At 49.6% G+C, this 57671-nt stretch carries 52 protein-coding genes, 1 tRNA gene, 1 rRNA gene and 1 other annotated feature (1 of these 55 running past the window's edge); of the genes, 3 read left to right on the forward strand and 51 right to left on the reverse strand.

The features are described from left to right. The 50 genes from ACOZB4_RS26665 to ACOZB4_RS26910 all read right to left on the reverse strand — a co-directional run. Nucleotides 1-92, reverse strand: a 16S ribosomal RNA gene (locus ACOZB4_RS26665); the annotation flags it as partial. Between the two features lie 470 nt (nt 93-562). Then, on the reverse strand, nt 563-2260 hold the full coding sequence (locus ACOZB4_RS26670) for a LysM peptidoglycan-binding domain-containing protein (RefSeq protein WP_379411098.1): 1698 nt from the start codon (nt 2258-2260) through the stop codon (nt 563-565). 163 nt (nt 2261-2423) lie between these two features. Beyond that, nucleotides 2424-3308: a branched-chain-amino-acid transaminase gene (ilvE, locus tag ACOZB4_RS26675; protein WP_379411100.1), complete on the reverse strand. Its 885-nt coding sequence runs from the start codon at nt 3306-3308 to the stop codon at nt 2424-2426. Beyond that, nucleotides 3309-4196, reverse strand: coding sequence for a prephenate dehydratase (gene pheA, locus ACOZB4_RS26680; protein ID WP_379411102.1), 888 nt, complete (start codon nt 4194-4196; stop codon nt 3309-3311). Next, nucleotides 4193-5161: a homoserine kinase gene (gene thrB, locus ACOZB4_RS26685; protein ID WP_379411104.1), complete on the reverse strand. Its 969-nt coding sequence runs from the start codon at nt 5159-5161 to the stop codon at nt 4193-4195. Before thrB ends, pheA begins: the two co-directional genes overlap by 4 nt. After that, complete coding sequence (gene thrC / locus ACOZB4_RS26690; protein ID WP_076323143.1) at nt 5158-6231, reverse strand: threonine synthase; 1074 nt, start codon at nt 6229-6231, stop codon at nt 5158-5160. Before thrC ends, thrB begins: the two co-directional genes overlap by 4 nt. Before the next feature lie 61 nt (nt 6232-6292). Further along, on the reverse strand, nt 6293-7579 hold the full coding sequence (locus ACOZB4_RS26695) for a homoserine dehydrogenase (RefSeq protein ID WP_076323142.1): 1287 nt from the start codon (nt 7577-7579) through the stop codon (nt 6293-6295). A 53-nt stretch (nt 7580-7632) separates the two neighbouring features. Then, nucleotides 7633-8070 (reverse strand): ACT domain-containing protein, encoded by a 438-nt coding sequence (locus ACOZB4_RS26700; protein ID WP_063478870.1) that lies wholly within the window; start codon nt 8068-8070, stop codon nt 7633-7635. 276 nt (nt 8071-8346) lie between these two features. Continuing rightward, entirely contained in the window at nt 8347-9099 is a 753-nt protein-coding gene (locus ACOZB4_RS26705) for a hypothetical protein (RefSeq protein ID WP_379411111.1), read from the reverse strand. A gap of 24 nt (nt 9100-9123) precedes the next feature. Beyond that, on the reverse strand, nt 9124-9882 hold the full coding sequence (locus ACOZB4_RS26710) for a hypothetical protein (protein WP_379411112.1): 759 nt from the start codon (nt 9880-9882) through the stop codon (nt 9124-9126). A gap of 20 nt (nt 9883-9902) precedes the next feature. Further along, nucleotides 9903-11210 carry an SPFH domain-containing protein gene (locus ACOZB4_RS26715; protein ID WP_076323138.1) on the reverse strand — a complete coding sequence of 436 codons (1308 nt, stop codon included), beginning with the start codon at nt 11208-11210 and terminating at the stop codon, nt 9903-9905. A 287-nt stretch (nt 11211-11497) separates the two neighbouring features. Next, nucleotides 11498-12808: a GTPase ObgE gene (obgE, locus tag ACOZB4_RS26720; protein ID WP_379411116.1), complete on the reverse strand. Its 1311-nt coding sequence runs from the start codon at nt 12806-12808 to the stop codon at nt 11498-11500. 13 nt (nt 12809-12821) lie between these two features. Next, complete coding sequence (locus ACOZB4_RS26725; protein WP_339292679.1) at nt 12822-13562, reverse strand: Spo0B domain-containing protein; 741 nt, start codon at nt 13560-13562, stop codon at nt 12822-12824. Between the two features lie 169 nt (nt 13563-13731). Next, a complete protein-coding gene (rpmA, locus tag ACOZB4_RS26730) occupies nt 13732-14043 on the reverse strand; it encodes a 50S ribosomal protein L27 (protein ID WP_015734021.1) in 312 nt (103 codons plus the stop codon). A 17-nt stretch (nt 14044-14060) separates the two neighbouring features. After that, complete coding sequence (locus ACOZB4_RS26735; protein WP_076323135.1) at nt 14061-14393, reverse strand: ribosomal-processing cysteine protease Prp; 333 nt, start codon at nt 14391-14393, stop codon at nt 14061-14063. 13 nt (nt 14394-14406) lie between these two features. Then, entirely contained in the window at nt 14407-14718 is a 312-nt protein-coding gene (gene rplU / locus ACOZB4_RS26740) for a 50S ribosomal protein L21 (protein ID WP_006208810.1), read from the reverse strand. Between the two features lie 161 nt (nt 14719-14879). Next, nucleotides 14880-16115 carry an Rne/Rng family ribonuclease gene (locus tag ACOZB4_RS26745; protein ID WP_339292677.1) on the reverse strand — a complete coding sequence of 412 codons (1236 nt, stop codon included), beginning with the start codon at nt 16113-16115 and terminating at the stop codon, nt 14880-14882. Nucleotides 16116-16233: 118 nt separating this feature from the next. Beyond that, a complete protein-coding gene (locus ACOZB4_RS26750; protein ID WP_379411127.1) occupies nt 16234-17097 on the reverse strand; it encodes a M50 family metallopeptidase in 864 nt (287 codons plus the stop codon). Then, nucleotides 17090-17998 carry a peptidoglycan DD-metalloendopeptidase family protein gene (locus ACOZB4_RS26755; protein WP_379411130.1) on the reverse strand — a complete coding sequence of 303 codons (909 nt, stop codon included), beginning with the start codon at nt 17996-17998 and terminating at the stop codon, nt 17090-17092. The genes ACOZB4_RS26750 and ACOZB4_RS26755 overlap by 8 nt, the downstream gene beginning before the upstream one ends. A gap of 167 nt (nt 17999-18165) precedes the next feature. Continuing rightward, nucleotides 18166-18960 carry a septum site-determining protein MinD gene (minD, locus tag ACOZB4_RS26760; RefSeq protein WP_009594006.1) on the reverse strand — a complete coding sequence of 265 codons (795 nt, stop codon included), beginning with the start codon at nt 18958-18960 and terminating at the stop codon, nt 18166-18168. A gap of 3 nt (nt 18961-18963) precedes the next feature. Next, a complete protein-coding gene (locus ACOZB4_RS26765) occupies nt 18964-19626 on the reverse strand; it encodes a septum site-determining protein MinC (RefSeq protein WP_076323131.1) in 663 nt (220 codons plus the stop codon). 83 nt (nt 19627-19709) lie between these two features. Then, the gene (gene mreD / locus ACOZB4_RS26770; RefSeq protein ID WP_076323130.1) at nt 19710-20234 is read right to left on the reverse strand and encodes a rod shape-determining protein MreD; all 525 of its coding nucleotides are present in this window, start codon (nt 20232-20234) and stop codon (nt 19710-19712) included. 1 nt (nt 20235) lies between these two features. Continuing rightward, nucleotides 20236-21111 carry a rod shape-determining protein MreC gene (mreC, locus tag ACOZB4_RS26775; RefSeq protein WP_076323129.1) on the reverse strand — a complete coding sequence of 292 codons (876 nt, stop codon included), beginning with the start codon at nt 21109-21111 and terminating at the stop codon, nt 20236-20238. Nucleotides 21112-21168: 57 nt separating this feature from the next. Beyond that, nucleotides 21169-22203: a rod shape-determining protein gene (locus tag ACOZB4_RS26780; protein WP_009593998.1), complete on the reverse strand. Its 1035-nt coding sequence runs from the start codon at nt 22201-22203 to the stop codon at nt 21169-21171. A gap of 38 nt (nt 22204-22241) precedes the next feature. Next, nucleotides 22242-22931, reverse strand: a complete 690-nt coding sequence (radC, locus tag ACOZB4_RS26785) for a RadC family protein (protein ID WP_009593994.1) — start codon at nt 22929-22931, stop codon at nt 22242-22244. 85 nt (nt 22932-23016) lie between these two features. After that, nucleotides 23017-23628 (reverse strand): Maf family protein, encoded by a 612-nt coding sequence (locus ACOZB4_RS26790; RefSeq protein WP_339271580.1) that lies wholly within the window; start codon nt 23626-23628, stop codon nt 23017-23019. A gap of 25 nt (nt 23629-23653) precedes the next feature. Further along, nucleotides 23654-23896 (reverse strand): DUF4321 domain-containing protein, encoded by a 243-nt coding sequence (locus ACOZB4_RS26795; protein WP_076323127.1) that lies wholly within the window; start codon nt 23894-23896, stop codon nt 23654-23656. Nucleotides 23897-24023: 127 nt separating this feature from the next. Next, a complete protein-coding gene (locus ACOZB4_RS26800) occupies nt 24024-25415 on the reverse strand; it encodes an SPOR domain-containing protein (RefSeq protein WP_379411142.1) in 1392 nt (463 codons plus the stop codon). Between the two features lie 214 nt (nt 25416-25629). Beyond that, nucleotides 25630-27006 carry a UDP-N-acetylmuramate--L-alanine ligase gene (gene murC / locus ACOZB4_RS26805; RefSeq protein WP_076323126.1) on the reverse strand — a complete coding sequence of 459 codons (1377 nt, stop codon included), beginning with the start codon at nt 27004-27006 and terminating at the stop codon, nt 25630-25632. Nucleotides 27007-27012: 6 nt separating this feature from the next. Continuing rightward, nucleotides 27013-28389 (reverse strand): bifunctional folylpolyglutamate synthase/dihydrofolate synthase, encoded by a 1377-nt coding sequence (locus ACOZB4_RS26810; protein WP_379411548.1) that lies wholly within the window; start codon nt 28387-28389, stop codon nt 27013-27015. 34 nt (nt 28390-28423) lie between these two features. After that, entirely contained in the window at nt 28424-31093 is a 2670-nt protein-coding gene (locus ACOZB4_RS26815) for a valine--tRNA ligase (protein ID WP_379411149.1), read from the reverse strand. A 112-nt stretch (nt 31094-31205) separates the two neighbouring features. After that, nucleotides 31206-31506: a binding site (T-box leader), on the reverse strand. Nucleotides 31507-31696: 190 nt separating this feature from the next. Further along, complete coding sequence (locus tag ACOZB4_RS26820; protein ID WP_379411152.1) at nt 31697-33043, reverse strand: LysM peptidoglycan-binding domain-containing protein; 1347 nt, start codon at nt 33041-33043, stop codon at nt 31697-31699. Between the two features lie 163 nt (nt 33044-33206). After that, on the reverse strand, nt 33207-34115 hold the full coding sequence (locus ACOZB4_RS26825) for an RluA family pseudouridine synthase (protein ID WP_379411155.1): 909 nt from the start codon (nt 34113-34115) through the stop codon (nt 33207-33209). Then, complete coding sequence (gene hemL, locus ACOZB4_RS26830) at nt 34112-35407, reverse strand: glutamate-1-semialdehyde 2,1-aminomutase (RefSeq protein ID WP_379411158.1); 1296 nt, start codon at nt 35405-35407, stop codon at nt 34112-34114. The genes ACOZB4_RS26825 and hemL overlap by 4 nt, the downstream gene beginning before the upstream one ends. A 33-nt stretch (nt 35408-35440) precedes the next feature. Continuing rightward, on the reverse strand, nt 35441-36442 hold the full coding sequence (hemB, locus tag ACOZB4_RS26835) for a porphobilinogen synthase (protein WP_076323120.1): 1002 nt from the start codon (nt 36440-36442) through the stop codon (nt 35441-35443). A gap of 55 nt (nt 36443-36497) precedes the next feature. Beyond that, nucleotides 36498-38054, reverse strand: a complete 1557-nt coding sequence (cobA, locus tag ACOZB4_RS26840) for a uroporphyrinogen-III C-methyltransferase (RefSeq protein ID WP_379411163.1) — start codon at nt 38052-38054, stop codon at nt 36498-36500. A gap of 4 nt (nt 38055-38058) precedes the next feature. After that, nucleotides 38059-39015: a hydroxymethylbilane synthase gene (hemC, locus tag ACOZB4_RS26845; RefSeq protein WP_076323118.1), complete on the reverse strand. Its 957-nt coding sequence runs from the start codon at nt 39013-39015 to the stop codon at nt 38059-38061. 3 nt (nt 39016-39018) lie between these two features. Continuing rightward, on the reverse strand, nt 39019-39678 hold the full coding sequence (locus tag ACOZB4_RS26850; protein ID WP_379411166.1) for a precorrin-2 dehydrogenase/sirohydrochlorin ferrochelatase family protein: 660 nt from the start codon (nt 39676-39678) through the stop codon (nt 39019-39021). Nucleotides 39679-39684: 6 nt separating this feature from the next. Then, on the reverse strand, nt 39685-40515 hold the full coding sequence (gene ccsA, locus ACOZB4_RS26855; RefSeq protein WP_076323116.1) for a cytochrome c biogenesis protein CcsA: 831 nt from the start codon (nt 40513-40515) through the stop codon (nt 39685-39687). 19 nt (nt 40516-40534) lie between these two features. Further along, the gene (hemA, locus tag ACOZB4_RS26860) at nt 40535-41941 is read right to left on the reverse strand and encodes a glutamyl-tRNA reductase (RefSeq protein WP_379411171.1); all 1407 of its coding nucleotides are present in this window, start codon (nt 41939-41941) and stop codon (nt 40535-40537) included. A 337-nt stretch (nt 41942-42278) separates the two neighbouring features. Continuing rightward, nucleotides 42279-42677, reverse strand: a complete 399-nt coding sequence (gene speD, locus ACOZB4_RS26865; RefSeq protein WP_076323114.1) for an adenosylmethionine decarboxylase — start codon at nt 42675-42677, stop codon at nt 42279-42281. A 289-nt stretch (nt 42678-42966) separates the two neighbouring features. Further along, on the reverse strand, nt 42967-43557 hold the full coding sequence (locus ACOZB4_RS26870) for a non-ribosomal peptide synthetase module (RefSeq protein ID WP_076323113.1): 591 nt from the start codon (nt 43555-43557) through the stop codon (nt 42967-42969). A 214-nt stretch (nt 43558-43771) separates the two neighbouring features. Beyond that, nucleotides 43772-44416: a ribosome biogenesis GTP-binding protein YihA/YsxC gene (gene yihA / locus ACOZB4_RS26875; RefSeq protein WP_339271559.1), complete on the reverse strand. Its 645-nt coding sequence runs from the start codon at nt 44414-44416 to the stop codon at nt 43772-43774. 16 nt (nt 44417-44432) lie between these two features. Beyond that, a complete protein-coding gene (gene lon, locus ACOZB4_RS26880) occupies nt 44433-46769 on the reverse strand; it encodes an endopeptidase La (RefSeq protein ID WP_076323111.1) in 2337 nt (778 codons plus the stop codon). A gap of 84 nt (nt 46770-46853) precedes the next feature. After that, nucleotides 46854-48563 carry an ATP-dependent protease LonB gene (gene lonB / locus ACOZB4_RS26885; RefSeq protein ID WP_379411552.1) on the reverse strand — a complete coding sequence of 570 codons (1710 nt, stop codon included), beginning with the start codon at nt 48561-48563 and terminating at the stop codon, nt 46854-46856. 678 nt (nt 48564-49241) lie between these two features. Next, the gene (ispG, locus tag ACOZB4_RS26890; protein ID WP_076323108.1) at nt 49242-50351 is read right to left on the reverse strand and encodes a flavodoxin-dependent (E)-4-hydroxy-3-methylbut-2-enyl-diphosphate synthase; all 1110 of its coding nucleotides are present in this window, start codon (nt 50349-50351) and stop codon (nt 49242-49244) included. A gap of 113 nt (nt 50352-50464) precedes the next feature. Next, nucleotides 50465-51730: an ATP-dependent protease ATP-binding subunit ClpX gene (gene clpX / locus ACOZB4_RS26895; RefSeq protein ID WP_076323107.1), complete on the reverse strand. Its 1266-nt coding sequence runs from the start codon at nt 51728-51730 to the stop codon at nt 50465-50467. Nucleotides 51731-51744: 14 nt separating this feature from the next. Further along, nucleotides 51745-52335 carry an ATP-dependent Clp endopeptidase proteolytic subunit ClpP gene (gene clpP, locus ACOZB4_RS26900; protein ID WP_006208779.1) on the reverse strand — a complete coding sequence of 197 codons (591 nt, stop codon included), beginning with the start codon at nt 52333-52335 and terminating at the stop codon, nt 51745-51747. Nucleotides 52336-52610: 275 nt separating this feature from the next. Then, entirely contained in the window at nt 52611-53933 is a 1323-nt protein-coding gene (tig, locus tag ACOZB4_RS26905; RefSeq protein ID WP_379411190.1) for a trigger factor, read from the reverse strand. Between the two features lie 145 nt (nt 53934-54078). Beyond that, nucleotides 54079-54921: a hypothetical protein gene (locus tag ACOZB4_RS26910; protein WP_339292658.1), complete on the reverse strand. Its 843-nt coding sequence runs from the start codon at nt 54919-54921 to the stop codon at nt 54079-54081. 360 nt (nt 54922-55281) lie between these two features. On the opposite strand from ACOZB4_RS26910, the gene ACOZB4_RS26915 reads away from it, so the two are divergent. Further along, a tRNA-Arg gene (locus ACOZB4_RS26915) sits at nt 55282-55355 on the forward strand. A gap of 464 nt (nt 55356-55819) precedes the next feature. Here ACOZB4_RS26915 and ACOZB4_RS26920 read toward each other — a convergent pair. After that, nucleotides 55820-56263: an acetyltransferase gene (locus ACOZB4_RS26920; RefSeq protein ID WP_379411193.1), complete on the reverse strand. Its 444-nt coding sequence runs from the start codon at nt 56261-56263 to the stop codon at nt 55820-55822. Between the two features lie 135 nt (nt 56264-56398). Here ACOZB4_RS26920 and ACOZB4_RS26925 point away from each other — a divergent pair, with 135 nt between their 5' ends. Both ACOZB4_RS26925 and ACOZB4_RS26930 read left to right on the forward strand, forming a co-directional pair. Beyond that, a complete protein-coding gene (locus ACOZB4_RS26925) occupies nt 56399-56827 on the forward strand; it encodes an EamA family transporter (RefSeq protein ID WP_379411196.1) in 429 nt (142 codons plus the stop codon). A gap of 143 nt (nt 56828-56970) precedes the next feature. After that, nucleotides 56971-57671, forward strand: the 5' portion of a protein-coding gene (locus ACOZB4_RS26930; RefSeq protein ID WP_379411199.1) for a class I SAM-dependent methyltransferase. Its footprint extends 64 nt past the window's final position; the window shows 701 of its 765 coding nt (coding positions 1-701); its start codon is at nt 56971-56973; the stop codon falls past the right edge of the window.

The following is a 57671-nucleotide window of genomic DNA, read 5'->3' on the forward strand; positions in this document are numbered from 1 at the left end:
GGAGTGCAAGCACTCCATCAAGTCCGCTCGACTTGCATGTATTAGGCACGCCGCCAGCGTTCGTCCTGAGCCAGGATCAAACTCTCCAATAAAGTGTTTGACTTGCTCATTTCTTAACTGACGAGAATTTGTTCAATTCTCTATTTCAACGTTCCACCTAAGTGGTTCGTTTTACTCACTCGTTGTTCAGTTTTCAAAGATCAACTTCTTCGTTACCAGCGAATCTCGTTCGCACCAGCAACTCTTATAATATATCATGTTTGTTTCGATAATGCAAGAGGTTTTTTTAGAAAGTTTTTTAAGTTCTTCTTAAATGCTTCATTACTTTCGGTTGACCTCTATCCCATCGCAATCTTGCTTATCGCGACTGGATTTATAATGTATCATATTTTTCAACCCGATAGCAATATATAATTTCTTCCAAATGATAATTCCTTTATAAATAGCTATTAGAGTATTTTATTTCAGTAGATTCATAGACAGTATGTCGGACGAGCATACAAAAGGGACCAAGATGAGGTCCCTTTTGTATAGCTATAACTAGGCATTCATTGATGATGTCTTAACCCTTGATCCAGGGATTGTGGCGCTTGCCTTTTGATGAGACTTGAGGCTTGCGTGATTTCTTGGCTGCAGTTCTTGTTTTATTAGCTTGTTGACGATGGACTTTGGCTCTTTCCTTAGCATTCTCTTCAATGGCGGTATCTCTCGATACGGATGGTTTCGTATCGTTCTCAACTTCACTGCTGATCGACATATTGGATTGCTTCGCTTCGAATGGAGCCGACGGATTGAATGCCGAATCGAGCTGCTGGTCATTTTGCCGATCATACCAGTTCTGTTCATATGGATTTTCAAATGGAGGATATGCTCCTTGAGTTCCCATGAGTTCGGACGGATATCCGTATGGCCTAGCATTGTAGTCCATTCCACCCTGCCAAGGTTGATACGGAACCGCCATGTCCGGTGTATGCTGATAATGCCCATGTTGCGGCATGTTATAGTGCGGACTAACTTCTCCCCCGTGGCATCCGCAAGGAGACGGGACATAACCATATGTCGGCTCTGTATGATGATGCTCAGGATATGGATGGTAATCGGAACCCATATTCCCTGTATACGATTCGGTGATCGAGAACTGGGAATATTCCAAGCTCATTGGCTGTTCAGAAACACCCGGATATCCCGAAGCTGCATCTCCCCAGCCTTCATTATAGGAAACGGGCATCGCTTCCTGCGGTGTATGGTGATACGGATGAACGGCTGTGCCGTAATCGGAACCATGCCAATGTTTAGGTTCATGGCAACCACATGGCCCTTCATGAAAACCACCGTATGGAGGCATCATAAATGCAGGCGCTTCTTGAAAAGGAAACTCCGGACATGGATGCGGCATCATATGAAGTGGCATCTCCGCAAATGGCGGACATGGTTCGGCCATGGGATGGATTGGGTGAGGTAACGGCATGGTCTTAACAGGGTACGTATACTCAGGTTCTATTGGCTTATATGGCGGTTTAAAATCTGGTTTGAATTCAGGTTTAAATTCCGGCTTGAAATCAGGCATGATTGCAGGCTTTTTAAAATCAGGCATGACTTCCGGTTTCTTTACTTCTGGCAGGATCTCTGGTTTCATGACTTCCGGCAGGATGACCGGCTTCTTGATTTCAGGTAAAATCTCCGGTTTGTACTCCGGTTCGAATTTCTTTGGCTCCTCGGGGAAAGGCGAAATCTCAGGAAGTTTCGGCAAAATCGGCGGCTCGGGCTCCTTAACTTCCGGAACAACCGGAGGCTGCTCGATCGGCGCTGTGATTTCTTCCTTTACTCCTGTGTAATCCTTGCTGCCCGGCTTCTTCTTGCCCGGGTTCGAACCACTGCCACTGCTCATCGAACCCCCGTCATCTGCGCCCGACTCCGAATATACGCCTGATGAAGGGATGTTCACGACCTCTCCCACCAGCAGGGCATTCGGATTTTTAAGCTGCGGGTTGGCATCAATGATTTCCTTCAGGGTTACGCCCCATGCCTTCGACAGTTTCCAGAGGGAGTCCCCCTGCTTTACCGTATGCTTATGGATAATGGGTTGGCTGCCGCCTGGTACCGGAACAGGCTCTGTCGGTAATTTGATTTTGGCACCGACATCGAGCTTATTCGGATCCACCAGCTGTGGATTGGCATCGATGATTTTCGCTAAAGGAACGTCGTATTTTTTGGACAGCTCATATAGGGTGTCGCCTTCCTTGACGATGTGTATCTTCACGCCGCTAAAACCTCCTACACTCTTCTAGGCGTCATGTAATTCGCCCGCTTTCGTTACTACATCCTATGCACGGAATAGGCGATTGACATCCCTCTGGGCAAAAAAAATCCTTTCATCGACATGAAAGGATTGTTTAAGTCGTTTATTTAGCTGTCCAAAAACGTTAGGATTCCCACACTTTATAACCGTCTTGATCCACAACTTTGCGGAATTCCTCGAGCAATTGAAGCGTAATTGGACCAGCCTGCCCTTTTCCGATCATCCGTCCGTCAATTTCGCGAGCGGCGATGACCTCGGCGGCGGTTCCTGTAAAAAATACCTCGTCTGCAATATATACGTCATGCATGCTGAAAGGCTCTTCCTTCAATTTAATGCCGAGTTTATCGCACAAATCAATAATCGCCTGACGTGTAATGCCTTCAAGCGCACCAAGGTAGCACGGTGGCGTGGTGACCACACCTTTTTTCACGATAAAAATATTGTCCCCGGAGCCTTCCGTCACATATCCTTGGGCGTTCATCATGATTGCTTCATCCGCTCCCGCAAAGTTGGATTGTATCTTCACAAGAATATTGTTCAAATAGTTCAGAGACTTGATTTTCGGATTGAGCGCATCCGGAATGTTACGACGCTGGGCTACGGATACGGCCTTCAAACCGTTCAGATAGGCTTCTTCAGAGTAGATCGCCAGCTGTTCCACAATGATCAACACCGTTGGTTTAGGGCAGCGACGCGGATCCAGACCCAGATTGCCTGCACCTCGGGATACTACGATACGGATGTAACCGTTTCGCATATCGTTGCGCCGAATCGTTTCGGCCGTAGCCTCCAGCAGCTCATCATATGTCAGTGGGATGACTAAATCGATGGACTTGGCGGAATCGTACAGCCGATCCAAGTGTTCCTTGCACTTAAAGATATTGCCGTTATATATCCGAATGCCTTCGAATATGCCGTCTCCGTACAAAAATCCATGATCAAAAACGGATACTTTTGCATTCTCTTTTGTGACGAATTCTCCATCCAGATAGATCCATTGCTCTGACATTTACTTAACCTCCATTTTCTCACTCTCGTACGCATAGCCCGGATAAGTACCCAGCACACGAACCAAACATCCCAGCGCTTCAATCTCTCCCATGGCGGCGAGCAATAGAACGGAATCTGCTGCGGCCATGACATCGATATAAAAATAGTAATTACCGAGTTTCTTCTTCGTCGGACGGGATTCGATCCGCGACAGGTTCAGGCGCCGCCAAGCAAAAGCAGAAAGCACCTGATGCAGCGCTCCCGGCACATCCTCTGGGAGGGTCACGAGAATGCTGGTCTTGATATGCTCCGGCGAACGGTTGACTGAAATCGGCTCGCGTCCGATCAAGACAAACCGGGTGTAATTGTTATCATGGTCGGTAATACGCTCGGCAAGCAGGTTTAATCCGTGAGTGGCTGCGCCAAGTGAAGTGCCGATCGCCGCCCATCCCTGGCCGGGATTTTCCTTTACGATCTTAACCCCTTCAGACGTGCTGCCTACTTGCTCCAACTCAGCCTGTGGTGCGGCCTTCGCGAGGAACTGACGGCACTGGGCCGTTGCTACTTGGTGGGACCAAATTTTTGTGATTTTATTGTAATCCATCGTACCGTCATTGGAACTGAACTCGGCAGCATTTCCGATCAGGTTTTGAATGGAAGGATAGACCCACTCTACCTGCATCGGCAGATCCACCTCATTGACCAACCAATCCATATGAAGGCTCACGGAGCCTTCGATGGTATTCTCAATCGGGATCACGCTGTAATCGCTTTGTCCTTCTACTGTAGACATAAATACATCAGAGATCAGTTTATGGTGGACAAACTCCACCGGCTCACCGTTAAGGAGATAAAGTATCGCTTCATGAGATACCGATCCTGAGGGCAACAAGGCTATTTTTTTCATGCGGTAACTTCCCCTCTAATCATATCCAAAAAGGATCTATTGTTTATATCATCCAAGAGCTGGACGCCTTCCGCAACTGGATTCAATTGGTAGCACGAAGACGAGATTCCTTCCGCCTTCATCGTCTCCATTAAATACGCGCTCAATTCTTCTATCCGTGAATCGTTCCGATCCACCAACGCAATCATCGTCGGGCCCGCTCCGCTTAGCGCAACACCGAGCGCTCCGTGGCTTGTCGCTTCGGTCAAAATCTTGGTCATCCCTGGCACAAGCGGCACCCGATAGGGTTGGTGAATCCGATCTTGCATAGCAGCCCGAATCAAGTCCAGTCTGCCTGCCGAAAGAGCCGCGGTCATCAAGGAGGATCGACTAATATTATATACAGCATCCGCTAAACTGACCTGGGCGGGCAGCGCTTCCCTTGCTTTGGATGTAGCCAACTCGAAATCGGGAATAACCACGAGCGTTCCGAGGTCAGCTGGAGGTTCAATTCGTATATAATCCGCATGGGCTCCGTCCCATACCGCCGTAATAATCCCTCCAAATAAAGAAGCTCCTACATTATCCGGGTGCTTCTCAAGATCCGTCGCCATGTCAAAAAGCTTGGAATCGGGCAGCGGCGAACCGATCAGCGCATTGGCAGCCGCCAGCGCCCCTACAATCGCCGATGCACTGCTGCCAAGGCCGCGGGTAAGCGGAATTTCGGAATACATGGAAATCTCAAGATCAGGAACAGCCTGTCCCGCCTCTTCAAAAACCGTCTGAGCCACCTTGTAGATCAGGTTACTCTTATCCGTCGGCAGACCTCCCATCTCATCACCATGAAGATGGAATACGGTCCGCTCCGACGCCTTCATCTCGATCCAGGAATATAAAGACAATGCCATGCCGAGTGTATCGAATCCAGGTCCCAAATTAGCCGTACTGGCCGGAACCTTCACCCGGACACCTTGAGACAAACTCATACCCGTGCAGCTCCTTCAAGCTTAGCAATAGCATCCATTACGGCTGATTCCGTATCCGATACGACGAGCGGTTCGGCGTTCACGGTAGAAATGGCGATATTCGGATCCTTGAGCCCATGCCCTGTCAGCACACAGACAACGGACTCTCCACCTTTAAAATATCCTTCTCGCTTCATTTTATAAACGCCTGCGATGGAGGCAGCCGATCCTGGCTCGGCAAAAATGCCCTCACGCGATGCAATTTTTCGGTATGCTTCCAAAATTTCTTCATCCGTTACGTAGTTAATCTGTCCACCGGATTCCTCTGCGGCGGCAACCGCGGTTTTCCAGCTGGCCGGGTTCCCGATACGGATGGCAGTCGCTACCGTTTCCGGATTCGCAATAGGCTCTCCCTTCACGATCGCCATAGCACCTTCCGCTTCAAATCCTAGCATTTTCGGTAGTGAAGAGGATTTGCCCGCCGCGTGGTACTCTTTAAATCCTTTCCAGTAAGCGGAGATGTTCCCCGCATTGCCGACCGGAATCGCCAGCACGTCCGGAGCTTTCCCTAACTGGTCTACGACTTCGAATGCAGCCGTCTTCTGGCCTTCGATTCGATAAGGGTTCACGGAGTTCACAAGCGCAATCGGATGCTTCGCCGTAATCTCGCGCACGATTTCCAGCGCGCGGTCAAAATTGCCCTCAATCGCAATAACCTTCGCTCCGTAGATCATTGCCTGGGCGAGCTTGCCCAGCGCAATATTATTGTTCGGAATGATAACGATACAATTTAATCCGCCACGAGCGGCATAAGCAGCAGCTGCTGCAGAAGTATTACCCGTGGAAGCGCACATAATAGTACGGCTTCCCTCTTCCATTGCTTTCGCTACGGCCATCACCATCCCACGGTCTTTAAATGAACCCGTTGGATTAAGCCCTTCAAATTTGAAATGCAGATCAATCCCGAGCTCTTCAGATAGATTCACGGCTTTGATCAAAGGTGTGTTTCCTTCCTTAAGCGTTAGAAGCGGAGTACGCTCATTCACCGGCAAATATTCTCTGTAGGTTTGAAGCAATCCTTCATACGGCATCTCTCATGTTCTCCTTTTCTTTTGAAAAAATTATATCGGGTATTTAATAAGTTTTAATCCCTTATCCTTCAACACGGTAAACACTTTTAATCCGGCGGATGACTTCCAGGCCTTCAAAATGATTCAACACTTCATCCATATTGGCTTTGCTCGCATTGTGCGTGACGATGATAATCTCTGCGTCCGGATTATGTTCGTTCGGCTGCTGAACAACCGATTCCAGGCTGACGTTATATTCGGCGAACACCTGCGTAATTTGGGCAAGTACACCTGCTTTATCGTCGACATGAAGCAAAATGAAGTTCTTGTACATGATCTGCTCATCGGTTTTGAGTTTCTTCGGTTTGTAAGGAACGATGGCTTTGAGCCCGTTGACGCCGAGCTTCAGATTCTTGATGACCGCAACCAAGTCTGCAACAACGGATGTAGCGGTTGGCATCTCGCCGGCGCCGGCTCCGTAAAACATCGTTTCACCTACAGCTTCTCCGTATACATAAACCGCGTTAAATACCCCATTCACGGCCGCGATAGGATGTCCTTTTCGAACCATCGTAGGCTGAACAGTGATGCTGAACTCATCGTCCTGACGCTCCGCTATACCGAGCAGCTTCATCTCATAGCCCAAACGCTTCGCATAGGCGATATCTTCTTTGGTCACTTGCGAGATTCCCTTAACGGTTACATCCTGGAGCTCAACGTTCGTGCGGAAGCCGAGTGTCCCTAGTATCGCCATTTTGCGGGCCGCGTCCAAGCCTTCCACATCGGAGGTCGGATCGGCTTCTGCATAACCGAGCTCCTGAGCTTCAGCCAGGACATCCTCATACGATGCGCCTTCTTGGCTCATCTTGGTCAAAATGAAGTTGGTTGTACCGTTCACGATCCCCATGATTTTCATGATTCGATCCGAGGAGAAGCCTTCAATCAACGTGCGGATAATAGGAATACCGCCAGCAACGCTTGCCTCGTAGAACACGTCGCACTGCTTCTCTTGTGCCTTGGCTAATATTTCGGCACCATGGAGAGCCATCAGATCCTTATTCGCGGTAACGATATGCTTGCCGCGCTCAAGCGCTTCGAGGATATAGGTTTTCGTCTGTTCAATACCGCCCATCACTTCAACGATGACATCAATCTCAGGATCGCGGATGACCGCCCATGGATCTTCCGTCAGTTTATTCTGGTCCACATTGATACTGCGGTACTTCTCCAAATGTTTGACAGCGATGCGTTCTATCGTAATCGGCGAACCGACCTGGCTGCTCAAATCCTCCTGATGCCCCTCAACGATGCGGACAACCCCTGTTCCTACGGTTCCTAATCCCAAAAGTCCTACTTTGACCGGTTTCATTAATACATACCTCCTGTATCCCATCGCATAGATATCTATTTATTCGTCATAACTTAACCCTGGCCTATCATCTGCACTCTTCTTACTCCGGTTATTCGTCTCAATCCGTCGAGCAGATCATCCAGCTCCTCATTAAGCCGGGATACTTCGACGGAAATCACGACATTGGCGATACCCTGCAGTGGAATGCTCTGATGAATGGTTAATACATTCCCGCCTTCACCCGCTACCAGCCCCAGCACTTCGGATAGCATCCCGGAGCGATGTTCCATATCGATAGAAATCGTTACGATTTCATCTCGTTCCAGTTGATTGATAGGATGGATTCCATCCTTGTACTTATAAAAAGCGCTTCGGCTAAGCCCAACTTGCTCAACGGCTTCATGGACCGTCCTAACGTCTCCCGACGCCAGCAATTTTTTCACTTGCATCGTCTTAACCACAGCCTCGGGAAGGATGTCTTCCCGGACCAAATAGTAGCGTTCCTTCACAAACGTCCTCTCCTCAAAGACTACTGTATTCGTATAGTGGACATTATACTGGATATACCAAGTAAGGGCAATACATAAGTGTCCAGTTTTTTTAGATATCCCGATATTTCTTATGTCAACTCTATAGCCTATACTATATCGCAATTCGATTCGGAACACATCGATATTCACGTCAAAATTGTAAATGATGCGTAAGAAAAAGCAGTCTCCGGTATGCGGAAACTGCCGATGAAACAACCATGTTTAAGATTTGAGATCAAACGCTCCGCGTAAAATCTAAGCCACAATCACCGTACCGCAATACTCACATTCTTTTTTCTCCAGATGCGTCACGACCGACCTTGCCCCGCAGCCCGGGCATTCCACAGACTTCGGTCCTGGATCGGGCGTCGCTTCGTTTCGAGTTAATGGCGCTGGTTCAGCCGCAACTTCTCCCAGTGAATACTGCATTCTCTGTCCGCTGCGCGAAACAAATTCCCCTTGGAATGGGGATTGGGTTCTCCTCTGTAAGGACGGGATGATGACGACTCCATTGTCGAGCTTTCCGTTAGGCAGCATACGCCGTTCAAACATGAACGTGATATCCCGGACGGCATGTGCCGGCGTTTGTCTTGCCTCACGAGCGATATATTCAATCTGGACGAGTCCTCTTTTCATAATGGCATTCGAATAAAATTGCAGCAAACTGTTGAATTTCTTGTCTTCTTTTTTGGCAATCAACAGCATGATGATAGCTGGAACCAGTATAATAACGCCCCAAACGATGGAAGCCGAATAGAGGCCATCAACATCTTTATCATCAATAGTCGCCAGAATCATAAGCAATTCAAAGATTCCATAGGTGATGACCAAAACCCACCCGAAGAGCCGATTGTTTCGTCCCTTACAGTGATTATGGCGATGGGTGACAAGGACCCGAACAGCTGTCAGCACAATGGCCAGCGGAAAAAACAGAACCGCCACCGCAATAATAGAATAATCCACTGTTGTGAATTTCTGTTTAAAGCGCTTGAGATCAGAAGCTTCCATTTTCTATCCCCTCTATCATCTGCATTAGGTTGATCCCGCTTTTGCTTTCAGAAGTTCCGTGTTGCGATCCTGTACCGTTCTAAGGATATCGCAGATGATGTGAACGGTTTGCTCTACCAGCTCATCACGTTGTTCCGCTTGTGTCTCCCTGATCAGCGCCACTTGGTCCTCCAACATCGCGATTTTTTGCTGGATCATATGCTCCACTTCATATAATGAGGTGTGTGTGATTGGATCGCTATACCGAAGCGTTTCCTCAAGCTCGGCCATTTGCCGGTCTAACAAATGAATGTTTTCTCCTGGCATCTCCCCTAGTTTTCTCCGGATTCCCCCGATCCAAGCCACCGTCTCTTTCTTAACCGAAAGATGATCACTTTCCTTCCGTTCATGAGCTCCTGCATATTTTCCCGCCAAAGCTATCAGTCCTAGAACAACCGAAAACCCCAGGAAGGTTATCAGATGAATCATCAAATACGAAGATTCAGGCAGCTTAAATAAATATCCCAGCAGAATAACCTCCAGCAAGACGGAGATTGTATAGATCCCTATAATAACGCCTGAAGCAATATGAAAGGGTGCTCCTGACGAAGCCGCTTTGCGCTGGTGCATGACAAAACCGATAAATACGAGAATGGCCGCCTCGGCGCATCCGAGGGCTATGCCCGATATCCAAGCATTCAGCTGAACGATCCCACTGATCAATCCGAACAGAAGGATGGTTACGACCGGAAGCGCTACGGCAGCCAGCCATAATCTGTTTCGACTTGTGGTCCTTGTGTTCACTCTATTCCCCCGCTTTCACTTCACATCAATTTATGACCGCACTCCATGCAGAACTTCTGGCCCGGTTTGATCTCATGATGACACCCAGGACATGTAAGTTCATGGCTCGACCCGCAGTGCGGGCAAAACTTGGCTTCCGCATCCACCAATTCACCGCATGCCCGGCAAGGCATAGGCAGCGGTGCACCGCACTCCGGACATTCAACAGCACCGGCAGGATGGTCATGACCACACTTAGGGCATGCATGGTAAGGGTCTCCGCAGTGAAGACAAAACTTGGCATTCGGAGGTAGAGGCTGCCCGCAATCGTTGCACCGGACAGTTTTCGCTGGCTCTTGCTCGGCTTGCGCCTGAAGCGATTGGCCGCATCCCGAACAGAATCGGGCTTCTTCCCCGTTCCGTGTTCCGCACTTGGTACATGCCTTCTGGTTGATTGGCATATCATCCTTCTCTAGTTCCTTTGAACTCTCAAACATATGCCGGGCGGTCTCGTACATCGGGCCGACCATCCCAAGCCCCATTCCCAGCCCGGTCCCCATGACCGCTGCCGGGCTGCCGGGATTCTTCGCTGCCCCCTCAAGCGTATTAAAGGTTCTTTCCTGATGATAGGTATATCCGATGATGTCCATCTCCGCTTTCTTCGCTAGCGCCTCCTTGATTCGAACAGCTGCAGGGTCATTCTCCGGTATGTTGATGGAATCTACATAGAAATTCAGCAGAGTGATCCCTATCTCTTCAAATGAAGGCGCAATCGCTTCCATGATATGCTTCGATATTTCCGCTATGTAAGCATTGATCTCCACAACGCTGATTTTTTTGCGAACGATATAGGAGGATATGATTTCCGTAATATTGGACATCAGTACGCCGCGATAATATTTAATCAGGGTGCCCTGGTCAAAAGTTTGCAGCGTACCGACCATGGTCGCCAGAAACTTTCGCGGATCGCTGATCTGTACGCCGAATTGGCCAAAAGCCCGGACCGATACGATAATATTGTATTTCGGATCTTGCAGCTGGATCGGCGAGTTGGTCCCCCATTTCACGTCCAGTGAACGAAGTTTATTCACAAACCAGACTTCTGCCGTAAAGGGAGACTTCCCACCGAATGGAAGATTAATCACATTGGATAAAATCGGTATATTCGCTGTGCTCAGCGTATGCCGCCCCGCTGAGAAGGAGTCCAGGGCCTGACCGCCCTTATACAGGATTGCCTCCTGTGTCTCATGAACAATGAGCTGGGTCCAAGTCCCTAACTCCTGATTCGGATAACGCCATGCAAACACATCCGGCGGCCCTTCATATTTTACAACTTCAATAATAGCCATAGTTCTACTCTCCTTTTTACGCCGTTCCTTCCATCCTGATTGTCTATGGAAAAGGACTATTGTACTACTATTGTATACGATTTACCCGATATGTGGATGCAAAATTTGGAAACCTAAATGGAAAAAGACATATCGAAACAATTTCACAGGCAGATGCCATAAATCACTGTTCATGTTTACGAGTTATCGATTCATAGAGATACAAGTTCGTTCATAAAAAAAATACCGCAAAGCCTGCTGTTATACAGACTTTGCGGTATTTTTCTTCAAAACGTACTTTTTACGCATTAATAGTAGCTGCTGCCTTCAACAAATTCGAATTCGAAATCGCCAATCCGTACAATGGTGCCTTCTGTCGCGCCCCGTTTCCGGAGTTCTTCATCAATGCCCATATGACGCATTGTTCTTGCAAGCTTCAGAATCGCATCATGTGAATTCATCTGCATCCGTTTCAGCATCCGCTCAATTCGCTCGCTATGCACCACATACATCTCATTATCCCTAGTGACGGTGAAGGAGTTATCGTTTTGAGCTTTGAATTTATACACCTTACGCTCGGAAACCTCGGATACTTCTTCAATCGCTGGCTCATCCGGAATACTTTCGAGCACATCGATCGTGCGATAAAGAAGTTCCTGGATACCTTGTCGGGTCAGCGAGGAAATCGGCATGACCTCGATGTCCGGACGGATTTCCTTCACCTTCTCTTTGAAGGCTGCCAAATACTCTTCCGCCTCCGGCATATCCATTTTATTAGCGGCTACGATTTGCGGCCGATCGACCAGAACCGGGTTGTAAAGCCTGATTTCATCATTGATTTTTTCCCAGTCCTCAAACGGATCCCTTCCTTCCGTGCCTGCCATATCCACAACATGGATAATGACGCGTGTTCTTTCCACGTGCCGGAGGAATTCGTGACCAAGTCCCACGCCTTCATGAGCACCCTCAATCAGACCAGGCAAGTCAGCCATTACGAAATTGCGACCGTCTCCAACCTCAACCATTCCCAAATTCGGTGTTATGGTCGTAAAGTGGTATGCGCCGATCTTCGGCTGAGCCGCAGATACAACGGATAACAAGGTTGATTTGCCTACGCTAGGGAACCCGACGAGACCTACATCAGCCATCACTTTAAGTTCCAGGGTTACGTAACGCTCTTCGCCTTCCTCACCGTTCTCGGCAAGTTCAGGCGCCGGATTGTTCGGCGTAGCAAAGCGGATATTTCCACGCCCTCCACGACCTCCTCTGGCAACAACAACCTGTTGACCGTGCCGGGTCAAATCCCCAATCACCTCACCGGTATCGTCATCCATTAAGATGGTGCCCGGCGGGATACGGACAATCATGCTATCCGCATTGGCGCCATGCTGACTTTTATTGCGGCCTTTTTCCCCACGCTTTGCCTTAAAATGCTTCTGATAACGGAAATCCATCAACGTGCGCAGTCCTTCGTCCACCCGGAAAATCACGTCGCCGCCCTTACCGCCGTCACCGCCGGCAGGTCCGCCTTCAGGAACGTATTTCTCTCGACGGAACGCAATGAGACCATCTCCTCCGTCTCCGCCTTTTACATATACTTTTGCCTTATCTACAAACATGAAATCACCTTCCTCAAGTCACAAACGGCAAATACAAACGATACGAGGTCTCCCCCGGCTCCGTCTGCTCCACCCGAATGCCTTCGCCTTTTACGGATTGTTCAATCTGAAGCTTCAAGCTGTCCGGGTCACCAAAGGATCCTTCTCCTTGTGCCCATACCATCAGCTCTTGTTCTTGCTGCATAAATGTTAATGTTAATTGCCGGGTATCCCCCCAGGACGCTTTTCCGCTCAATTGAAAAGCTCTCACCGTTTGAATGATTGCTTCGGTAAAAGACTCCGCCGTTTGTGGCGATACTTTGTCTTCCAGTTGTACCTGGTCCACAACTTCAACGTCGAGCTGCAGATTGTTGCTGTACGTACGGTATGAATGTAAATAAAAAACCAGCGAAGGAATGCCTAGCTTAGAGATTCTGCTCTCCGTCGCCATTCTGTCCTTTATTCTTTCCACAGAACCCACTGTTTTATCAAGCTTTCCAAGTTGAATGTAGCCGTACAAAATTTGAAGCTCATTCATCCAATCATGACGATGGTGATTCAGCATCTGAATCGCCGTCGACTCCATATTCCGAACGATGGCTTGCTGTCTACGCTCGTCCGATTTTCGGACAAGCCATGCACTGCAGACAGACGCAGTGACAGCCCAAACCGTCAACACTGCTCCTGCAGCCAAAGTCGGTTTCCATACCATCCATGCTACGGGTATTACGGAGGTTAACCCCGCCCCAGCTGCTATCCATTTCCAGGATTTCATCGCTTCTCCTCGTCTTTCAACAGCAATTGGTTACATTCACCAAATCCCAGTATATCATAGACTTTCAGGACGGTTCATCCCCTGGATGATGATCTTTACGCAATTTACAAAAAAAGAAGCCCCGGCAACGATGCCGAAAGGCTTCTTCTGTATGCAGCATAAGAAACGATTAAGCTTCTACTGCAGCCGCTACTGGAGCGACATCAACCGGGTAGACGCTCACTTTCTTGCGATCACGACCCCAACGTTCAAATTTCACAACGCCGTCAACTTTCGCAAACAAAGTATCGTCTTTACCGATACCTACGTTCGTGCCTGGATGAATTTTCGTTCCGCGTTGGCGAACCAAGATGCTGCCGCCAGTCACTGCTTGACCGTCCGCACGTTTCACACCAAGACGTTTCGATTCGCTATCGCGACCGTTCTTTGTGGAACCTACACCTTTTTTCGATGCGAATAACTGAAGATCCAATTTCAACATGTTGTCTACCTCCTTCTTCAAGTAGTCAATTCTTGTATTCTTATATACTTGCCGTATGAATCGGCAATTCCCTGTAACATAACAACCATGGATTCGAGAAGCAGTTGAACTTGTCCCGAGACGGAATCGTCTGCCGTCGGCGGAAGATTCGCGCTTAGAAAGCCGCCCTTCATCCGGGTCTCCATAACAGTTCCGGTTAACGCTTCAATGGAATTGACCGTTCCCACTGTAATGCTGGAAACTCCAGCACATACAATATCTTCTCCAGGATTGGCATATCCCGCGTGCCCCGTAACCTTAAAGCTATGGATCCGTCCATCTCCCCCGCGCAGTACTTGTACAGTAATCAATTACCGCACCTACTTACGCTTGGATTTTCTCGATGGTTACTTTAGTGTAAGGTTGACGATGACCTTGCTTCTTGTGGTAGTTCTTCTTCGGCTTGTATTTGTATACAACGACCTTACGGCCTTTACCGTGCTTCTCTACCTTCGCAGTTACAGTTGCACCGGAAACAACCGGCGTACCTGCTACCAAACCGTCCTCTTTGGATACGGCCAGTACACGGTCGAAAGTCACGCTCTCGCCGTCACCTGCAGTCAGCTTCTCGATGAACAATACGTCGCCCTCTTGAACTTTGTATTGTTTACCACCTGTTTCGATAATAGCGTACATTTGCTTGCACCTCCCTATGTCTCAGACTCGCCTAGTTTAAGGTGTCCGTCCTAAGCAGGAACGTCCTTGCTAACCCAACCGGAGCGGTTACAGCATGTGCAGCAATTCATCACTAGACACATACCCAATGATAATATCATATCCCATGTTCACCGTCAACATCATTGTTCGATAACAACGCCTCTGCCCCCACAAGCCCCGCAGGGCTTGGCAAATGGGAGCGAAGAGCTTTCTCTAGCTTTTTTGCGGGTCATTTCCAGCAGTCCCAGCTTGGTCCAACCCACCACAAAGCTCTTGGCACGGTCCTTGCGCATCACAGCCTCCATGGCAGAAACAACCTGCTCCCGATACTCTTCACGATCCATATCGATGAAATCAACGATGATAATGCCTCCGATATCCCAGAGCCGCAAGATTCTTGCAATCTGCTGCGCCGCCATAAGATTTGTCTTCAGCACCGTTTCCTCGAAATTATCGCCACCAATATATTTGGCTGTATTCACGTCCATGATGGTCATGGCCTCCGTCTGATCTACAACGATGGTTACACCCTCGGGAAGCGTGATTTTCCTTGCAAAGCCGGCTCTCATCTGCTCGTCCAACCCGTAAGCATGAAAAATCGGACTTCCTTCCGAGTAATATGTAACCTTTGGCTCTATACCAGGAACGGTTTCCCTCAGATAGCTCTTGGTTTCCTCGCCTTTGAGCTTGCTGTCGATCACAAGTTCGTCATGAAGTGGATCAAAAGCATCGCGGAGAAAACGCTGCAGCATACCTAGATCACGATGAAGAAGCGTTGGAGCAGGAGAAGATTCGCCCTTGTCGAGAATTCGCGCCCACTCTTTCCGCAGATATTCAAGATCTCCCTTAAGAAATTCTAAAGGCTCGTCCTCCGATACCGTGCGGATAATGATCCCCTCTTCGTCTGTGCGGAGCTGATCGCCGATACTCTTGAGCCTTGCTCTTTCCGCATCACGTCCAATTTTCTTGGAGACGGCAACATAATCCGCAGTAGGCATGTACACCATGCATCTACCAGGAAGCGAGAAATGGGTAGTGACCCGCGCCCCCTTGCCACCTCTCGGTTCCTTCATCACCTGCACGATCAATTCCTGGCCAACTGTTAGCAGTTCCGATATTGACGGCTTCTGCTTGGGCTGCTTCTCTAAATGAGGATGGAGCACATCATCAATATATAGAAATGCATTCTTCTTCAGCCCGATATCTACAAAAGCCGCCTGCATCCCCGGCAGCACATTAACGACCCTGCCCTTATAAAAACTACCGACTACACTTTCCTCACGACTCCGCTCAACGGCGAATTCTGCTAACCTCCCATCTTCGATGAGGGCCATCTGAATGGTCTCATGTTCACAATGAACTATCATTTGCCTCATGGCTTCACCCCTCAAATGGAAGACGATATTCTATTTTTTTATCCTAACACAATCTCAGATGATATGAATGGATAAAGAATCATGGCCCGCCCTGCGTCTTCCTCATGGTGTTTACGATTTACGCATACCAGGGCGGACCATTTGATGCAAAATAAGAAGAGATCACATGCTGCTCCGGAACGACGGCAAGCAGGCTGCCTCGTCCGCTCATGACATAAATGAGATGATACTTCTCTCGTTTAAATAGACGCATGATATCATCCAAAGGTTTCGAAGAATCTGCAACGATTGGCTGGGCAGGACCGAGTCCATCCAAATTTCGTTCATAAATCCCGCTCCGATTAACCAAAAATCGTAAGAACCGGTAATGCACATTCCGATAGTCTTCAAAATTGGAATACGCTAAAAAGAGACCGATCATCAGCACATTTAAACGGATACCGCCGCCGGAGAATAACGGCTGCAAGCCATATCCAATCATGATCAAGCTGCACAAAATGCCGGCGCGGGAAGCCCACAGCAAGGTCGCATGATATGGGGCGAGCAGGCTCATGAGAGCTTGCAGCACTTTGCCGCCATCCAGTGGCAGAATCGGGAGAAGGTTAAACAGCGCAATGATGAGATTCCCCTGAATGATATAAGATAACAGCTGCTCGTCTCCCCACCCCGCCCATCTGCACACCAGGGTAATTCCAATCATGATGACATTTTGCAGCGGACCTGCAAGCGCAATGATGATTTCCTTCATCGCGGTCATTCTGCCGTCATCTTCAATGACAGCAACGCCGCCGAACGGCAGCATCTGAATGGCTCGTACCTTGAACCCCATCGCTGTCGCTGCGGCGGCGTGTCCCAATTCATGAATAAACACGATAATAAACAGGGTCAGCAATTCTAAAAAGCGACCGGTGAATACAGAGGCCAGCATGACAATAACAAAGAGAGGATGCAGCGACAATACCGTTCCCTTAAACTTAATCAAACGGAATCACTTCCGCCGGATCGACACCACGATTCCCCTCTTTCAGTTCGAAATAAAGGGCGGGCGGGCTGCCTATGCCTGAAGACGCCAATGTGCCGATAATATCTCCACCTTGGACCCAATCGTTTACCTTAAGTCCCGTTTCTGCCAGCCTGCTGTATATCGCCGTTCTCTCTCCTGTATGCTGTATGAGAATGGTGATCCCATTCTCAGGATGATCTTTAACCTCAAGCACGCGTCCAGTCTCTATACTCTTAACCGCCCGGTCTGCTAAAGAACCCCCTCCGGCTTCCAAAACAATGCCTTTAAGATCCACAGCAAAGGATTGGACCACCTTTCCGGAAAGCGGAGGAACTAAAGTAGTCCCGGCATTTACCTTCGTCGAGTGCTCGTCAGTTTGTCCAAAAATCGGAATAAAGGAAGGCGCGCTTCCAAAGTGCTCCTCGTACCATACTTGAGCTGCCTGAAAATCCATCTCATGGCTCAGTCCCTCAACAATAAAAGCTTGTGTACGAAGAGCCCACGGCTGCTGAAACGAAAATACCCCCCATGCCAACCCAAACACCAGCGCACTGACGATTACGCGGCGCACCAAACCCGACAGAAACGAAGCTTTTCTTGGAGGTTCCCCTGGATCACCGGGATCCAGCGTACTATACCAACCGCGGTGCCCTTGCTTCCAAAGCTGCTCGGGGTCCGGTTCCCTGTCTGCGAGACGAGGGGATGGGTTCGCTCTGTGATCCTGTACAAAGCCTGTCTTGTGAAGATTGAGATTGGCAAGCTTCCTTTCGGGAACGGGCGTCCATGACGACTTATCATGCGGTGCCGGAGACTGTTCCCCTTCCAGCAGCTCGCGAATGCGGGCTTCTCTTCGGTTCTTAACTGAAGTTTTGATGTCCATTGTTCTTTCCCCCTTGGGGCTTGTTTTCTTACTCTATCCTATGAGGAGATGAAAGATATTTAGAACAAGCCCTATTGAAGAAGCTAGCGGAACGTATGCAGATCAAAACAGCGTCGATGAAGTAAACAAAAAACCGATGCCTTCCGGCACCGGTTCGTGTTAATCCCTTAACCCATTCCAAAAAACTTTTTGAATTTGGTGAACATTCCTTTTTTCTGATGGATTTGCATCAGAGGAACGGTGTCACCCAGGATACGACGGGCGATGTTTCTATAGGCGATGGCTGCCTGGGAGTCCGGATTCATCACCGTAGGCTCCCCGATGTTGGCCGCTTTAATGACCATTTCATCATCTGGCACGATACCGATCAGATCAATATTCAGCACCTGCAGCACATCTTCAATCTCCAGCATGTCGCCGGATTTCACCATGTTCGGGCGAATCCGGTTCACCACGAGCTTCGGAGACTCGACATGCGAGCTCTCCAGCAGGCCGATAATCCGATCCGCGTCCCGCACGGCCGCATTCTCGGGCGTTGTAACCACAATCGCTTTATCTGCACCGGCAATGGCATTCTTAAATCCTTGCTCGATTCCAGCCGGACAATCGATAATGACGTATTCGAATTCTTTTTTCAATTCAAGTACGATATCTTTCACCTGCTCCGGAGAAACGGCATTCTTGTCTTTGGTCTGGGCTGCAGGAAGCATATACAGCTCATCAAAGCGCTTATCCTTGATTAGCGCCTGGTTAAGTCGGCATCGCCCTTCTGCAACGTCGCACAAATCGTATATTATCCGGTTTTCCAGGCCCATCACGACATCCAAATTACGAAGACCGATGTCCGTATCAACCAGACACACTTTTTTTCCGAGCAGTGCCAAAGCTGTGCCGATGTTCGCTGATGTCGTCGTTTTACCGACTCCGCCTTTACCTGAAGTTACGACGATTGCCTCTCCCATGTTCTACACCCCTTTAAACACATTAAAATCCCGACCCAAACGTGAGATGTTGCTGATCTTATCGATCTCCATGCTTCCATCCTTCAAATACGCAAACTCCATGACCGTTTCCCGCGTCTCCCATTCATCCGGCGGTCTGCTGATCATCTGGGAGATACGGAGTTGGGTGGGGGCAAAATACGAAGCCGCTATAATCGCTTCCTCGTTGCCCTCTACACCGGCGTGCGCGGTTCCACGCAGAGCTCCCAATATGTAGATATCGCCGGTACACGTTATGGTCCCGCCGGGATTCACATCGCCGAGGAACAAGAGATCGCCGTCATGATGCAGCACCTGTCCGGAACGCACCATTCCCGTCTTAAGCGTAAGCTTCTCCTCTGGGATGAGCTCGGACTCAAGCGGCGGCGACTCCACATTACGTATCAGCAGGTTGCCCTTTTGCTTCAATATGTCAAGAATCGTCTGCTTCTCTTCTTCGGAAATTTTCCGGGAACCCAGCTTCACATCCACATGAATGATAGGTCCGGTCAAAATATTCTGATGACTGTGCTCCAGCTTATAGCGCAGCTCGTCGAGCAACTCCTCCAGCTCGCACTGGTCATCAAGCAGGAATACCAGGCCATCTTTGATGCCCTTAATCGTTACATGATTGGATTTTACAGCCATAAGCCTGTCCCTCCCATCCCTATACATTTCGCGCTCAAACCTTCAAGTTCCTGCTAGTCTAGTAAAATGTCATAATGGAGGGTTCAGGATGCCTTCCTTCTCTGATTCTTCGTAACCAACTCAATCTGCTTGCGAAGAGGAACGTAAATCGCCAGAGCAAAGGCAAAATGAACAAGGAGATTGGGTAGCATATGATGAAGCAGTGACCAATTATAAGAAGTCGGATTGAGTCGAAACACCTTATATATGCCAAAAAGCGTACTGTCAAACAACAAACTTCCCAGGATGACAACGGTCATCATCATGGGCAATGGTGCCCGCGGGGACTTGAATACAAGTCCCACCAGATATGCGGATACGCCCATAGCAAATGAATAAGTGCCAATCATCTCGCCGTAATACACGATATCGTGAAGCATGCCGAATATGAGTCCGAGCACCAGCCCCGTATGGCGATGATAATAAATCGATACAAAAAACAAGCAGACCAATACAAAATTAGGATAAATCTGAAGCTGCAGCGAGCTTGGCGTTAACCAGAAAACCACCGTGCCCTGCAGGATAAACAACACGAACAGCAACAGGACCAGAATCTGTTTACGTGCCATCTTATTCCGGCTCCTCAGGCGTAAAGACGATGATCAGATACTTCCAGTCATCAAACTTGGCCGCTGGTTTGATTGTAGCTGTTCTGCTTTGACCGTATTGGCTTACCTGAACACTTTTTACCTCACCAATGATCAAGCCCTGTGGTATAACGCCTCCGGCACCGGATGAAATGATTTTATCGCCCTTCTTGATCGGATCATTCTCCTGAATACGCGTCATCTGCAGTGTGTTGGTCTTCTCATCGTAGCTCTCAACCACGCCAAACGTTTTGTCCTCTTTGCCGATGGCTGTTACCGAAATCGGCTGCGGGTTCGGATCCTGGGCGTCCATCGATGTCAACAGTTTCACCGTTGAGGTGAAATTGCTCACACTGCTAATAATACCGACCATGCCGTCCACTGTCGTGACCGACATATTAGGGCGAACCCCATCGCGCTCGCCCAGATCGACGACAAGTGTCCGGTTATTCGGATCTGAGTTGACGCTGAGCACCTGGGCCGTACGGTACTCATATTTGTCACGATTTTTCTGGTTTTCTGTAAAATGGAGCTGATCCCGAAGCTTTTCGTAATTAGCTTTCATCGTGTTATAGTTCGCACTCTCTCGAGAATATTGGGCAACCGCTCTACGCAACTCCTCATTCTCTTCATAGATCTCCTTCATGTTCCGTACATCTTCAAAGAAACCCGCTATATAGGCAGCGGGCTTATAAAACACACTTTGCACAAAACCGACCGTATCTTTGACAAATTTTTCAGGCCAAGATAAAGAAGCTCTCGGGCCGAGCGTAAACCCCATAATAGCGATAAACGCTACCAGCCCGATGAGCATAATAAACAATCGCTTATTACCTAGCAGCTTAAACAGTTGCAACACCCTCTAACTTACTGTTTTCTCTCCCAACATTAGGGGTTTACACTTCTATTTTGATTTCTACCGTTTGGAACGGACGGCAGAGCTGCTCCGGGATTTAAACAAGTGAATGTTCTCGAGCGCTTTACCTGTACCAATGGCCACGCAATCCAGCGGATTCTCTGCAACGATCACCGGCATGCCGGTCTCTTCAGCGAGCAGCTTGTCCAGGTTGCGAAGCAATGCGCCGCCTCCTGTAAGCACGATGCCCCGGTCCATAATATCCGCAGCAAGCTCCGGAGGACATTTCTCAAGCGTAACCTTAACAGCTTCAACAATCGCATTAATCGTATCTGCCAACGCTTCGCTAATCTCATCCGAAGTAATGGTAATCGTCTTCGGCAGACCCGTCACCAAGTCACGGCCGCGAATTTCCATCGTTTCCACGGTCTCCAGCGGCATGGCGGAACCGACTTCCATCTTGAGCAGCTCGGATGTGCGCTCACCGATCATCAAGTTATATTGACGTTTGATATAGGAAATAATAGATTCATCCATCTCATCGCCTGCCACGCGTACAGAGCGGCTGGTTACAATACCGCCAAGAGAAATGACCGCAACCTCGGTCGTACCTCCGCCGATATCAACAACCATGCTCCCTGTAGGTTCCCACACAGGCAAATCGGCACCGATTGCAGCTGCAAAAGGTTCTTCGATCGTATAAGCTTCGCGTGCACCAGCTTGCTTGGTCGCATCTTCAACCGCACGCTGCTCTACCGCCGTAATGCCGGAAGGTACACATACCATCACGTTCGGATGGCGCGGGAATATGGAACGTTGCTTCTGTGCTTGACGAATAAAGTATTTAATCATCGTAGCTGTTGTATCAAAATCAGCGATGACGCCGTCTTTCATCGGACGAATGGCACGAATATTGCCTGGTGTGCGTCCAATCATTTTCTTAGCCGATTCTCCGACGGCTTCAATGCTCTTAGTATCTGTACGCAGAGCAACCACGGAAGGCTCTCTTACGACAATTCCTTTCCCACGAACATAAACCAGCGTATTTGCCGTCCCCAAATCGATTCCCAAATCTTTCGTAAAACCACCTAACATGATGTATCTCCCTTTCTTCGTCAATCTGAACTATTATATTACATCAAGCCCCGTTCCTTCAAACTTACAAACGATCCGTCCCCAATGATCAGATGATCCAGCACGTCGATCCCGACAATCTGTCCTGCCTCCACTAAGCGGGCAGTCAGCGATATGTCTTCCGGGCTGGGCGTCGGATCTCCGCTAGGATGGTTGTGCGCGCACACCAGGGATGCACTGCTGCATTTGATGGCCGCTCTGAACACCTCGCGGGGATGAACGATGGAAGCATTAAGGCTTCCCATCGATAACGTTTCCTGGGCAATGACATGATTTTTCGTATTTAAAAATACACAGACAAAATGCTCTTTCTGTAAATAGCGCATCTGTTCACTGAGCAGTTCTGCCGCGTCATGCGGACTGCGAATAATAACTGGCTCTACATGTCTCGATGCGGCTAAGCGCCGTCCAAGCTCTATGCCAGCCTTCAGCTGAACAGCCTTAGCGGTTCCAATTCCTTTGATTTGCGTAATTTCCTCAATGCTAAGATCAACGAGCTGCCGGATGCCGCCTGCTTCCCCCAGCAGCCGCTGGGCTATATGTACGGCAGATTCCTGGCGGGTACCGGTCCGAAGCAATATCGCCAGCAATTCTGCATGGCTTAAAGCGCTCGCCCCATATTGCATCATGCGCTCTCTAGGTCGTTCATCATGGGGGATGTCGCGCAGCAATAGCGTTGGCGACTCCATATATTCCCCTCTTTTCTAAGATTTAAATCAGCAGGTCACCGAAACTTCAGGATTCCCCTACATTTCGCATGCCGTTGTTCTATATCTATGAATCGGTGAGTACATCCATCCCCATTTCAGACAGCATGTCCGACAGCAGAGAAAGCGGCAGACCGACAACGTTAAAATAGTCGCCTTCGATTCCTTCCACGATGGTTGCACCCAAGCCTTGAATCGCATACGAGCCTGCTTTGTCAGCAGGTTCCCCGCTCTTTACATAAGCCGCGATCGCATCATCACTTAACGATTTCATCTTTACGGTTGTCACACGGTGGGCAACCTTTGTATGACCGGATTCCCGATCAACACAAGCCACGCCCGTGTACACGAGGTGAGCCCGTCCTTGAAGCATGGACAACATCCTTGCCGCGTCAGCATGATCCTCCGGTTTCCCGAGGACATGATCATCTACAACTACAATCGTGTCGCTTCCCACAATGATACCATCTCCCGGATCATCCGTCAGCTTTCGGAGAACCGCTTCCGCTTTACGTAGTGCCAGTGACTCCACAATTCGCTCTGGCGACCACCCTTGCGGGGTGTCCTCATCAGCTTCACTAGGCATAATCTCGAATGGGATACGAAGGGAGGCAATCAATTCCTGACGCCGAGGAGAGGTGGAGGCCAATATGATACGGCGGTTTCTCTTCTCATTCAAGGGGGATAATCTCCTTTGTCATGTCTTAGAGCCTGCGGTATAACCAAAGTGCAGCTATAATGCCGAGCAGACTGAGCAGGCAAAAGTTAAGTTCAAGGTTAATATCATAACGAATAATGTCAAAATCAGCGCGAGGCGACCACTTAATCGGTGTAGTAGACGTTAAAAACGACAAAGCCTTGACAGGCTGAAGCGCCTTAGCAAGCCATGTTCCCGTCAGCCACCCCAGCAGCAAAAACAAGATGAGCATTCCTTTGTTTTTCTTCATGCATCCTCTTCCCTCGCCATATTTTGACACCCTAATTATTATACGGTGAATCGATAAGCAATACAAACAGAAATCCGGCAGGGGGAACTATTTCCAGTTCCAAGCCGGATTTTACGTAAATTTGAATTTATAGGCCATCCAGGAGTTTCTTTTGGCCCATGACATAGTTCATCATACCTGTTTGAATCTCCCACAAATGCCCCTTGGATTGATTTTTGTTATATTCGGAGAGCGCAGTGATTGAACTGTTCATGGATTGCTCCATCGCCGGCAGCACAGCCCCGGTCTCCGGACCCAAGCCGGCGGACAGCAACTGCATCGATTGGATCCACTGCTGGTGCAGATTTGTGATCGCAGTCATATTCTCCGGCGCCACCGCGCCCGCCTCCTGCTTCCCCAGCAGCGATGCCGATAGTTTACTAAGCTCCGATACCAGTTGCCCGCTGATCGTAAAATAGTCCGTCAGCGTCTGCTCCTCGCCCGCAAAGACAGCTGACTCTATATTAGGGAGCGCGATTTCTCTTACGTATAATTCGACGCCTTCGGCCTTAAGCTGATTGCTGAGCAGCTTGGCCTGCTCGCGGTCTGGTGAAATGCCCGCATACACCCGGTTCTCCTCATCCGAATCTCCGCCGGCGGCAATACCGGACTGCAGCAGCTCCCCCTTCGCTTGCTCAGCCCGTTCCGGGGTGCTGAACACACCGTACTGAAGCATATAAAAGATTTGACCTGGAATGTGAACAGCCGATTCAGTTAAATCAGGTGCGATGGTTGCACCCGTTACACCAGAGGAATCAGCCGGGGCTTGATTCACTGCATCATTGGTTTCAAGCTGTCCCGATGTTGGATCCTCACCTGCAATACCGCCGTTAAACATAGACAGCACCATATACCCAAACAGCAAACCCGTAACAACAGCCGCTGTCACAGACACAGCCATTTTCCAGAAGGAGGTAGGTTTGCGTGAGCGATAATAACTGTAGTCATCAGCAGATGACTCATATAGATCCGCCTCAGGCCCGAGATTCCAGTTGGAGTCGTTCGCTTCGGGGTCCACTCTTCCGGGATACACGTCATCATGAAGGTCATAGAGTTCCTTACGCTCACGCATATCGTCATATGTATCGTTATGTTCAGGTCCGTCACCAAACGACCCGCCGTCGATATGATCCAGACGCCGTCTTTCCTCAGCTAATCGGCCCCTGGACCGGTTATGACGCGAGGTTCTCCACCCTTGACCGTTCACATTCGGGGTCTCCCCCTCCTCCCGGAGAGGCGGAACGACGCGTAGATGATCATGCTGCATACTGCTCCTAGGTTCGAACGAAGTGCCCACATCGGCAAACCGATCTGGCGCCGTTGTGTCAAACTCGTCGAATACGAGATGGCGGTCATCAACTTGGTCATTGCGTCTTGCTGGAACTTTTTGATACGGATCCCGTTCCTCACGCATATGATCCTTATGACTGTCCTTCGGCGGATCGTGATCAAAACGAATCGTCATCCGTGCTTTATTCATATCCACACACCTCACTTGTCCTTCTACACCTAGCTATATGATCAAGCTTGGCAACTTATGAGTGTGCGAAAAACAAAACAAACAGGCTGATCAAGAAAACATCTTGATCAGCCTGTTATACTTAGCGATTCCGCTCGCTTTGCCTCCGTTCGAAAGACAAAAGCCCATGCAATCCCCTGCTGCAGCGAAGCAGCAAAGCATGCGCGCAATCCATTTACTTCTTGCCTTTAATAGACTCTGCTAAAGCAGCGCCGACTTTCCAAATATCGCCCGCCCCCATCGTGAGAACCAGATCGCCTTCTTTTACACGACCTTTGAGATCGTTCAGAACATCCTCTTTGGTAGGCAAATAGCGGGCACCGGCATTACTGTTCTGGACAATCAGCTCCACCAGCTTACCGGAACTGATACCCTCGATTTGCTTCTCGCCGGCAGGAGAATAAATATCGGTGATAATCACCTCATCGGCTTCTCCGAACGCGCGGCTAAACGCATCCAGAAGGAAAAAGGTCCTCGAATACCGCTGCGGCTGGAATACGGCAATAATCCGTTTGCCCGTCGCTTTAGCGGCACTGATCGTAGCCTCAATCTCCGTCGGATGATGCGCATAGTCGTCAATCACCAGAATGCCTTCTGCTTCACCAAGCACCTGGAAGCGGCGCTTAGCGCCGTTGAACTTAACAATGGCCTCTACAATCGCTTCAAACGAGATTCCGCCTTTCAAGCAGCATATCACCGTAGCCATTGCGTTGTAGACATTGTGTTTACCCGGTACGGACAGTTCCACGGTGCCCAGCTCCATTCCGTTATGAAGCATCGTGAAGCTGACGTGACGGTCGCCGAGCACAAGATTTTTTGCCGTATACTCCGCATCAGCATGAATGCCGTATGTGGTCACATTGCATTTAAGGTCAGGCAAAATAGCCTGGATGTTGTTATCGTCCGCGCAAACCACGGCCGTCCCGTCTGCCTTAATCTGGCTGAGGAATTGTACATAAGCTGCCTTGAGACGATTGAAATCCCCTTCGTAATTCTCCAGGTGATCGGCCTCAATATTCAGAACAACGCCGAGCCATGGGTGGTACTGAAGGAATGAACCGTCACTCTCGTCGGCTTCGGCCACCACGTGCTCGCCTTCGCCGGCTTTGGCATTGGTGCCAACATTCATGATTTCCCCGCCGATGATAAATGTCGGATCGACTCCGCATTCTTCCATCACGAGCGCAATCATGGATGAAGTGGTTGTCTTACCATGCGCACCCGCTACGGCGACTCCTTTGCGTTCGTTCAAAAGACGCGCCAGCATCTGCGCACGGTGAAGGACAGGAATGTTCAGCTTCTCTGCTTCGACCCGCTCCACGTTGTCTTTGGACAATGCCGTCGAGTAAACCACAAGGTCCGCGCCCTGGACTTGCTCGGCGGTATGTCCAATGTATATTTTGGCGCCCTTGGCCGCCAGCTTTTCTGTCAATTCTTGCGATGCCACGTCAGAACCCGTGACTTTATAACCCATCTCCAGCATAACTCTTGCAATGGCGCTCATCCCGTAGCCGCCAATTCCTATAAAATGAACATGTTCCGATGTATTCAACAGATATCACCAACCTTTTTCAGAATCGGAAAGGCCCAGGAGGTTGGAACGCACGTCGGCAATCAGGTACAACGTGCCCGACACCACCCCAAGATCCTCCGCTTCCGTCCGTGACTTCAACTCTTCAAGTGCGTTTTTCCAATTTGGTTCTATGATGATTTGCAGTGTATGTTTGGCGTATTTCTCCCTTACCTGCTCTACGATGTCACCAAGCGCCTTGGCGTCCAGTTTCTTCCGGAAATCCGGTTCAGTCAGGATAAGCGTATCCACTATTGGCAGTATATGCTGCAAATACGATTCATGATGCTTATTTGCCAGCATTCCCATCATTAAGTTCAGTTTCCGATACTTATAGATCTGCGGCAAGCTTTTGGCCAAGGTTTCAGCCCCTTCAGGGTTATGCGCACCATCGAGAACAATCCGCGGGGAGGACTGTACTTGTTCCAGTCTTCCCGCCCAGAAAGTATCCTTAAACCCTGTACGTAATTCTTCTTCATCCACGATAAAAGCCATGTACTGGCGAAGCACTTCCAGCGTCATCATGGCAAGCGCAGCATTGGCGCATTGGTGCTCGCCTTGCATCGAGATGTCCAGATCCATGTCCCGGAACGGGCCCTTAAAGCGGAAAGTCTGGCTTTCTTCATCCCCGCGCAGTCGCTCATAGGAGAATTGTTCATCTACGAGATACAGACTTGTACGGTTTTTTTCTACCGCTTGTTTCAGAATTTCGACAGCCTCAGGCTGAGTTACCGTACTCACCACAGGGACTCCAGGCTTGATAATGCCAGCCTTCTCGGTGGCGATCTCCTGAATGGTGTCACCCAGAACGTCGGTATGGTCCATCCCGATATTCGTGATCACCGAAATGATGGGATGAACGATATTGGTCACGTCCAGGCGACCGCCAAGTCCCGTCTCCCATACCACTACATCCGGATAAGATACCTCGGCATAATACAGGATCGCAAGGGCGGTGGACACCTCAAACATCGTGGGCGATCCAAGCCCGGAGCTCGCCACTTCGGCTACAAGCGGCTCTAAGCGATTCGCGAGCGCCAGCAGCGTCTCTTCCGGTATGTCCTCGCCGTTATACTGAAACCGATTGGTAAACTTCGTAATATAGGGAGAAGTGTAGGTGCCAACCGTGAATCCCCCTTGAAGCAAAACCTTTGTTAAAAAAGCGCATGTGGAGCCTTTTCCATTCGTTCCGGCCACGTGAATAAATTTCAACCGCCGTTCCGGATGGCCCAGCAGCTCCATCAATCGCTGAATTCTATCCATGCCAGGGCGGATTCCAAACGGAATCAGCCCATTGATCCAAGCTACCGCTTCCTCATAGGTATGGAACGGAGCTACAACTGCTGCTGCCGAATGATCAACCATCGTTCTCACCTTCTGGTCCAAGTTCATCTTGCCCTCAGCCTCTCAATTCTTCGATGCGTGCGATCACTTTACTGCGTTTGTCCGAGTAATCCACAAGCTTCGCCCGTTCTTCTTCAATCACCTTTTCCGGTGCTTTCGATACGAAACCAGGATTGTTCAGCTTCTTCTCCACACGCTCGACTTCGCTATTCAAGTGCTGAATTTCCTTCTCCAGACGCGTGATCTCCTGAGCGATATCGATCAACCCGGCAAGCGGCAGATACATTTCAACACCTGTAACCACAGCGGTCATCGCCTTATCCGGCGCCTCAAGCGCAAGGGAGGACTGATACTCCGACGTGTTGCAGAAGCGGCAAATATAATCCGCATTGCGATCGATAATGCTGGCAATTTGCTCGCTTACCGGCTTTAATTGCAGCTCCACTTTTTTGCTCATTGGTACGTTTACTTCCGCCCGGATGTTACGTACAGCGCGGATGACATCCATCAGCAGGTTCATTTCGGTAACAGCTTCCGTATTCTCAAACGCCTCATCATAGGTCGGCCATGAAGCCAACATCACCGTCTCGCCTTCATGCGGCAAATGCTGCCAGATCTCTTCGGAGATGAACGGCATGAACGGGTGGATCAAACGCATCGTGCGGTCCAGCACATAGGCAAGCACCGACTGCGTCTTTTTCTTGGCCGCTTGATCCTCTCCATACAGGGACAGCTTGGCAAACTCGATATACCAGTCACACAGATCATCCCAGATGAAATTGTAGAGCAGTCGACCAGTTTCGCCAAATTCGTAGGCATCAATTAGACGCGTAATGTCGCGGGAAGTTTCGTTCAAACGATGCAAAATCCACTTGTCGGCCGTTCCCAGCTCTCCGGAAATGTCGATATCCGCCGCCGTGAAGCCCTCCAGGTTCATGAGCGCAAAACGTGACGCATTCCAGATCTTGTTCGCGAAGTTACGCGCTTGTTCCACGCGTTCCCAGCGGAAACGAAGATCCTGACCCGGCGTACTGCCGGTCGATATCATATAACGCATGGCATCTGCGCCATACTGTTCAATAACCTCAAGCGGGTCGATACCGTTTCCGAGCGACTTGGACATCTTGCGGCCTTCGCTATCCCGGACCAGACCATGGATCAGCGTATCTTTAAACGGCATCTGATCCGTAAATTCAAGCCCTTGGAAGATCATCCGCGATACCCAGAACGGAATAATATCATAACCCGTCACGAGAACGCTCGTTGGATAATATCGTTTGAAATCCTCGCTGTCCAGATTCGGCCAGCCCATGGTCGTGAACGGCCACAATGCGGAGCTGAACCAGGTATCCAGCACATCCTCATCCTGTCTCAGATCATCCTTGCCAAGCTTCGCGCGCGCTTCCTCTTCATTCATGGCAACAACCACTTCGCCCGTCGATTCGGAATACCAGGCCGGAATCCGGTGGCCCCACCACAATTGACGGGAAATGCACCAATCGCGTACATTCTCCATCCAATGCAGGTAGGCTCGCTCGAAGCGGTCAGGCACGAAGTTAACGCCCTTGCCGGATTTCTGCGCATCCACAGCTGCTTCCGCAAGCGGCTGCATCTTAACGAACCACTGCGTCGACAGATAAGGCTCAACCACCGCACCGGATCTTTCGCTATGGCCAACCTGATGGACATGATCTTCGATGCGGAGCAATACGCCCGATTCCTTCATGTCGTTTACGATCTGCTTGCGGCATTCACTCCGGTCAAGACCTTGGTACTTACCGGCAAACTCATTCATCGTCCCGGATTCATCCATCACGGTAATTTGCGGCAGGTCATGTCTCTGACCCATTTCGAAGTCATTCGGATCATGCGCCGGCGTAATTTTAACCGCTCCGCTGCCGAAGTCCTTCTCAACGTACTCATCGGCAATAACCGGAATCTCGCGGCCGACAATCGGCAGGACCAATGTTTTGCCGATCATGTCTTTATAGCGTTCATCCTCCGGATGAACGGCTACCGCCGTATCGCCAAGCATGGTCTCCGGACGGGTGGTTGCTACGGTAATGGAGCCGCTGCCGTCTTTTAGAGGATATTGCAAGTGATACAAATGGCCGTTGACCTCTTTGTACTCCACTTCAATATCGGACAAAGCCGTGCGGGCAGCCGGGTCCCAGTTGATGATGCGTTTACCGCGATATATGAGCCCTTTATCATAGAGCTTAACGAATACTTCCCGAACCGCGTCCGACAACCCCTCGTCGAGCGTGAAACGTTCTCTGGAGTAATCGAGGGACAGGCCGATCTTGGACCATTGGTCACGGATTGTATTCGCATATAGATCCTTCCATTCCCACACTTTCTCAAGGAATTTTTCACGTCCCAGATCGTATCGGGTAACGCCTTCCTCGCGAAGCTTCTGCTCAACCTTGGTTTGCGTAGCGATGCCCGCATGGTCAGAGCCCGGCAGCCACAGCGCATCATAACCCTGCATCCGCTTTACGCGAATCAGAATATCCTGCAGCGTAAAGTCAAGGGCATGGCCGATATGAAGCATTCCCGTAACGTTTGGTGGAGGAATAACAATCGTGTACGGTTCCGCATCCGGTCGTTTGCCAGCTTCAAAGAAGCCGCCTTCCTTCCAGTACGGATACCATTTTTGTTCAGCTGCCTTCGGATCATACGTCGTCGGCATTTCTAACTGGGATTGGTTTTGTTTTTGATCCATATTTTCGTACCTCCGATACTGTTAATCAGTTTTGCCAACCCGAAATGTTTTAGCCTCCGGGCGTGGGCATGAATATCAATGTTTGGCATGAAACAAAAAAAGCCCTTCGTCCTCAAAGGACGAAAGACTGTTCTCTCGCGGTACCACCTTTGTTTCGTGCTTATAAATAATTCATCAACCGTGTCCTCCCATGAAGAACATGAAAGGCTTACGATCAAGCACGACACTTTACGCAGATAACGGCTGCGGCCGACGAACTCTAACCAGGGTAGCAATCGATCCCTACTCTATCTCAAGTCCGCAACTCCGGGGTGACTTCGGCAAGCTGGTTCCTGCGGAATCTCACAGCGCTTGATAGCAATTCCGCTCTCTGAAGGCCATACCTTCCTACTCTTCCCGTTCAACGTTGTTCTAGCTTATGAAATACCTGTACATATTCTATTCAAATATACCGTGGTTGTTGCATATAGTCAATATTTCGAGTGTTTCCGATCGATTTAGACATCATACCTGCCGAATCAATAAATCTTATACATTGAAAAAGCAGGCCAAGGATGTCCTACCTTGACCTGCTTTTTCTTACGCAATTGCTCCCCCCACCGATTACTGGGGAATGTATAATACCTGTCCTTCTTCCACATTCTGCTCGGACATGCGGTTATATAACAAAAGCTCCCGCGGCGTCAGTTGATAACGCTCGGCAATCTCGTCGAGTGTCTCCTCACGCTGTACAATGCACATCCGGACCTTGCGGAACGGCGTTTCCTCGCGGCGGTTACCCAGGAACAGACTCTTCCACTCCACATCCTCGGCCGAAGCCGAATCAACCAATTCCTCCGCCTCTTCTTCCTCGTCCCGAGCGGCTTGATCCTGAACCGTTCTGCTCGATTGAAGCAATGAAGATAAGCCTACACCCGATGTGCTGTTTGTGCTGCTGTTCTTTGAGTTGAAGGCCACCTTTAACTCCGGTTTGGTTGGAACCTCTTCAACTTTAACGGAAACCTCCTCCGTTATATCATCCATATCCTCCAAAGGTACTGCTTCCTCAGCAAAAACAGGCTGGGTTTCCTCCGTTTCCGGTGATTCCAGCACCGGTACGGCTTCAACTTCTTCACCCTTACGCTCAGTGACACCAGGGAAACCGGCTGCTGAATCTTCCTGCACCGGCTCCGGCTGGGAGGCAGCCCGTTCGAATTGCCATACACTTGGAATCGACGGCTCAGCTGCCTGAGCTTCCGTCTCGCTATGTAAGGCATATTCGACCGTATCCCGGGCTTCAGTCGCACCGGAGATGCTTAGGGTGCTATCCGAGGCCTGTGAATCCCGAGTTTGGTTCTCATACTGCGCCCAGGATGCCAGATACTGCTGTGTGCGTGCATCCGTCCCGGACTCTTGGGCTTGGGGCTGAGCCTCGTTGAAGTAAGAAGGTGAAGCCGAATTCGCATCAGTGTTGGCTCCGTCTTGAAACTGGTCATACGGGTTGGCTGCGAACTGCTGCTCCCCGTTCGAATAATCTGTCGCTTCAGGAGCATGTACCACTGTGAATTCCTCATTGGCCCATACTTGGTCACGGGCTCCCGGAGCCGCCGCCTGAATTCCTTTGAGCGACAGAACCCCTGTAATGTTCAAGCTGCGCTTAGATAACAAATCCACGTCAAAATTCTCGATCTCGACCGCGATGTCATCCAATGATGATACCCGGTTCAACGGGACCGTGATTTCGACCGGAATCCAGTGTTCGAGCGGCTCCGTCTCTCCAGCTTCGGTGTCACCTTTATACAGGCCTGCAAGAAGCAGATGACCCCGAAGCGTGGCCTGGTCCTGCTGACTGATCACCTGAATGTGCGGGATCAACTCCGCCTCTTCCAATTCATCGATTCCCGGCAAATCTTCCGTTAAATTAATACGCTCGTAAATATCGAACCGCAATCCGTAGGACTGGTCAAACACGGGAATGTCCTCCTTTTTGGCATATACTATCCGTGATCTGTTATCACGGCATGAGCCTAAGTTTTGCCACTCAATTTATCTATATGCCGAAAATAGGAGAGCATGACTTTTTTGCGAATTGTGCGTGAAAGTTACCGGTTCATTCAGGATTTTGCAAATTTTCTTAACGGCCTGCTGACTCTATGATTTGCTCTCTTAACTCCAACATATCCTGAGGCCAGGGCGCTTCCACCTCGATACTCTCGCCCGAGAGAGGATGAGTAAACAACAGACGTTTGCCATGCAGCGCCTGGCGCGGGAACGTCTCGGGTCCTCCGTATAAGGAATCTCCCAGAAGCGGATGTCCCATATGACTTAGATGCACCCGGATCTGATGCGTACGGCCGGTTTCCAGACGAATTTGCAGCAGGCTGGCTTTTGGATACACTTCAGATGAGAGAATATGCGTGATCGCAGCCTGCCCGGTTAATGAAACTCGCCGGCGGCTTGCGTGATAGCGGTCTTTGCCTATCGGCAAATCGATTCTCTTCAGATCCTGCGAGACCCTCCCCTGAACGATAGCCGCATAAATCCGGACGATCTTCTTCTCCCGCATGGCCTCGTCAAGCTTTAGCTGCGCATATTCATTCTTGGCGTACAGTACGGGACCTGTTGTGTCCTTATCCAGCCGATGAATATGCCGGACTGCCGTATGAATGCCTTCGGCTTCGTAATATGCAGCTACCACATGATTCAGCGTCGTCTCCGTGCTCTCGTTGTCCGGATGGACCGCCATGCCGGCCGGTTTGTTCACGACCAGGCAGAAATCGTCCTCGTACAATACATCTAGCTTCTGCCATCTCGGTTCGATGCCGTAATCCCGATAAGGAAAAAGGACCAGCCGAAGCCGGTCCCCTCCCCATTGTATCCCTTGCTCATGATGAAGCTTGCGATACAGCTTCTCGGGCATACCGACCGTTTCCATAAGCCACTTGGCAGCAGCCTCGTTCCGATCCGGCTGACCTAACAGCGCCTTGCCCGGCGTCATCTCCAGCCATTCGCCGCGTTTGCTCCAATTGCCCCCGTAACTCATAGGCTCTTGAAGGCATTGTAGTTGGCTTCGATGGTGGCATCGATATCTTCCACCGTATGCGCTCCCGAGATGAACATGCCCTCGAACTGGGAAGGAGGTACGCTTACTCCCTCTTCTACCATCGCTGCAAAATATTGACGGAAACGATCCAGATCACTTGTCTTGGCTGTATCAAAATTGACAACCGGCGTATTCGTGAAGAAAGGACATACCATGGACCCGATCCGGTTGATCGTAAGCGGGATCCCGAATTCCTTAGCGTTTCGCTCAAATCCGGCCTGAAGGCGGGCTCCCCGTTCCTCCAGCTGTTCATAGATAGCAGGCGTCAACAGTTTTAGAGTCGTGTAGCCGGCCGCCATGGCGAGCGGATTTCCGCTTAGCGTTCCTGCTTGATAGATCGGCCCTGCCGGAGCAATCTGATCCATCAGCTCACGCTTGCCTCCATAAGCACCGACTGGCAGACCGCCGCCGATCACCTTGCCCAGACATGTCAAATCCGGCGTAACGCCATAACGTCCCTGCGCACAGTTTAGATCCACGCGGAATCCGGTCATGACCTCGTCGAAAATAAGCACTGTACCATAATCGGAAGTGACCTTGCGGAGTCCTTCCAGGAACCCTGGCTGTGGAGGTACCACGCCCATGTTGCCGGCCACCGGCTCAACAATGACTGCGGCGATCTCTTCGCCGAACCGCTTGAAGGCAAGCTCTACCGACTCCAAGTCATTATAAGGAACGGCAATGGTGTTGGAAGCCACGCTCTCAGGGACACCGGGACTATCGGGAAGACCCAGCGTTGCGATGCCCGATCCCGCCTTGATCAGAAGGCTATCGGCGTGACCGTGATAAGAGCCTTCGAATTTGATGATTTTGCTGCGCCCGGTATAACCGCGCGCCAGCCGGATGGCGCTCATGGTAGCTTCCGTACCGGAATTCACCATTCGCACAACCTCCATCGACGGCACGCGCTCGCAGACGAGCTTCGCCATCTTCGTTTCCAACAGGGTTGGCGCACCAAAGCTGGTCCCCTTCGCAGCGGTCTCCTGAAGCGCTTCAACGACCTCAGGGTGCGCGTGGCCCATAATCAGCGGTCCCCAAGAACCTACGTAATCGATAAAGCTGTTGCCATCGATATCATATACGCGGCTGCCTTCTCCGCGATCGATATAAATCGGCGTTAGTCCCACAGATTTAAACGCACGTACCGGACTGTTGACACCGCCGGGAATGTATAACTTCGCTTCTTCAAAAGCAGAACGCGATAATTCTTCTTTCCGCATATCTTGGCTCATACTATGCACTCCTAACTCTTTAGTCGTTATTGGTTACTTGCTGCGCATCCAGCGTGCTGCATCCTTCGAGAAATACGTGATGATAATGTCCGCACCGGCACGCTTCATCCCCGTCAGCAGCTCCATCACAATCGCCTGCTCACTGATCCATCCCTGCTGAGCAGCCGCCTTAATCATGGAATATTCCCCACTTACGTTATAAGCGACAATCGGCAGATCAAACTGGTCTCTCAGCAATCTGACAACGTCAAGGTAGGCCATAGCTGGTTTCACCATCAGCATATCGGCGCCTTCCAGCACGTCCGTCTCCGCCTCGCGAAGCGCCTCTCTCACATTGGCCGGATCCATCTGATAGGTTTTACGGTCGCCGAACTGCGGAGCAGAATCGGCAGCTTCACGGAAAGGTCCGTAAAAGGCCGAAGCGTACTTAACCGAGTAAGACATGATCGGCACGTTATAAAATCCGGCTTCATCAAGTCCGGAACGAATGGCTTGAACAAAACCGTCCATCATATTGGAAGGTGCAATAATATCGGCTCCCGCCTTCACTTGGGAAACCGCTGTACGAACGAGCAGCTCCAGTGACTCGTCGTTTAATACATCGCCGCAGGTGTGACCGTCACGCTCAAAGGTATGCACCATACCGCAGTGGCCGTGGTCGGTAAATTCGCACAGGCACGTATCAGCAATCACCAGGAGATCGGGATACCACGACTTGATGAGACGGGTAGCCTCTTGGACAATCCCGTCATCCGCAAAACCGGATGTGCCTACGCTGTCTTTGGTCTCAGGAATTCCGAACAGGAGCACAGCAGGAATGCCTAGACTTACGATTTCGTCTACTTCCTCTTTCAAGGTATCGAGCGAAAAATGATAGACCCCCGGCATCGAGGAAATTTCGGATTTCACACCACTGCCATAGGTAACGAAGATTGGCTGAACCAGATCCTCCGTATGAAGCACGGTCTCACGGACCATGCTGCGAATGCCGGCATTTTGACGCAGCCGACGATGGCGTACGATTGGAAAACTCATGACGTATACCTCCTGATGATGTAATTTTTGATCATGTATTTAAAAGATAAGGATATTATGGCGCAACGCGGCGTGGATCGTTCTCATTCCAAATGCACAAGGCCTTCACCAGACTGTCAATCGTCGCTTCCTCGGCGAGGAGGGATACGTGCAGACCGGCTTCCTCTGCCGTCTGGGCGGTCAAAGGTCCGATGCAAGCAATCGTCGATCCTTTTAACAGTTCGGCAGGATCTGCTACGCCCATCCCCTTCAGCGCCTTCAGCAGATTGGTAACGGTAGAGGAACTGGTAAAAGTAACGGCGTGAATGCCGCCATCTTGAAGCAGCTTCAACAGCTCATCATCGTCCTCACCACACAGCACGTTCTCATAGACCACGGCTTCCGTCACGAGCAGACCCATTTCCGTCAGCTTCTCTGGCAGCCACTTGCGTGCCAGATCGCCCCGAGGCAGCAGCACACGCTGACCAGGCTTGAGCTCTGAACCGTAAGCATCGATAATGCCTTCCGCCTGGTACCGCTCCTTAATGACTTCAGCGGCTATGCCGTAATTACCAAGAGCATGGGCTGTTGCTGGACCAACCGCGACGATGCGGGCAGAGGCTAGGGAACGAATATCGCGCCCATTCTCCTTCAAGTGGCGGAAAAAGAATTCGACTCCGTTCACGCTGGTGAAGAATACCCAGTCATACGTACTCAGCTTGTCCAGTGCTTGTTGAACGCCAGCAAGCACTTCGTCCTTCGAAGGCATGACGATGTCGATGACGGGAAATTCATAAGGCTCTCCGCCGAGCTCTTCGATTTGGGATACCAATGCACTGGCCTGGCTTCGGGCCCTCGTGACCAGAATTCGTTTACCGAACAGAGGCAGCCGTTCTGCCCACTTCAGGTGCTCCCGCTGAAGCACCACCTGTCCAACAACGATGACGGCAGGCGGCTGAAAATCCGCTGCCTTGACTCTGTCCTCGATGTCCTCCAGCGTCCCCGTCAGCGTATCTTGCTCCGCTCGGGTTCCCCATCTAATAAGAGCCACCGGGGTTTCTGGCGGCCTGCCATGTTTGATCAGTTGACGACTGATATAGCCGATCTTGGCCACACCCATCATAAAAATCAAAGTCCCCGTTGCATTGGTCACCTTATCCCATTGAATCATCCGGTCCAGCTTTTCGGGACTTTCATGCCCGGTAATGATGGATAAAGATGAAGCATGGTCACGATGCGTCACCGGAATCCCGGCATAAGCCGGAACGCTGATCGCTGAGGTGATCCCCGGTACAATCTCGTACAAGATGCCATTACGGTATAACAGCTCCGCTTCTTCGCCTACTCTACCGAAGATGGTTGGATCGCCGCCCTTTAAACGGACGACCGTCTTGCCTTCCAAAGCATAATCAACCAGCAACTGATTGATCTGCTCCTGCTTCATCGTATGCCGATCGGGGAGCTTGCCTACATAGACCTTCTCCGCTCCGGGCTTCATCCACCGCAGCAGCCGAGGGCTGGCTAATCGGTCGTACACCACGACATCTGCCTTCTCAATGCATTCCTTGCCTTTAATCGTGATCAGGCGTGCATCGCCCGGTCCTGCTCCCACGAGATAAACCTTGCCTGCCATCCCCTCAACCCCTAACTTGTGCCAGTATCTTCTCCGCTCCTTTAGCTTTCAGCTTTGCAGCCACTTCCACTCCGAGCGATTCAGGATCGGTTCCTTCGGCGCTTTCCTTCAATACGATTTCGCCGTCAGGAGAGCCAACCATTCCTGTTAATTGTATAACGTTTTGTGCTCCGCGGGAATCTTCGGCATCCACATTCTTCAGGACAGCGTAAGCCCCGATAGGCACCTGGCATCCTCCGTTCAGCTCGCTCAGAAACTTGCGTTCAGCCGCAACGGTTCGAGCGGTGACATCATCATTATAAAGTGAGAGCAAATGCAGCAGCTCAGCATCGTTCTCGCGGCATTCAATCCCGAGTGCGCCCTGGCCAACGGCAGGCAGGCTAATTTCAACCGGCAAGTACGATGTGATCCGGTCCTCCCAGCCCATGCGCTGAAGACCTGCGGTCGCCAGAATGATGGCCTGAAATTCACCATCCTCCATTTTGCGAATGCGAGAATCGATATTCCCTCGAATCCATTCGATCTGCAGATCCGGCCGATAGGCCTTGAGCTGGCTGGACCGGCGCAGACTGCTTGTCCCCACTTTGGCACCTGTAGGAAGGTCATCCAGCGTTGCCCCTTCTTTGGAGATCAGGCAATCACGAGGATCCTTTCTTGCCGGCACCGCGCCGGACACCAAACCTTCGGGCAGAACAGAGGGCATGTCCTTCATGCTATGAACCGCCATATCAATCTCACCGTCGATCATTGCCTGCTCGATTTCTTTGACAAACAATCCTTTGCCGCCTACCTTGGAAAGCGTAACATCCAGTATGCGGTCCCCCTTGGTGACGATTTTCTTGACGGTGAAGTCATAGTCCAGACCATGCTCCTTGGCTAAACGCTTTAAATCATCGATAACCTGTCCTGTCTGTGTCAGTGCCAGAGCACTTTGTCTACTGCCAACTACGATTGTGCGCATCTTTCATTCCTCCTGATTATTCGCAATCCACTGCTTGATTTTATCCTCACTCCAGGGCGCATAACCTTCGCGGCGGATCTCTCCGAGCATATCCATGCGGTATGCCTTGTGCAGCAGCCGTCTGCGTGCATCAGCAGACTCCACCTCTTCCCTGATTATCGAACGCATCCTATATAAAAAATCCAAATAATCCTCATACTCAGGCCCGAACTGTTCTTCGAGATCGTCGCGTATACCGCGTGCGGCCATCGGCCCAGCTCCTGATGTTGATACAGCCAGTGTAAGCCTCCCTCGCCGCAGCACCGTCGGGTTGATAAACGTCCCAGCCTCGCCGTTGCTGGCTACGTTAACCAACACGCCAAGACGATCGGCGTCCTCCGCTATCTTCAGGTTCAGCATGCTGTCGTCCGTTGCCGCATGAACCATGAACGCGCCTGTCAGATCGTCTGATTGATACTTCCGCTTCGTCCATCGAAGAGCCTTCTCATTGGCCAAACGTTGAAGTTTCTCGCTTCGTAGTATGGGACTTACAATATGTACGCTTGCTCCGGCATTCAGCAGGGTGTCGGCTTTACGTTCCGCCACCTTGCCGCCGCCGACAATCAAGCATAGACGTCCCCTGCAATTCAGCAGGATGGGCACATAATGATCATCATATGCCATCTGCCATCACACTCCTGACCAACTATGGAAAGCGGACCACGTATTGAGAAAGAAATTCAAAATAATGAATCCATACCCGATTAAGGCCCATATGGCTGCTTCCCTGCCTGACCTTCTCCACAGGCGACGTTTGATGAAATAAACCAAATACATCGCAAGAGCCGTCAATGTAGACAGGACTTTGATATCCAAGAACAAGGTCCATCGCCCAGCCATGGCCACCGACATGACGGCCAAAATGAGCGACATGACCAGAATAATCGTTCCAGCCATCAGCGCTTTATAAGAATAAACATCAAGCTTCTCCAGACTCGGCAGCCTGCGGATCGTATCATTCCATTGCTTGTGCTTCAGTTTCCGGTGAAGGAACATATAAATCGCCGCAAACACAGCCCCGACAGTCAAAGCGGCGAAGCTGACACTCGCCAGGGCAATATGAATAAGCAAGAGACGATGTTCCGTCTCCCAGCTATACAATGCATTGTCTCCCGCCGTGAACCATAAACGATTGACCAGCATGACGCTAAACCCGACGAGGTTCATTAAAAGGACGGCAAATTCCGACCGCTTCAAATACGCCAGGGCAATCGAAGTAATCGATATGCAGAACGCCAGCAGGAACAGGAAATCAAACAGCGTAAACACCGGGAAGTGGAAATGTCCGCCTTCCATCGCTCTGATGCTGATTCCGGTGAATTGTAACAGTGCAGTAATAACAAGAAGCCCTGTGCCTATCCGCTTCGCCACCGAATTGCGTGAAACGCAATCCGAGATATAAAACAGAAGGCTCAGGGCATAGATACAAATGCCGGTGATATAAATTAAGTTTAACAGCATGGGTTTGTACTCACCCTCCTCAAAGGGTGGCTGGGGCTAGAGACACCTTAAGCGGTTTCTCTTCTGCCTGCTGATCTACAGCATTCTTCGTCCGTTCAGCTTTAACGGGTGCAGTTGCTTTCTTGTTGCGGCTGCGGGCTTCCTGCTCATTCTCATGGATCAGGCTTTCCAGCGCAAAGATTTGTGAAAAATAATCCAGTGCTTCACCGCCCTGCTTGCCGCCCGTCATTTCCTTAATCCGGTTAATGGGATCATGCATCATCTGGTTAACGATGCTCTTGGTCAAACGACGGATGACTTTTCGCTGGCGTTCATCCAGTTCTGGAAGCTTGTTGAACAAGCTTTCCATCGTTTCTTCATGAATGGTATTCGACTTCTCCTGCAAGGCCCGAATCGCTGGTCTGACACCGAGCGTCTTCAGCCATGTGTGGAATGCATCCATCTCTTCTTGAATCATTACTTCAATCTTCGCTGCTTCCACCCGGCGCATTTCCATATTGGTCTCTACAATGCCTTCCAGATCATCAATATCGTACAAGAACACATTGGAAAGATCCCCAATCGCCGGATCGATATCCCGTGGCACAGCAATATCAATCATGAACAACGGGCGGGCCTGACGTTTCTTCATGCTCTCTTTAACCCGCTCCGCATTCAGAACATATTCATTCGAGCCCGTAGAGCTAATAATAATATCGACTTCATGCAGCAAATTCTTGGCTTCGGCTATGGTGCACGGCGTCCCTTGGAACTTGCGTGCAAGTTCCTCCGCACGGCCAAGCGTACGGTTGGCTACAATTACTTCCGCAGCACCGTTGGCATAAAGATGCTTCACGGTAAGTTCGCTCATCTTGCCTGCGCCGAGAATCATTACTTTTTTGTCGTTAAACGTACCGAAAATCCGTTTACCCAGTTCCACCGCAGCATAGCTGACAGAAACAGCACTCTCTCCGATCGATGTCTCGGAATGAGCACGCTTGCCGAGCGTAACAGCTTGCTTAAACAACATATTAAACCAAGTACCGGTGGCATTCTGCTGCTGCGACGTCAAAAAAGCATTGCGCACCTGTCCCAGGATCTGCGTCTCTCCAATGACCATGGAATCCAAGCCGCAAGTAACCTTAAACAGATGGGAAATCGCTTGTTCGTCTTCATATATATAGAGGTGCTGTGTAAATTCTTCACGATTAATGCCGAACCACTGTTCCATAAAACTGCGGATAAAGTAGCCGCACATATGAAGGCGGTCTACCACAACATAAATCTCAGTACGGTTGCAGGTAGCGACAATGACGCCTTCCAATACGCTCTTGGTCGAATTTAGCTGCTCTAACGCCTTCGGCATGTCTTCTTCCGAGAATGTAAAACGTTCTCTGACTTCCACGGGCGCCGTGCGATAGTTCAACCCAACAACGACGATGTGCATTGCATGTTCACCTGCCTATTTCTCCGAGTAGTTTTGCCGTTCACAACGGACTGTCTTGACCCTGTTCATTATATCACAGTATATTGAGCACCCTTGTCTATTTTATGAAATGTTTATGAAATCCCCATACTTCTTCATTCCATTCATGAAGATTTCTACTGTAGATCGTACCTTACTATTGTGGATATAGAACACCTTAGATATACGTGTTATTTTCTACGAAATCTCTTTTCAGAGAACGACGGACTGGAAATCGACCGTACTTCTCAATCCCCAAAATAAATAACCATGGAAACCTCCATGGTTATCAGTATAGGCATTTTTTTAGAAGGCTGGATTAAACGAGTTCAGCCTGGTTCATCTCAGGCGTTTCCACGGTCATTTCGCCGAGTCCTCGCACGAGTTTCTTAGCATAGCATTTTTCAGGTTTCAAAGCGGATACCAGATAGTCAATAGCCAGTTGCGGATCTACTGTCTCCCCGCAGGTATAACAGTCAATCGCAGCAAAACCTCTCTCAGGGTATGTGTGAATCGAGAGATGGCTTTCCGACAGCAACACCAGCACAGTTGCACCTTGTGGTTCAAATTGCTTGGATTGGACGGACATTACCGTTGCTCCACATGCTTCAGCGGCTTCCACCATCTGAGCTTGCAAAAATTCTGCACTGTTCAATAGTTCAAAATCGACTCCCCAAGTATCAACAGCAACGTGTCTTCCGAAAGTTGAGTATTCCATCTTCCGGTTTCCCCCTTCCTAGGAATAAAATGTTTGAAAATTTCATCCGCTAGGACCTACGTCATTCACTTCCCGAGGGAATAATCTCTCGCAACATTACATGTCCTGAGTGAATCCTGGTTCCTATATTCTTTTCAACGAGATTAAAAATAACATCTATGACGCTTAAATGCAACACCTTTTTCGAAAATAACCCATAAATATTTTACAGCTCAATATATGTGCGAATGAACCACTTGGTGTCATGGATCCGTGAATAAAAAAGGCGCCCTGTTACAGGGCAGCCTCCTTAGGCCTCTAGCACGAATAGGCGTTGATTAAACCGTCGCAGCCGCTCATCTATGGTCTTCGTAATAAGATTATCATTCCCTGCTGCAATCCGTTGGTCCAGAAGCACGTTAATATGATGCTGGATGGATTCGATCTCTTTCTCTGCTTCATTGCTGTTGAAGAGTCGCTGCAGCTCTCCTGCCGTATTCTTGTACTCATAAATGACAATGCTGTCGTTCCCGGTGACTTGCGTAATTCTGTGCACCGTTCCCGCGTGGTAGTCGTAGCTCATCGTAAAGCCGCGATAAATCCGATTCACTTTACCTGATCCCTTAAAAGCCGCAAACAGTTTGCGTACGGCATTTGTCAGATGGGGAGTAACCAATCGGCACGACAGCTCACAGACGTACAAGCCATTCTTGCGTTCAAAGGGCAAATGAACTTCTTCCCCGCTTTCATCTTCGAGCACGAACTCCTGCTCTCCGCTATCCATGACTTTTACCCGGTTAGTAACCCGGAAAGCTTGGGTATACTGCAGAAATTGATCCATTTGAATATCCGTCATTTGCATTGTGGCATTAACATATTCTGTGGCTAACCGCTGAGCCATAAAAATCTCCCTCAATTCTTTTAACTTACTACCATTATACAGCAAATCCAAGCGGTCTTTCCTGCCGTTCGAATGAGAATATCCATCATATTTCATAAAAAAACGGAATTAGCCGGAATCAGAGCGATATTTCCCACAAGATGCTCACTTTCCTGTAAAGAATTCACCGATTCCCTATATTAGCCTTGAAAAAAATATCACGAAATTAACCGGATCAGGCTTGCTCATTGCCTTCCGTTTCCGAATCCAGATATGGCTCTTCCTCTTCATTCATAGTCCCCATATGGGACTCCATGATGGCCCATAACTCATCTTTACCCAGACCGAGCTCGGATGAAAACATGACAAAAGAGTGATAGGGTTTGAAGCCTAGTGTTTCCTTCACGATCTTTACATGCTTCTCACGGCGCGTTTTCGGAATTTTGTCCGCCTTGGTCGCAACCACGCATACCGGCCGGTTATAATGCTGCAGCCATTCATACATGCTGATGTCATCTTTTGAGGGCGGGTGACGCATGTCCACAATCAGTAATACAAGCTTCAGTTCTTCCCGGCTGAGCAAATATCTCTCAATCATTTCGCCAAATGCCGCACGCTGGGTCTTGGATACCTTCGCATAACCATAGCCGGGAAAATCGACCAGATACAGGTCGTCGTTCACCCGATAATAGTTGAGCTGCTGGGTTTTCCCCGGTGTTGCACTGGTTCGGGCCAGGTTCTTACGGGATATCATACGGTTAATCAGTGATGACTTGCCCACATTGGAACGCCCTGCCAGAGCAATTTCCGGCAAGGCGTCTTCAGGATATTGAGCAGGTACGACAGCACTGATGACAAACTCGGCTTTCGTAACTTTCATAATTAGACTTTCCTCTCTAGTGCACTCCCGCTTGTTCAACGAGCGCATGCTCCAGAACCTGATCCATATGGGATACCGGAACGAACTCAACGTCGTTCTTCACGCTGTCAGGTATATCACGCAAGTCACGTTCGTTATCCTTAGGGAGTAATATTTTTTTGTAGCCGGCACGGTGGGCTGCCAGGGATTTCTCTTTCAAGCCACCAATCGGAAGAACACGTCCCCGAAGTGTAATCTCCCCCGTCATGGCCACATCACGGGCTACATGCCGTTTGGTTAAAGATGAGATAAGAGCCGTCGCAATCGTAATGCCGGCTGAAGGGCCGTCCTTCGGAATGGCTCCCTCCGGGATATGGATATGGACATCCAGCTTCTCGTGGAAATCCGGATCAATGCCCAGTTCTACCGCCTTCGAGCGGGTAAAACTGAAGGCGGCTTGAGCCGATTCCTTCATCACATCACCCAGTTTACCCGTCAAGATCAGCTTGCCGGTACCAGGCACCACGGTAACCTCAATGGTCAGCGTCTCGCCGCCCACTTCCGTCCACGCAAGCCCTGTTACCGTACCTACTTGATCTTCAAGCTCGGCCATACCATAGCGAAACTTCGGAATACCGAGATATTCCTTAATATCGTCAGCCTTAATCTCAATGGATTCCGATTGATTAGTCACGATCTGTTTGGCGGCTTTGCGGCATAGGGCAGCCACTTGCTGCTCCAGATTCCGCACCCCAGATTCACGGGTATATTCCCGGATCACCTTCATGAGTGCTTCCTCGTCCAGAATTAACTGCTCTGGCGCAAGACCATGCTCACTCTTCTGCTTGGGCAGCAAATAACGATTGGCAATCTGTAATTTCTCCAGCTCCGTATAGCCTGGAATGTACAGCACTTCCATCCGGTCCAGGAGCGGTCTTGGAATGTTGTGAAGCACATTCGCCGTTGTGACAAACATGACGTTAGACAAATCAAAAGGAATTTCCACGAAATGATCGCTGAACGTATTGTTTTGCTCAGGGTCAAGTACCTCAAGCAGTGCGGAAGACGGGTCCCCGCGGAAGTCGGAGGCCATCTTATCGATTTCATCCAGCAGGAACACAGGATTCATCGAACCCGCTGTTTTCATGCCTTGAATGATACGTCCCGGCATAGCCCCAACATAAGTGCGCCGGTGACCGCGGATTTCCGCCTCGTCTCTTACTCCGCCTAATGAAACACGAACGAATTTGCGTTCCAAAGATCGGGCAATAGAACGGGCCAGCGATGTTTTACCGACCCCTGGAGGACCAACAAGACATAGAATAGGCCCCTTCATCTTCTTCACCAGCTTTTGGACCGCCAGATATTCCAGCACGCGTTCCTTCGGCTTCTCGAGACCGTAATGATCCTCATCCAGCACTTGCTCCGCTTTGACGATGTCCAGATCATCCTCGGTCTTGTTCGTCCATGGCAGCGCCAATAGCCAATCGACATAGTTCCGAATCACACCGCCCTCTGCAGAGCTCGCCGGCATTTTCTCGAGTCGGTCGATTTCCTTCTCTACCTTCTCATGTACGCGCTCCGGCAGCTCAAGCTCCTGAAGCTGACTTCGAAGTTCCTCTACTTCCCCTGCACGGCCTTCCTTGTCGCCCAGCTCTTTCTGGATGGCCTTCATCTGTTCGCGCAAATAGTATTCCTTCTGGGTCTTCTCCATTTGCTTCTTGACCCGCTGGTTGATCTTACGCTCCAGCTCCAGCACTTCACGCTCGTTATTCAGTATATCTAGAAGTTTCTCGAGGCGTTTGCGAACATCAATTGTTTCGAGAATTTCTTGCTTATCCTTGATCTTCAGTGACAAATGACTCGTAATGACGTCAGCCAGTCGGCCCGGCTCATCAATATCGGAAACGGCCGCCAGTGTCTCTGGTGTCACCTTCTTCGACAGATTGATATAATTCTCAAACTGAGACAGTACGGTTCGCATTAATGCGGAAACTTCAGGGTCATGATTCTCTTCTTCGGGAAGCTCCCGAGCGATGACCTCATAGTATTCCTCTTGATCCGTATATTCAATAACTTCCGCCCGTTCCATACCCTCCACTAGCACACGTATGGTACCATTAGGAAGCTTAAGCATCTGGCGTACATTCGCAACTGTGCCAATCCGAAAAATATCATCCTGCGTCGGTTCTTCAATGTTCACTTCCGATTGAGAACATAGGAGAATCAAATTGTCTTCAACCATCGCCTTTTCTAAAGCCTTTACCGATTTCTCCCGGCCTACATCCAAGTGAAGCACCATACTTGGATAGACCAACAGACCTCTCAAAGGCAGTAAAGGAAAACGACGACCTTTGGATTTACTGGGTCCCATCGCTTTCGCACCTCCAATGGCTCTCAATGTTGACACTATTCCTATTTTATCAAATCTGCGTATAAAAAACCAACCAAACGAAGCTTAACATCCTCCGGCGTCCGTTATTTTGCCGTTGCGCGGAGGCGTCGCCTGCAGCAATGAAGCGGATGCGGATGGAAATACCTCGTTTGCAGGGAGCTGTACCACCTCCGGAGCGAACGTTCCACCAAAAATATGGCTGAATACTTCATCCAGCGACTCTACCGGAATTACCCGCAAACCGCCGCTCAAATCCTGAAACAGCGTCTGCCAGTTGTCTTTAGGGATGATGACGCGGGTAGCACCTGCCTGGAATGCCGCCTCCACTTTAGCGATGACCCCGCCTATCGGTTTCACTTTTCCATGAATACTCATCTCGCCAGTCATGGCGACCTTGTTATCGACTTCAATCCCTTTGATGGCTGATACAATTGCTGTTGCCATCGCAATACCGGCGGAAGGACCGTCAATCGGTGTTCCTCCGGGAAAATTGATGTGCAGATCATAGTTTTTAGGTGTAAAGCCCATCGAACCCAGCACGGTTAGTACATTCTCGATCGAGCCTTTGGCCATGCTCTTGCGACGCAGCTTGCGCGAGCCTCCGCCAAATTCCTCTTCATCCACAACCCCGGTGATATTGTAGGTACCCCGGCCCTCTTCGACAGGAACCGCAGATACTTCAATTTCAAGCAGTGCCCCCATATTCGGGCCATATACGGCCAATCCGTTTACTACGCCAATCTGAGGCTTCTCCGGTATTTTCCGGTCGGGCCTTGGCTGAAGCTGGCTGCTGCTGGCTACCCATTCTACATCCGCCGCTCGCAGCGAATCTCGCTTCTCCGTCAAAGCAAGACCGGCAGCCAATTGAATCATATTGACCGCTTCCCGTCCATTGGAACAGTACTGCTTCACAACTTCCACCGCTTCAGGCGCTGCATTCAAACCAATTTTCTGAATGGCATCCTCTGCAATTCTCCCAATTTCTTCAGGCAAAAGCGGACGGAAAAAAATCTCCATGCAGCGCGAGCGAAGTGCAGGAGCAATCTCTTCGGGCGAACGTGTCGTAGCACCCACCAGACGGAAGTCTGCCGGAAGGCCATTTTGAAAAATATCGTGTATATAGGCAGGTGTATTGGCATCCTCCGAATTATAATATGCACTTTCGAGCAGTACCTTGCGGTCCTCCAGCACTTTTAAAAGCTTATTCATCTGGATGGGATGCAATTCCCCGATTTCATCAATAAACAGGATCCCCCCATGGGCCTTGGTCACCGCACCCGGCTTCGGCTGAGGAATGCCTGCAACCCCCATGGCGCCGGCACCTTGATAAATCGGATCATGAACAGACCCGATGAGCGGGTCGGCAATTCCCCGTTCATCGAAACGGGCCGTCGTTGCGTCGATTTCCGTGAATTTTGCGTCATATTTAAACGGCGATTGCGGGTTCTTCTTGGCTTCCTCCATCACGACGCGGGCAGCAGCAGTCTTACCGACCCCCGGGGGTCCGTAAACGATGACATGCTGAGGGTTCGCGCTGCATAGCGCTGCCTTTAAGGCGCGCAAGCCGTCCTTTTGCCCCACGATGTCATCCATCGTTTGCGGCCTTGTTTTCTCAGCGAGCGGTTTCGTTAGCGATATCGACCGGAGTTTGCGGAGTTTATCGAGCTCCTTGCGCGATTCCCGATCCACCGCTGTTTTGCTTGTCTTCTGTCCGCGCAATAAATTCCAAAAATAAATGCCGATGATGACCGCAAAAAACAGCTGCACCAGCATAATTACGATACTTAAATTCACAAGTCATTCCTCCTGTACTCCATTATGTCTTCATCCAAACGTTAATACATGGTAGTATTGCCGATTCCTCGGATGGTAAAACGCGGGAGGGGGAACAAATTGTAAAAGAGGGTGATTTAATCAGGATGCATTAACGAAGTCGTAAAGTATCAAAAAGTGGATGGGAGACGTTGTGAGACGTTGTGATGTGAGACGCTCCGCGTACGTATCGTTCCTCCGATCGCTGTTGTTTCCGAATTTCATGAATGACGAGTACCAATGTAGAAATTCGGAAACAAAGGCGAACGCATCCGCTTCTCCGGAATCGATTCGTCCGCTCCGCTGGTGCGGCGTTTGGCATCCTTCTTAATCGTGGGGGTGGGGAGTGGGTAGTGGGGAGGGCTGAGCTTCATTTATCAGAAGCTCAGTTAGGAGCGATTATACTTGGAACAACAGAAAGCATAATTGCAACTTTATACTAAAAAGCGACCACTTGTCTTGGTTCACACTGCTATACCTTATAAGTTCAAAATACGTTCAATGAAATGTGAGAAACAGACCTTGGACTTCGTTGGACCTATTGCTTCCTTAGAAAACAACAAACAAAACGGCAGTCTCTCCAATCCAGAGACTGCCGTTTTAATATAAGCGGATATATTAATGACTTAGTTATCTAGCTTAGACCGTGGATTTGTGCTTGCGGCCCGGGATTTCACCCGTTTCCTCGTACACCTTCACGATATGATCGATTTCTTTCTTGAGCTCTTCAACCATAGTCTCTTCGGGTACCTTACGGATCATCTCTCCGTATCGGAAGAGCAAACCTTCACCCCGAGCGCCGGCAATACCAATGTCGGCTTCTCTTGCCTCGCCGGGGCCGTTTACGGCACAGCCCAGAACGGAAACCTTAATCGGCACTTTGATCTTCGAGATATATTCCTCCACCTCGTTGGCAATGGAGAACAAATCGATATCCAGACGTCCGCAGGTCGGGCAAGATACTAAGGTTGCCGCATCCGAGATCAGACCGAAGGATTTGAGCAGCTCCCGGCCTACCTTGATCTCTTCCACAGGATCGGCACTCAAGGAAATACGCATCGTGCTGCCGATTCCAAGAGATAACAGTGCGCCAAGTCCGGCAGCACTCTTGACGGTACCCGAGAACAGAGTGCCTGCTTCGGTTATGCCCAGGTGAAGCGGATATGGTATAACTTCCGCCGCCTTGGTGTAAGCCGCAATTGCCATCGGTACATCAGAAGCTTTAAGAGAAACGATGATATCATGGAAATCCAGCTCTTCCAAGATGCCGATATGATACAAGGCGCTTTCCACCATGGCTTCCGGTGTCGGATACCCGTATTTTTCAATGAGATGATTCTCCAAGGAACCGGCGTTAACTCCGATCCGGATCGGAATCCCCTTCTCTTTGCATGCTTTCACGACAGCTTCGACCTTTTCACGCTTACCGATGTTTCCCGGATTAATCCGGACTTTATCGATACCGTTCTCGATCGCCATCAGGGCAAGCTTGTAGTTAAAATGAATATCCGCCACAAGCGGAATATGAATGCGTTTCTTGATTTCCTTAATGGCTGCAGCTGCTTCCTCATTGTTCACCGTAACGCGAACGATCTGACATCCCGCTTCTTCCAGACGGAGTATCTCGGCAACGGTCGCCTCCACATCTGCTGTTTTGGTGGTGCACATGCTTTGAATAATGACTTCGTTCTTTCCCCCAATAGTGAGATTCCCCACCTTGACGGGCCGTGTGTCTTGTCTCAAAAACATGGTACGATCTCTCCCATATAACGCCAAAGCTCCACTCCAATCAACCCGATTGGGTATAACTGGAAGTGGAGAATCAGCGTAGATTTATTCCACGTCTAATGCGCTAGAGCACATTAGGCGCTTTCTTCTTGTTTCTTATCGTCTTCGTTACTTTTGGCTTGCAGTTCAGGAATCACTTTATCACGAACGACTTGCTCCGTAATGACGCAATCCTTAATATCATCTCTTGACGGCGCTTCGTACATCACATCCAGCATGATGCTTTCAATGATGGAACGCAGTCCGCGTGCGCCGGTATTGCGCTTAATGGCTTCGCGGGCAATTGCTTCTAGCGCACCTGGCTCAAATTTGAGGTTTACGTTGTCAAATTCAAGCAGCTTTTGGTACTGTTTTGTCAGCGCGTTTTTCGGCTCGGACAGAATCCGTACCAATGTTGCCTCATCCAGTGGTTCGAGCGTAGACACAACTGGCAGACGACCAACGAACTCCGGAATCAAGCCGAATTTCAGCAGATCTTCCGGCAGAACCATCGTCAGGTATTCACCTGGCTTAAGATCCTTCTGGTTTTCTCCGGCTGCATTAAAGCCGATGACCTTTTTACCGATCCGGCGTTTAATGTACTGCTCCAATCCGTCAAATGCACCGCCGCAAATGAACAGGATGTTCGTCGTATCGATCTGGATGAATTCCTGATGCGGATGCTTGCGTCCACCTTGCGGCGGCACGGAAGCAACGGTACCTTCAAGAATTTTCAGCAGGGCCTGCTGAACCCCTTCACCGGAAACGTCACGGGTAATGGACGGGTTCTCCGATTTACGAGCCACTTTATCGATCTCATCAATATAGATAATGCCGCGTTCCGCTTTTTCCACATCATAATCCGCTGCTTGAATCAGCTTCAGCAGAATGTTTTCAACATCCTCACCTACATAACCAGCTTCGGTCAGTGAAGTTGCATCTGCAATAGCGAACGGCACGTTGAGAATTTTGGCCATGGTTTGCGCGAGCAATGTTTTACCGGAACCTGTAGGTCCGAGCAGCAAAATATTACTCTTTTGCAATTCAACGTCCTCAATTTTGTTCTGGGTATTGATGCGCTTATAGTGATTGTAAACGGCAACGGAAAGGGACTTCTTCGCTTGATCCTGACCGATTACGTATTGATCCAGAATGTCACGAATATCACGAGGTTTCGGAATATCCTTCAGATCCACTTCTTCCTCATGGCCGAGTTCTTCCTCAACGATCTCTGAACACAAGTCAATACACTCATCACATATATAAACACCGGGCCCCGCAACCAGCTTGCGGACCTGCTCCTGCGATTTACCGCAGAAGGAGCACTTCAGCTGCCCTTTGTCATCGTTAAATTTAAACATGCTATTACCACCCCTTAAGATTTGGTCGGTGAAGACAGAACATCATCAATAATCCCGTACGCCTTCGCTTCCTCCGCGCTCATGAAAAAGTCGCGGTCCGTATCGCGTTCGATTTTTTCAAGGGGCTGACCCGTGCGCTCCACATAGATTTGATTCAGCTTATGTCTGGTCTTGATGATCCAATCTGCATGGATTTGGATATCGGATGCCTGACCTTGAATGCCTCCGAGCGGCTGATGAATCATCACTTCACTGTTCTCAAGAGCATAGCGTTTGCCTGGTGCTCCTGCAGTAAGCAACAGTGACCCCATGCTGGCAGCCATGCCAACGCAAATCGTGGACACATCAGGCTTGATCAACTGCATCGTATCATATATACCCATCCCGGCTGTAACCGAACCGCCAGGGGAATTGATGTACAAAGAGATGTCTTTTTCCGGATCTTCCGCAGCTAGAAACAGAAGCTGGGCGATGACAAGATTGGCAACATCGTCATCGATCGCACTGCTGAGGAATATTATGCGATCCTTCAGTAATCTTGAGTAGATATCGTAAGATCTTTCGCCTCGACTGGTTTGTTCCACAACCATAGGTACAAGACTCATGCGACCAACCTCTTTTCCTTGAAAAATATACTACAACGTTACAAAAGTTATTCTAACATGTTCACAGCACGATGTCATTTTTTAACCCTGCTTACATCCTATGAACTTGCCAAGAATTATATCCTGCCAACTTGTCTCATTATGTATGTCGAAATTAATAACCAATTCATGTCACATTTAGTATTAAATTGGCTATTCTTAGTTAAAAATAAGGCACGCATGAAATGTACGTGCCTTATCTAATGTGAGGGCAGCTTTTCGCAGCCGCCTATTTATTATTCTTCAGTTGCTTCTTTCTTCTCAACAGGAGCGCCTTCTACGCTGTTTTCCAACAAGAAGTCGATAGTTTTGCGAAGAAGCAGTTCTTCACGAAGGCTGTCAAGGGAACCGTTAGCACCCAAGATGCTGCGGATTTCATCAGCAGGACGTTTGTATGTGTCAGCCATGTTTTCCAGCTCTTTGTTGATTTCCTCTTCAGATACTTCGAGTTTTTCTTCTTTCGCGATTTGCTCGAGCACGAGGTTGTTGCGAACGCGTTTTGCAGCATCGTCCTTCATTTGACCTTCCAGATCGGCATTCGTTTGGCCGGAGAAGCTAAGGAACATTTCCAGGTTCATGCCTTGCTGGCGAAGACGGTTGTCGAAATCGCGCATCATGTTTTGAACTTCGGATTGAATCATAGCGTCAGGAATTTCAACATCAGCGTTAGCTGCTGCTTTTTCAACGGCTTCGTTCTCACGAACGCCTTGTGCTTCTTGCTCTTTGCGAGTCAGCAGTTGTTTCTTCAGATCTTCCTTGTACTCATCAAGCGTATCGAATTCACTTACGTCTTTAGCGAATTCATCATCCAGCTCAGGAAGCTGCTTGCGTTTGATTTCGTGAACTTTCACTTTGAAGATAGCTTGTTTGTTAGCCAAATCTTCAGCATGGTAGGTTTCAGGGAATGTCACTTCCACGTCTTTGAAGTCTCCAGTAGCCATTCCGATGACTTGATCTTCAAAACCTGGAATGAACGTGTTGCTTCCAAGCTCAAGGGAATAACGCTCAGCTTGTCCACCTTCGAAAGGAACGCCGTCAACGGAACCGTCAAAATCAATCACAACGATATCGCCAGACTGGGAAGCACCTTCGTCGATTACGGTAAGCTCAGCATGACGTTGTTGCAGACGCTCAAGCTCTTCGCTCAGTTCCTCGTCAGAAACCTCAGCAGCTACTGCAGCAACTTCAACACCTTTGTATTCGCCAAGTTTAACTTCTGGTTTTACCGTTACTCTTGCTTTGAACTTAAAAGTTTCGCCTTTAGCGAATTGCTCGATGTCCACTTCTGGACGATCCACAGGGAAGATATCCGCTTGTTCTACAGCTTCGCTGTATACTTCTGGAAGAAGGATGTCGATTGCATCCTGGTACAAGCTCTCAACGCCAAAACGAGCTTCGAAGATCGAGCGAGGTACTTTACCTTTACGGAATCCAGGTACATTTGCTTTTTTGGCTACTTTATTAAAAGCTTTGTCGAGGGCGGATGCAACGCGCTCCGCATCAACCTCAACGTCAAGAACCCCAAGGTTCTTCTCTATTTTTTCCCAAGTTGCTTTCATTTATGCTTTCCCCTCCAAAATAATTCACGTGGTCGACGCAATAATGTATCACGTACCGAATAACCACTATAGTATAAACAACATTAAATTCTTTTTCAAGGGCGAACCCTTATGCTACGATACCGTAAACGTTTTCCAACTCTCGCTAATCTTCCACGCCCGCAGCAACAAATTGTTTAAGAGATCGGTAGGCTCCCTCATAGCGGAACCGCATGGTGTCCGTTATGCCGTAGAGCGGGCGGATTTCCTCCTCATTGCGAAACCCTTTCAGACTCTCCGACACAATGTCATGCAGAGCAGCCGCCCATATGTCAAGCGTGGATTCTTCTTCATCCAGCATGGAATGGTAATCTTCGGTGCCGTAAATCGCCATGATGAACTGAGACCATAATTCCTGTGCAAAATAAAATAGTGTCGGTTCATGAATCTCAGTCTGATCGGCCACACGCTCCAAAATTTTCGAAATGGCGTCCGGGAAACTTCCTGGGTCCAAGGGAACCGAATCGATCTCAATCTCGACGGCTTCCTGCCCGCGATGAAGACTCACATTCCCTTCCATTCCTCTTCTCCGGAGCGTTTGCAACACCCGAAATTGCAGCAGCGGATGAAGCGGCGTATCATGCAGCCACTCGACCAAAATAGCGTCGATCTCCGGACGGTCCAAATAAGCGAGCTGTTCCAGCGCCAAAATGGTCTGCTCTGTCAGCGGCCCGTTCATGACCGAAGCCAGCAGCTTGTCGGCATATCCGGCATCCTGAGCGACTTTGTCCCTAACCATCTGCCTTGCCATTTCCGCTTCGTCCGGATCATCCTCCTCGGGCTCTGCTTCGGAATCAACCGAACGGGGGACAGCCTGTTCCGGAAATGCGGCTTCAAGCCAGTCGAGGAGCGAATTCCACTCTTCATAATGCCGTTCATTCTGTCCTCCGCATTTCAGCAGAAAGCGCAGAACCTCCATCGCTTCACCGTAACGTTCATTCTCGAGCATAACCGTAAGCTGAATCTGGTAATAATCCAGCGTCTTCGGAAACAGGATGATGTTCTTGTCCTCTTGTTCTTGGGAGTAAGAGTCCTTGATAAGGACACCTCCTTTCTAGTCCTGTTTTTCGTATTCGTTGATTATAGCATATGTACTGCCAAGTTTAAAAAAGGGCTGACATCCATCGTACTTGGCCACATCCGGCAACGGGTGGACGACTATCTTTATATAGTCCAGCGTATATTTTATCAATATAACCCGATATGCTGCTCTCATAATCTTGCGAACCAAAAAACTTTGCATCTTAAAATAATGATTGAATTTCTCCAGCGTATGTGATAATATATTTTTTGCTTGAAAAATTCCTATGTCCCAGTAGCTCAGCTGGATAGAGCAACGGCCTTCTAAGCCGTCGGTCAGGGGTTCGAATCCCTTCTGGGACGTAAAAAATGCACCGCCTCTTAGGGGCGGTGTTTTTGCGTCCACGGGGATGAGAACCCTATGAGGGGGCGTCGGAGCCTAAGCTTCGGGAGGACCACTTCGCAGTCGGACTGCAAGGCCGCATCCCTTCAGAGGCAATGTGGCATATGACTTCCAATAGCAGTTTCCCAACATCGCGCACAGAAAACAAACTCTATCGGACCGTAGGTACGTTATTTCAGAAAAAGCGGCCTAATTTAGAATTTAGCGGACACCACAGCCGTTATTTAGCAAATTCACAGGCAAATTACCCTCTTTTGTCATAAATAACGGACTTCAGGTCCGTTACCATACCTGTACGAGTGTTTTTTCCTCAATTAACGGCTCCTGAGTCCGTTAAGGCAACGCAACACGATCTCGCGGAGTTTTTGGCTGAGGATGTTATGCTTACGATTATCGATGGGCTCAGCTGCGCTGATCCATGACCTTACTGCAGCTCCATGTGAATAAGCGGGAATGGCTTCCCGGAGCCGTCCAGCTCGGAGCGGCCGATTTGCACGAATCCGTATTTTTTGTAAAAGGCATGGGCCTTGGGGTTCTGTTCATTCACATCGACTTGCAGCCTCCGCCCCTTCAGCTGTTCGGCATGCCGGATCAGATTCGTTCCCGCACCTTGTCCGTGATGGAGGGGATCCACGAACAGCATTTCGATTTTGGAACCATCCAGCCCTATAAATCCAACCGGCTCCTGTTCCGTATTTAAGCACACCCAGATCTCCACGGCTCTCAGAGCTCCGTTTTGCATCATGTCATAATAAAACCGGATGTCTTCCTCCGTCAGGAAATCGTGGGTTTGGGATACGGCACGATGCCACAGCTCCACCAACTGATCATGATACTCTTCTGCGTAAGGTGCTATAGGAAACGTCATTTTTCATCCACTCCCTTCCAAATTGTTCAGATCTCATAGAAATTCATGATATCGGTAAAATTGCTCTATACTATTATAAAGGAATCCGGTACATTAATCAGAGACTTTATCTTTGTCAGGAAGGAGAGATCAGCATTGCCATTATGGCTTGTATACGCATTGCTGTCGGCGGCCACGGCGGCACTAGTCGCTATTTTCGGAAAAATAGGACTGCAAAACATCGATGCCAATTCAGCAACGGCCATTCGCTCTGTCATCATGGCACTGTTTCTGTTGGGGGTCGTGGGGGTTCAGGGCAAATTCTCGGAACTTGGTGACATTCTGGTTCAGAAGAAAGCATTAAGCTTCATTGTGCTCAGCGGCATTGCGGGGGCATTGTCCTGGCTGTTTTATTTTCTCGCACTCAAATACGGCAAAGTATCGCAGGTCGGACCTATCGATAAATTGAGCGTTGTCATCGCGGTCATTCTGGCCTTTGTCTTTCTTGGAGAAAAGATATCCTGGATTAACGCAGCCGGCGTTGCACTCATTGCCATTGGCGCTCTTCTTGTTGCCGTTAAATAATGTTCTACATAAAACCGCTGCTCAGCGGCTTTTTATTCGCTTGTTTATTGCTAAAACCTATCAACATTATCACATTTATATATTTCTAATTATAAGGTAACCATGTCACAATGAGGATAATTCATGGGTGAAGGGGTGTTGTTATGTCAAAGCAAGTATGGAAAGCTTACGATTATGATCGGCAGTTATCGTTTGTCTCGGTTTATGGAAAAGGAGTGGCAGAACTTCTTGCGCCTCAACCCGGAGAACGGATTCTTGATCTCGGCTGCGGAACCGGTGATTTGGCTTATGAAATCTCCGCTTCGGGTGCTCATGTAACCGGCATGGATGATTCGGCCGAGATGATGGAGCGCGCCAAAAGCAAATATCCTGAATTGACGTTTATGACCGGAGACGGACAGAACTTCGAAACCGAAACGCCGTATGATGCCGTCTTCTCGAATGCCGCCCTACACTGGATGAAGGATGCTGCTGGTGTGGTACGCTCCGTCTATGGCGCACTCAAGCCCGGTGGTCGATTCGTCGCAGAGTTTGGTGGCAAGGGGAATATCGACGGAATTTACCAAGCCTTGAAAACAGTGTTCGCCGATCATTATGGAATTGATGCCGACAGCCGGAATCCGTGGTATTTTCCCAGCTTGGGCCAGTATGCGACCTTGCTTGAATCCCAAGGGTTCCACGTGCATATCGCCCATCACTTTGACCGTCCTACGAAGCTGTCTGAGGGCAAGGATGGCGTGAAGTATTGGCTGCTGCATTTTGGCGATCGTTTCTTCACTGGATTCTCGGCTGATGAGAAGGACGAAGCCATTGCCCGCATCAGCCAAGCTGCCCAAGCGACACT

Origin of the sequence: Paenibacillus sp. NPDC058898 (assembly GCF_049316025.1) — a bacterium.
GTDB lineage: Bacteria > Bacillota > Bacilli > Paenibacillales > Paenibacillaceae > Paenibacillus_AQ.

What these genes read in the sequence shown, in the direction of transcription:
- ilvE (WP_379411100.1), bottom strand. Translation starts at nt 3,308, where the DNA reads ATGTCAGAGCAATGGATCTATCTGGATGGAGAATTCGTCACAAAAGAG.
- pheA (WP_379411102.1), bottom strand. Translation starts at nt 4,196, where the DNA reads ATGAAAAAAATAGCCTTGTTGCCCTCAGGATCGGTATCTCATGAAGCG.
- thrB (WP_379411104.1), bottom strand. Translation starts at nt 5,161, where the DNA reads ATGAGTTTGTCTCAAGGTGTCCGGGTGAAGGTTCCGGCCAGTACGGCT.
- thrC (WP_076323143.1), bottom strand. Translation starts at nt 6,231, where the DNA reads ATGCCGTATGAAGGATTGCTTCAAACCTACAGAGAATATTTGCCGGTG.
- ACOZB4_RS26695 (WP_076323142.1), bottom strand. Translation starts at nt 7,579, where the DNA reads ATGAAACCGGTCAAAGTAGGACTTTTGGGATTAGGAACCGTAGGAACA.
- ACOZB4_RS26705 (WP_379411111.1), bottom strand. Translation starts at nt 9,099, where the DNA reads ATGGAAGCTTCTGATCTCAAGCGCTTTAAACAGAAATTCACAACAGTG.
- ACOZB4_RS26715 (WP_076323138.1), bottom strand. Translation starts at nt 11,210, where the DNA reads ATGGCTATTATTGAAGTTGTAAAATATGAAGGGCCGCCGGATGTGTTT.
- obgE (WP_379411116.1), bottom strand. Translation starts at nt 12,808, where the DNA reads ATGTTTGTAGATAAGGCAAAAGTATATGTAAAAGGCGGAGACGGAGGA.
- ACOZB4_RS26725 (WP_339292679.1), bottom strand. Translation starts at nt 13,562, where the DNA reads ATGAAATCCTGGAAATGGATAGCAGCTGGGGCGGGGTTAACCTCCGTA.
- rpmA (WP_015734021.1), bottom strand. Translation starts at nt 14,043, where the DNA reads ATGTTGAAATTGGATCTTCAGTTATTCGCATCGAAAAAAGGTGTAGGT.
- rplU (WP_006208810.1), bottom strand. Translation starts at nt 14,718, where the DNA reads ATGTACGCTATTATCGAAACAGGTGGTAAACAATACAAAGTTCAAGAG.
- ACOZB4_RS26745 (WP_339292677.1), bottom strand. Translation starts at nt 16,115, where the DNA reads ATGAGGCAAATGATAGTTCATTGTGAACATGAGACCATTCAGATGGCC.
- ACOZB4_RS26755 (WP_379411130.1), bottom strand. Translation starts at nt 17,998, where the DNA reads ATGGACATCAAAACTTCAGTTAAGAACCGAAGAGAAGCCCGCATTCGC.
- minD (WP_009594006.1), bottom strand. Translation starts at nt 18,960, where the DNA reads ATGGGAGAGGCAATCGTCGTAACTTCAGGTAAAGGCGGAGTCGGTAAA.
- ACOZB4_RS26765 (WP_076323131.1), bottom strand. Translation starts at nt 19,626, where the DNA reads ATGGCTGTAAAATCCAATCATGTAACGATTAAGGGCATCAAAGATGGC.
- mreD (WP_076323130.1), bottom strand. Translation starts at nt 20,234, where the DNA reads ATGGCACGTAAACAGATTCTGGTCCTGTTGCTGTTCGTGTTGTTTATC.
- ACOZB4_RS26780 (WP_009593998.1), bottom strand. Translation starts at nt 22,203, where the DNA reads ATGTTAGGTGGTTTTACGAAAGATTTGGGAATCGATTTGGGGACGGCA.
- radC (WP_009593994.1), bottom strand. Translation starts at nt 22,931, where the DNA reads ATGGAGTCGCCAACGCTATTGCTGCGCGACATCCCCCATGATGAACGA.
- ACOZB4_RS26795 (WP_076323127.1), bottom strand. Translation starts at nt 23,896, where the DNA reads ATGAAGAAAAACAAAGGAATGCTCATCTTGTTTTTGCTGCTGGGGTGG.
- ACOZB4_RS26800 (WP_379411142.1), bottom strand. Translation starts at nt 25,415, where the DNA reads ATGAATAAAGCACGGATGACGATTCGTTTTGATCACGATCCGCCGAAG.
- ACOZB4_RS26810 (WP_379411548.1), bottom strand. Translation starts at nt 28,389, where the DNA reads ATGGTTGATCATTCGGCAGCAGCAGTTGTAGCTCCGTTCCATACCTAT.
- ACOZB4_RS26815 (WP_379411149.1), bottom strand. Translation starts at nt 31,093, where the DNA reads ATGGATCAAAAACAAAACCAATCCCAGTTAGAAATGCCGACGACGTAT.
- ACOZB4_RS26825 (WP_379411155.1), bottom strand. Translation starts at nt 34,115, where the DNA reads ATGAGTTACGGGGGCAATTGGAGCAAACGCGGCGAATGGCTGGAGATG.
- hemL (WP_379411158.1), bottom strand. Translation starts at nt 35,407, where the DNA reads ATGAGCCAAGATATGCGGAAAGAAGAATTATCGCGTTCTGCTTTTGAA.
- hemB (WP_076323120.1), bottom strand. Translation starts at nt 36,442, where the DNA reads ATGAGTTTTCCAATCGTACGCCATCGTCGGCTGCGTCAAAATGCCGGC.
- cobA (WP_379411163.1), bottom strand. Translation starts at nt 38,054, where the DNA reads ATGGCAGGCAAGGTTTATCTCGTGGGAGCAGGACCGGGCGATGCACGC.
- hemC (WP_076323118.1), bottom strand. Translation starts at nt 39,015, where the DNA reads ATGCGCACAATCGTAGTTGGCAGTAGACAAAGTGCTCTGGCACTGACA.
- ACOZB4_RS26850 (WP_379411166.1), bottom strand. Translation starts at nt 39,678, where the DNA reads ATGGCATATGATGATCATTATGTGCCCATCCTGCTGAATTGCAGGGGA.
- ccsA (WP_076323116.1), bottom strand. Translation starts at nt 40,515, where the DNA reads ATGCTGTTAAACTTAATTTATATCACCGGCATTTGTATCTATGCCCTG.
- hemA (WP_379411171.1), bottom strand. Translation starts at nt 41,941, where the DNA reads ATGCACATCGTCGTTGTTGGGTTGAACTATCGCACGGCGCCCGTGGAA.
- speD (WP_076323114.1), bottom strand. Translation starts at nt 42,677, where the DNA reads ATGGAATACTCAACTTTCGGAAGACACGTTGCTGTTGATACTTGGGGA.
- ACOZB4_RS26870 (WP_076323113.1), bottom strand. Translation starts at nt 43,557, where the DNA reads ATGGCTCAGCGGTTAGCCACAGAATATGTTAATGCCACAATGCAAATG.
- yihA (WP_339271559.1), bottom strand. Translation starts at nt 44,416, where the DNA reads ATGAAAGTTACGAAAGCCGAGTTTGTCATCAGTGCTGTCGTACCTGCT.
- lon (WP_076323111.1), bottom strand. Translation starts at nt 46,769, where the DNA reads ATGGGACCCAGTAAATCCAAAGGTCGTCGTTTTCCTTTACTGCCTTTG.
- lonB (WP_379411552.1), bottom strand. Translation starts at nt 48,563, where the DNA reads ATGCTGGTGCAGCTGTTTTTTGCGGTCATCATCGGCATTTATTTTTGG.
- ispG (WP_076323108.1), bottom strand. Translation starts at nt 50,351, where the DNA reads ATGTTTTTGAGACAAGACACACGGCCCGTCAAGGTGGGGAATCTCACT.
- clpX (WP_076323107.1), bottom strand. Translation starts at nt 51,730, where the DNA reads ATGTTTAAATTTAACGATGACAAAGGGCAGCTGAAGTGCTCCTTCTGC.
- clpP (WP_006208779.1), bottom strand. Translation starts at nt 52,335, where the DNA reads ATGAGTCTTGTACCTATGGTTGTGGAACAAACCAGTCGAGGCGAAAGA.
- tig (WP_379411190.1), bottom strand. Translation starts at nt 53,933, where the DNA reads ATGAAAGCAACTTGGGAAAAAATAGAGAAGAACCTTGGGGTTCTTGAC.
- ACOZB4_RS26910 (WP_339292658.1), bottom strand. Translation starts at nt 54,921, where the DNA reads ATGCTCGAGAATGAACGTTACGGTGAAGCGATGGAGGTTCTGCGCTTT.
- ACOZB4_RS26920 (WP_379411193.1), bottom strand. Translation starts at nt 56,263, where the DNA reads ATGACGTTTCCTATAGCACCTTACGCAGAAGAGTATCATGATCAGTTG.